Consider the following 56515-nt stretch of genomic DNA (forward strand, 5'->3'; position numbering starts at 1 on the left):
GCTACGGTGACCCCCATGACCGACCGTACAGACGACACCCCCGCCCCCCAGCGTCACCCGGAGCTGTTGGAGTGGCTGTCCAAGAGATCCTCCGCCTTCGAGCACTGGGCTCGGGCCACCGGAACCCCCGAACTCTGGGACTTCAGCCCGACCTCCCTGGACGCGCTCGAAGACCTCCTGCGACGGACGTACACCAGCGACGAGGAGGTCTCCGAAGAGCGGTGCGGCGAGTTCGTTCAGGGCGCGGTCTGGTACGTCGGGGAAGTGGCGTGTCGATCCAGCGGGGTGGTGTGGAGGTACGAGCCGTTCGCATGCGACGGCGAACCCCTTCCGTCCCTGTTCGCCGAAACGTACGCGGCGGGGAGCGTCGACACGCCCTGTGTGAGCCCGACAGGCGACTGCACCGAAGACAGGCTGTACGTGATGGCGGCGATATACAGGTTGTTCTTGACTCATGACGAGGTCGACAACCCGATCGATGAGCGCCTGTGTGATGTGCCGTATGACTGTGACAGGTATCAGCGCCTTGCCGAGTGGCTTCAGGCGCGGGCAGCGGGGTTCGAGGAGTGGGCCCGCGAGACCGGGCGGGCGGAGACGGAGAGCTGGGACTTCAGTCCTGAATCACTGGATACGCTCGAAGAACTCGTGCGCGGTCGGTACGGCAGCGAGGAGGAGCTCAACGAGGAGCGGGAAGGACTGTTCGTACAGGGTGCCGTCTGGTACATCGGGGAAGTGATCCGCAGGTCGACGGATGAGACGTCGTGGGGATACGCCCCTTTCTATATCGAGGGCACGGGCGACTTCTCCAACCACATGTTCGTGCCGGGCGCGGACGACGAGCTCGACACTCCATACCTCAGCCAACCGCACTTCCAGGAAGAGGACTTCGTGTATCCGATGAACCACCTGACCCTTCTGTTCTGGAAGGAAAGCGTGAAGTACTACGGCCAGGAAGCGCATCTGCGCGACGCGTTCGACGACTTCGAGTAGCCATCCGGCCACACGGGCCGACCGCTCGAAATGCGCTTGTCCGCCGTGGGGCACCGCACTACCTTGCCGATGTGGATCTCTTCTCACGCTCCTGGGCAGCGTTGCGTACGGCGGTCGCCGAACTCACGGACGAGGACTTCGCGCGGCCGTCCGGCTGTACCGGCTGGCTCGTGCGGGACCTGGTGTGCCATCTGGTCATCGACGCTCAGGACGTCCTGATCACCCTCGCGACCCCGGCCGAAACGGAACCGACCCGCGACGCGGTGACCTACTGGGAAGTCGCGGATACGCCTCCCACCGGCGACGACCCGCTCGATGCGCTGATCGTCCGGCTGGCCGCCGCGTACGAGGAGCCTTGGCTGCTCAAGTTCCACTTGGACGACGTCGGCTCGGCGGCCGGCCGCGCCGCGGAACTCGCCTACCCGGGTCTCCGGGTAGGCACCCGCGACATCGTCCTCACCGCGGGCGACTACCTCTCCGCGTACGTGCTGGAGTGGACGCTGCACCACCTCGACCTGATCGCGCATCTGCCGGACGCGGCGGAGCCGCCCGCGGAGGGGCTCGCCCGGACCCGCGAGATGCTGGAGAAGATCGCCCGGACCGCGTTCCCCGCATCGTTCTCCGACAAGGACGCGCTGCTGATCGGTACCGGACGGCGGGCCCCGACCGAAGCGGAGAAGGCCGAACTGGGCGACCTGGCCGCGAAACTCCCGCTCGTCATCGGTTGATCGTCCGAGTCACTGAGTCACTGACTCACGGCCACGTCACCAAGCTCGCCGAACTTGAAGAAGCCGTCCCGGACACCGACATGGCACACCCGAGCCTCCTCGTCAGCCCGGTACTGCGCATCGGCGAGCTGGCGATTCTGGGCGGTCCCGGCGGGCTCTTCGCCTTCGCCCCTGTCAACGGTTGTGAGGAACGCGCCGGCACCACGTACCGTGCACCGCCCCCCGGCACGGGCGGATCTGCGCTTCGCCGTCGGCGACGATGCCTTCCGGACGTTCAAGGACGAGCCTGCTGGTGGCCTCCACCCTTGAGACCTTGTTCGCCATGTTGGTGCGGTGGCTCGTCGGCCTGCGAATCAACGCCACCATCGACGGGATAGACGAACAGTAGGCGCTGCGTCAGCACGTCAGCGGAGAACTCTGGATGCTCGACGACGCCGGCTCCGAGTCCGAGGCCTGGGTCTATCTCTTCGAGAACGACTGGACCAGGCCACGACCGGGACCGGGACCGGGACCGATGTGCGTAGAGCGGTGCCCGTTGGACCGTCGACGCCCTTCGCCCGTTACCCGTTCTCAAGCGGCGTCAGCTCGGTTGTGAACGCTTCGAGGAAGGCGCGGCGGGAGGTCACCGGGCCGGCCGGGCGGACCACGAACTTCGACAGGCCGGCGTCGGTGAACCGGCGCAGGTGTTCACGGGCGTCGTCCCAGCCCCAGCAGAGCAGGGTGCGTGGGTCGGCCGCGTCGGGGCGGTCCTGGTGGAGGCGTGCCAGCAGGGTGTCCACGGCGTGTTCGTCGGCGTCGTCCTGGACGATCGTCAGGTAGGTGCCGTAGTGGTCCTCCTCGATCGTCCGGTCCGCGTGGTCGGCGGCGCTGATGATCCGGGCGCGGCAGACTTCGGCCTCGGCTGGGGTGATGTTGCTGCCGAGCCAGCCGTCGCCGAGCCGCCCGATCCGGTCCAGCGCGGCGGGGACCCGGCCGCTCAGCCACAGGTCCAGGGGCTTGGCGGGCAGTGGGGCGACCGAGGCCTCGTCCAGGTGGAAGAAGCGGCCGTGATGGGTGACGAGCGGCTGCGTCAGCAGTGCCCGCACCACGTACAGGGCCTCCTCGAACACGGCGGCGCGTTGCCCGTCCGGCACGGGGAACACCGTCCGGTCGGCGGGGCGGGCGGGGCGGACGCCGAAGACCGGCAGGACGCGGCGCGGGGCGAGCGCGGCCAGGCTCGCGAGCTGCGCCGCGAGCACCGCCGGGTTGCGTCCGGGCAGGATCAGCACGCTCATGCCCAGCTTCAGCCGCTCGGTGCGACCCGCCGCGTACGCCACGCCGACCAGCGGATCGACCACACCCGGCGCCGAGACCAGGTCCGATAACCAGACCGAGTCGACCCCGTGCGCCTCCAGATCCGTCACCAGACCTGCCAGGTCGGGATCGTCGCGCTGCGCGCCGCGCTCCGGCACGTTCCCCACACCGATGCGAATCTTCATGGCAGCATCAGATGGCCTTCCCCGCCGACCGTCAAGGGCGGCACGTCGCGGAAACCGGGCGCCGTACGAACCGGACCGGTGTTTCGGCGGGCGCCCGGGTTACCGGCGAGGTCATGACTGACCCTCGGTGCCGGCACGCCGGAGCAGCCTTCCGAGCGTGGTGGCGGTGGAGAGGACGGTGCCGTTGGTGGTGTGGTTGGTCCCTTCGGCCAGCGCGATGCCGTCGGTGATGGTCGCCGACGTGGTGAGGCGACGCCACGCGTGGATGGGGACGTGCCGCGTCCAGCGGACCCCCAGATCCAGGGTGATCGGCTGGACGGTGCCGATTCCTTCACTGCGGAACACGCACTCCAGCAAGAAGCTGTCGAAGACCAGCAGGTCCACGGCGGCCCCGTGCGTCGCCTCACCGATGAGGTCGGGGCGGCCCCGCACCCAGACCTCGCATCGGGGGACGCCGTCGCCCAGCCCGGCCGGGGTGAGCGGGTAGTCGATCGCCCGGACCTCGAGATTCTTGAAGAAGGCGACCTCGTCTTCCAGCCAGGTCACCAGAGGGGCCGACTCCGGGGGTTCCGCGCCGGCGACGGGCTCGTCGGTCGTCGGCACCAGTCGGCCGTCGAGCATCCAGGCGTCAGCCGTGAAGACCAGTTCGTCGCCTTGGATCAGGTCGATGCGGAGCAGGTGGGAGCTCTTGCCCTCCCGGATGGTCTCGACGCGGCCCTCGATGGGGCCGGGGGAGGCCGCTCGGGGATATGAGCCCTGGATGCCGCCGAGGACGAGATGCGGTGCGGCGGCCCTGGCCACCTCGCTCGCGAACGCCGCTACGCAGCCGCCGAAGACACGGCCCGCGAACATCCATTCCTCGCCGACCGTACCTCGGAAGCCCGAGCTCGCAGGTGTGACGGCGAAGGCGGTCTCAAGTGACAATGGTTTCTCCCTTGACTCGGAGGACAGCGGCGACCGCGATGCCCTGGGGTTCGACCGAGGTCAGCAATGCGAGTCGGTCGGCGGGACCTGAGGCGGCGGCGTGGCTCAGAACGGCCGCCAGCTGGAAGGGACCCGAAGCGGAATGGACGTGGCCCAGCGATTCCGTGATCGGCGGCAGCAACGTCGCATCCGGGCACACCATGGCCAGGGCCTTGGACTCCGCGTCATCCGTGGTTCCCGAGCCGATGGCGGCCCACACGCGGTCGGGGGATGTCGACGTACGGGTAAGAACCCTGTTCGCTGCTTTGAGCACCGCCGCACCCAGGTCGCCGTCCGTCACCACCAGTGAGGTGACGGCGAGTACTTCGGCCAAGCCGTGGGAGGCGCTCGGCTCCAGACCGCTCGCCCCCGGACTGCTCGGTTCCGGACCGCTCGGCTCCAGTCGGAGCATGGCGCAGCCCTCCGCCAGCGGGGCGGTGTCGTCACGAACCCAGGAACGGGCCTCGGTGAGCTCCTCGGCGGCACCGGCGAGGATGGTGTCCGCACGGCCCGTCAGCAGCAGGCGTCGGCAGTATCCGAGGGCCGACAACCCGGTCGTCCTGCCCCCGGCGAGGGTGGCGTTCGGTCCCCTGAGGCCGTGCCAGATCGCGGTCTGGCCGGCGATGCTGTTCATGGCCGCGTTCTGGATGGTCGACGGCTGGATGAGGAACGGCTTGTCGCGCAGCCGCGAGGCACGGTTGACGTCCAGGATGCTCTGCGCGCTGCCGTTCGTCGTGCCCAGCACCAGCCCCGTACGCGCGGGGTCGTCGTCCTCGGTGAGCAGACGGGCGGCGGTCGCCACGGCGAGCGCCGTGGCGCGGCTCATGGCCCGGGTGCCCTGACGTCCGAGGAACTCTCGCGGTTCGAAGTCCGGCACCGGCCGGGGCCCGTCGGGAAGCGGACGGCCCGACACGGCGCTCTGCGCGAAGTCCGTGTCGCTGGTGCCGTGCGGGGACATGGCCGACCAAGCAGTAATGATCATTGAGGTTCCTCGTAGCGGCCCAGCAGGACGATGGCGTTGTTGCCGCCGAAGGCGAAGCCGTTGTTCTGCACGATCCTCAGATCAGCCGGAACCGACTGGTTGGGGACGCAGTTGATGTCGCACTCCGGGTCCGGCGTCCGGTGGTTGACCGTCGGCGGGATGAAGCCCTCGGTGATCGCGATCGAGGAGGCGATCGCGCCGAGCGCGCTGGACGCGCCCATCGTGTGACCGAGCATCGACTTCAGGGAGACGACGGGTGGCGGCCGGTCGCCGTAGACGGATTTGATCGCGCGTACCTCCGTCTCGTCGTTGGACTTGGTGCCGGTCCCGTGTGCCGAGATCAGGTCCACCTCGTCCGGCCGTACACCGGCGTCGCGGAGTGCCATTTCCATACACGCCTGGATGCTCTTCTCCTCGGGTGCGAACGAGTGGTGAGCGTCGCAGTTCAACCCGTAGCCGAGCACCTCCGCGTAGATGGTCGCCCCGCGAGCCCGTGCCGAGGTCAGGCTTTCCAGAAGCAGGATCCCCGCGCCCTCGCTGCTGAGGATGCCCTGGCGGTCGGCGTCGAACGGGCGGCACCGGTCGGGAGACATGATGCCCAGCCGGTAGAACGAGGCGAACGACCGGCGGCAGATCGCGTCGACGCCGCCGACCAGGGCGTAGTCGGCGTCGCCGAGCCGGATGGCGTCGAGCCCGTCTCCGATCGCGTAGTTGCCCGCCGAGCAGGCGGTGGCGAACGTCATCGGGGCCACGTCCTCCAGCCCCAACTCCCATGCGATGGAGGCGGACAGCCGATGGGTCCCGGCGCGTTCGACGAGCGCCGGGTCCACCGCGTCCACTCCGCGCGCGACCGTCTCGGCGGCCAGTGCGTCGATGTCCTGCGATTCGCCGTCGGCGGTGCCGACGGCGATATGGCCCGGACGGTCCCGCAGCTGCTCGCCGGACAGTCCGGCCTCGGTCAGGGCCATGTGCGCGGCGGCGACGGCGAAGGCACTGGCCCGGCCGAGCGTCTCCACCGGGGTCCGGGTGATCCAGCCGGCGGGATCGAACCCCGTTACCTCGGATCCGTTGGCGTAGGCGAATCCCGTGGTGTCGAACGCGGTGATGGGCGCGACTTCGTTCCGACCGGCCCGCAGCCCCTCGGCGAATTCCGCCGCGCCGATGCCGATGCTCGACACCACGCCACGGCCGGTGACGACAACCCGCTCAGGCCTGGCGGTCATGCCTCGGCCAGGACTTCGAAGATGGTGGCCAGGTTCACCATGCGCTTGGCCTCGGCCTGGTCGATGGCTATGCCGAGACTGTCCTCGATGGTCGTCAGGATCTCGATGATCGCGAGTGAGTCGGCGCCGATCTCATCGACGAACAGCGTCGTTTCCGTGAGGTCTTCGGGCCCGACTTCCAGAACGTCGTAGACGATCTTCTGCACATTTTCCCGAACATCGTCGGTGATCTCTGCCATTGTCGATCTCCTTATCCGAAATAGAGCGTGACGTTCAAAGCGTGATGACCAATCAGGCGCCGATGACGTTGACCCCGCCGTCGACGTGGACGATTTCCCCGGTGGTCGCGGGGAACCAGTCCGACAGGAGCGCGACACACGCCTTGGCCGCCGGGACGGGATCGGAGGTCTTCCAGCCCAGCGGCGCACGTTCGGACCAGACATCGGCCACATCGTGGAATCCGGGAATGCCCTGGGCGGCCGGAGTGTCCAGCGGACCGGCCGCCACCAGATTGACCCGGACACCCTGAGGCCCGACATATTTCGCCAGGTAGCGGGCGCAGGATTCGAGTCCCGCCTTGGCGACGCCCATCCAGTCATAGAGCGGCCATGCCTGGGACGCGTCGAAGTCCAGGCCCACGATGGAGCCGCCGCCGTCCTTCATCAGGGGGAGGCAGGACACGGCCAGAGATTTCAGGGAGTAGGTCGAGGCGTGTATCGCCGAACCCACGTCCTCCCACGAGGCGTTGAGGAAATTTCCGCCGAGCGCCGTCTGCGGAGCGGCTCCGATCGCATGCACCACGCCGTCCAGGCCGGATACATGTTCGCGTATCCGGTCCGGCAGCTCCGCCAACTGCGTCGCGTTCGTCACGTCGAGTTCGATGACCGGCAACGAGGCGTCCGGCCCCGAGGGAAGACGCTTGGCGATGCGTTCCGTCAGCGTGCGGCGGGGATAGGCGGTGAGGAGTATCTGCGCCCCTTCCTCCTGCGCGATTTTCGCGACATGGAACGCTATGGAGTTCTGGGTGAGCACTCCGGTGACCAGAATTCTCTTGCCCTCAAGGATTCCCATGAACGGCTTCCTCTCAAAGTCCCATGGCCAGGCCGCCGTCGACCGGGATGACGGTTCCGGTGACGTAACCGGCGTCGGGGCCGGCCAGGAAACGCACGACCCCGGCGACTTCCTCGGGGGAGGCGGTGCGGCCCAGCGGAATGCGATCCCTCGCGGCCGCCTTGATCTGGTCGCTGAGTCCCGCGGTCATATCCGTGTCGACGAAACCGGGCGCGACCACATTCACGGTGATGTTCCGCGGACTCAGTTCACGGGCGAGCGAGCGAGCCAGTCCGACCAGCCCCGACTTCGACGCGGCGTAATTCGCCTGGCCGCTCTGACCGGTGAACGCGACCACCGAGGAGACGAAGATGATCCGCCCCGCGCGTGCGCGGATCATGTTCCTCGCCGCCCGCTTGGCGACTCGGTAGGCCCCCGTCAGATTGGTGTCGAGCACCGCCTCGAAGTCCTCTTCACGCATCATCGGCAGGAGCTTGTCCCGAGTGATGCCGGCGTTGGAAACCAGTACCTCGACGGGCCCCTGCTCCGCTTCGACCTTGGCGAACGCGTTGTCCACGTCCTGGGTCTTCGTCACATCACACTTCACACCGAACAGTCCGTCCGGTGCCTGGTCCGACCGACACGTCACGGCCACCGCGTCGCCGGCGGCGGCCAGTTCTCGGGCGATGGCGAGTCCTATGCCCCGGTTCCCGCCGGTCACCAATACCGATCTTGTCATCACTGCCCCTGAGTACGAGGTTCATTTCCCGTCGACTGATGCGCGGTCGCGAAATCCGAGCTCTTCTCGGATCGGCACGCGCCGAACTACACCGTCCGCAGCAGCGACACCTCGCCCAGCGCCTCGACCAACCGAGGGGGCAGCGGAGTACTGCCCGATCCATCGGAGGCCACCGCGACATAGACGATGCAGCCCGTCGCGGTGATCTCACCGTCGCAACGGAAGGCGAAATCCAGGGTGAAGCTCTTCTTCCCGATCCGCGCGGTGCTGACCAGCACCTCCGGCCGATCGGCGTACTTGATGGCCCCCTTCCAGTCGATCTCGACATGGGCGACGTGCACGTCGACGCCCAGCTCGGACCATGAGTCGTACGGCAGCTCACGCGCGAGGAAGAAGCCGTCCACCGCCTCGTCGACGTGTGCCAGGTACCACATGTTGAACATGACGCCCTGACGGTCGATCTCGTAGAAGCGAGGCGACATGGGGTGTGTGAACACCGCGTCGTCCTGTGTCATGAGGTGTCTCCCTTCGTTCGGTTCACCAGGAGAATGATTTTTCGTCGCGGAGGTCGACACCGAAGGCGGCTTTGCCGAGGTATTCCAGACACTCTTCCGGTTTGGCCGGCATCACCGCCCCGTACTGGAGCTCACGCAGCAGCCGCTCGATCGGCCTGGAGCGGCTGACGGCCGCCGAACCGCAGATCGAGACGACGATGCGGGCGAGTTCCGCGGCGAGGTCGCCCACGGTGTACTTGGCGGCGTGGATCAGGGTGTTGGCCCTGGCGCCACCGCGTCCGAGGTCGACGGCCTCACCCGCGCTCTCGACCAGTGCGCGGGCCGCGTGCAGGCGGGCGGCGATCAGCCCGACATTGCGCTGGACGACGGCCGATTCCGCCCGCTTGGGCGAGCCCGCCAGGTAGTCCACGACGGCCTGCTGCAAACCTTCGGCGATTCCCAGGTACGCACCGGTGTAACCGGCGACCATCCAGTGCGGTTCACGGATCACCTTGGGCAGCGACAGGCCCTCGATGCCGAGGAACAACCGGAAGCGGGGCACGGTGACGGAATCCAGCGTCATGTTGGCGGTGCTCGTCCCGTACATCGCCGTCAGGTTGTGGATCTCCCCGAACGAGACCCCGGGGTCGTCCTTGCTCACCAGGAAGTGCGAGATGCGTCCCGGATCATCGGAGTCCTCGGGCCGGGCGGGGACCGCGTAGTAGTCCGCGATGCCGGCCAGCGACACGAACGATTTCTCGCCCGTGATCACGAAACCTTCGCCGTCCTCGGTTCTCCGGTACCGGGTCCGGAGTCCGCTCAGCTTCGCTCCGCTGACGGGTTCGGACGCGGCGGACGCGAAGATCTTGCGACCGTTGACGACCTCGTCGAAGAGCCAGCTGCGGAACTCCTCGGCCATCGGCGGCAAGCGCGACTCCGCCGATTCGCAGAGCGGTCCGATGACGGCGTTGTGCATGTTCAACCCGAGGGCCGCCGCACCGTTGTGGAACCCGACGGCGGACAGCACCCGCCAGTAGTCGGCGAATCCGAGCCCGGCGCCGCCCGCCCGGCGCGGTACCAGCAGGGTCAGAAAACCCGCCTCGGCGAGGATGTGGTACGGCTCCCGGAGGTCGCCGGTCCGGGCGTCCACGCCGGCTGCCAGCGGCGCCAGCTTCTGTCCGACCTGGTGAGCGGCCTCAAGGATCTTGTCGAAGTCGTCGGGAAGCGTCATCGTGTCTCCTTCAGCGGCGAGGATTCCGACGTCGCCTCCGCCGCGAGCGTCAGGCGGTCGATCTTTCCGCGGGCGTTGAGCGGGAAGGCGGAGACCACAACCGCCCGGTCGGGAACCATGTACAGCGGGAGTTGCGTGCGCAGCAGCCCGAGGACCTCCCGTTCGGACACCGTGCCCTGCGCGTACGCCCAGAGCTCGCCCTCGTGCGCACCGGTCTTGGCGACGACGGCGGCCGCCCGGACCTCGGGCGAGTCGAGCAGCACGTTCTCGATCTCCCCGATGTCGATGCGGTAGCCGTGCCGCTTGATCTGGGAATCCTTCCGGCCGGACAGCACGATCTCGCCGCCGCTCGTGCGCCTGCCGAGGTCTCCGGTCGGATAGGCGCGGCGGACGACCCCGTCACGGAAGCGCAGCTGCCGAGTCGGATCGTGGAGTACGCCGTCCACCAGGTAGCCCAGGAACACCGTCTCGCCCGCGACGTGGATCTCGCCCCTCTCGGACGTGAGCTCCCCGGTCTCGTCGAAGACGTCCACGACATCGCCGGGAATCGCCGAACCGATCGTGGCCTGCTGCGCCGCCGTCCACGTCGCCGGAAGGCGCAGGAACGTACAGACGTTGGTCTCCGTCGGCCCGTAGAAGTTGTAGACCGGCCGGTCGGCGGCGAGCCGCAGCCATGCCTCCAGCGCACGCGGTGGGAAGGGCTCTCCCGCATACAGCAGCGTCCGCAGACCGGGCGGGAACGCGTCGCCTATGCCGCCCCGCTCCAGCATGTTGACGTAGAGGGAAGGCACCGCGTAGAGGACGGTGATCCGTTGTTCGGTGAGCCAGTCGACGACATCGGCGGGGAACGCCTTCAGCCGTTCCGGCATCAGTACCGTGCACGCGCCGGCGACAGCGGCGGCAAACAGGTCGAAGGTGCTCAGGTCGAAGGTCAGGGCGGCCTGCGACCCGATGCGGTCGCTGGGACGCAGCCCCGTTTCCGCGGCGGCCCAGACGGCGAAGTGCGCGACGTTGGAGTGCGACAGCAGCACGCCCTTCGGCACTCCCGTACTGCCCGAGGTGAACAGCACATAGCCGCCTTCGCGGGCGGGCTCGGGAAGCGGCTCCGCCGGCGCCTTCTCCTGCGTGTGCAGAAGACCGATGCCGCCTTCGAGGGGAAGGACCTCGGGAGGCTCCTCGCCCCCCACCGCCTTCCGGGCGACGTTCTCGGACGCGGCAACGGTGAGCAACCGGGTCAGGCCGCCCTGACGCACCATGTGGCTGATGCGGACTACGGGATTGCGCACATCGAGGGGCGCCACGACCGTCCCGGCCCGCAACCCCGCATGGATCGCGATGACGGCTTCGGCCGACTTGGCGATGAAGACCCCGATCCGGTCGCCGGGCTTCACCCCTTGTTCGGCCAGCCGTCCGGCAAGGCTACTGACGGCCTCGTCCAGTTCCCCGTACGTCCAGGAGCGGTCGCCGTCCACGAGAGCCGGCCGGTCCGGGTGCGTGCGGGCGGCGCGGGTGAGCAGATCGTCCAGCCGTTCTTCCGCGTTCATCGTCACAGGCCCCCCAACTGATCCGGTCATCGAGGCTCACCCAGATGCAGATGCAGCCGACGCTCACCCAGTGCGGAGCCCACGTCGACCGCGACCGTGCCCGAGGCGGCCGCCGCACGCCGCGTGCGGACCGTGAAGTAGAGCTGGGCGAGACCGGCCAGGCTCCCGAAGGCCGCCAGCCGCTCATCGGCGACGGGGGCCACGGAGACCTCCGCCGACTCGGGCGCGGAGTCGGCACGGCGTACGAAGAACGCGACGGCGGCATCGACTTGTGACGCGCCGGCGTGCGGCCCGCCGTCCGTCAGCTCCGCCTGGGCACTGAGCGCCCTGTCCTCGGCCGCCAGGTCGATGCCGAGCAGCAGCACCTGATCCATGCTGTCGTCCAGGATCGTGTCGACCAGGTCGAGGGCTTCGGAGCGCAGGTCGCCGCGGAGAGCGACACAGGTCGTCGGCCCGGTGATGCCGTAGTCGCGGGCGATCACGCCGAGGATCGTCGTCGGCACCGACTGGAAGAAGAGCAGGGGATTGGCCACCTGCCCGGACGCCAGCAGCCGGCTCCCGAGATCGGCGGTGGTCGCGTCGCCGCCCAGGGTCGCCAGCACGATGCCGGTGCGCGCGCCCTCGTCGCCGAAGGCCGCGCCTCCCGTGACATCGGCCAGACAGCGGTCGATGACGGCTTTGACCAGGGGGCTGAATGCCGATTCCACGAAGCCGGGCACGCGGCGCGCCTCGGTGGGCTCGACCGTGATGTCGCCGGCCGTGACACCGGACGGCACGACGAGAGCCTCGGAGACGAGGAGGCGTTCGGTACGCGTGTCGATCATGCTTGCTCCAACAGCAGCGCCGTGTTGGCCCCGCCGAAGGCGGAGTTGGTCGTCATCGCGCGTCGCAGGCTCTTGCGGCGCGGACCGTCGGTCACATAGTCCAGGTCGCACGCGGGGTCTGGTGTGGTGAAGTTGGCCGTGGGCGGGATGAGTCCCTGGTTGAGGGCCAGCAGAGTGATCACGGCCTCCACGGCCCCGGCGCCTTCGAGGGTGTGTCCCGTCGTGCTCTTGGTCGAGCTGACGGGAAGGTGCGCGGCCCGGTCCCCGAACACCCGGCGCAGTGCCGCGGTCTCGGAGGTGTCGTTGGAGGCGGTGCCCGTACCGTGCACATTGACGTAGTCCACCGCGTCGGAACCGAGCCCCGCGACCCGGAGCGCGGACTCCATCGCCTGTGCGGTTCCGCGGCCTTCGGGATGCGGCCGGCTGGCGTGGTAGGCGTCGGAGGTGATGCCCCAACCCGCGACACGGGCAAGGACGTTCGCGCCCCGCGCCGTTGCGCTGGCCTCGGATTCCAGCATCAGACACGCCACTCCGTCGCCGAGCAGCAGGCCGGTCCGGTCCTTGGAGAACGGGCGGACGAAGCCGTCCTTGGCCAACGCGCGTGCCGAGTCGAACTTGGCGAACAGCTCCCTCTCGACCAGATACGCCCCGCCGCACAGCAGCGCGTCGGCGCGTCCCCGGCTGATCAGGCGGCTGGCGTGAATGATGCTGTCGGCGGAGGCCACGCAAGCGTTGATGAAGGTCATCCGCAGCGGCCCCAGGCCGAGCGCATCCCCCAGGCCGTGGGCGAGTTGGCCGGGCACGCTGTCCTTCAAGAACGCCGTGTCAGGTGTGTCCGCTCCGCCGGTCACCGAGCGCCAGTACCGGGTGATCGGCGTGTAGTCACCCTGGCTGCCGACGAGCGCGCCGGCGATCTTCGACGGAGCGATGCCCGCCATGTCGATCGCGGCGCGTGAGCAGGCCAACAGGGCGTCATGCTGGCGCGGTGGTGCGTCCTCCGGGAAGCTCACGTCGGGGATCTCCGGGCCGTCGCCCTCGTAGACCCCCGCGGACGAGCAGCGGAACGGCGAGGTGTCGAACCGTGTCACATCGCGGAAGGACGGACGGCCCGAGAACACCCCGTCGAGCAGCGCCTTCTCACCGAAACCGAAAGCGGTGAAGATGCCGAAGCCCGTGACGACAACGCGATGGGATTCAGTCATCGGCTTTCTCCTGACTTCGCAGTGTTCCCTGCGGCCAGTGCGTTGACGTAGTCCGTGATCCGGTTGATGCTGGAGAAATCCTCGACCCTGACTTCCCGAAGGTCGAGTTCGACGCCGAAGTCGGTTTTCAGGTTGTGGTCGAGCCAGGCAAGCGAGAAGGAGTCGACCAGGATTTCCGCGTCGTCCTCGACGTCCTCCACACCGGCCAGAGTCCTGCCTTCGATGAGGATCGTTCTGATGTCGTTTGCTGTGATCACCAAGAACCACTGTTCTCCGTGCTCGCGCCGGTGGCTACCGCCGTGCGCTGCTTGACGACCTCGTCGATGAATTCCCCGAGCGTGCCGCGGAGCAGGGCCTCCAGCGTTTCGTCGGCGAATTCGATGTTGTACTCCCGCTCAAGATGAACGGTCACCTCCAGGATGCCGATCGACTCAATGCCGATCCCCTCCGGCCCGATCGAGGTGTTCAGGTCAACGTCGTCGCCCAGTTCGATCCCGAGGGTTTCGTCCAAGATGGTTGTCACCAGTGCGAGAATTTCTTGCCTTTCCGCTGCTTGCCCTTCTGCTTCCTGGCTTTCAATAGGCATTGCTGCCTCTCCTCTTGGCTCGATGGGGTCTGTTTGGGGCCCGATGGTCTGTCGCGTGATTTTGGGCAGCTCGTCAGTCATCTTCCGGGAATGCGCTTGAGCATCCCTGGAAGGACCTGCGGTGAAGCGGGGGCCTGCGGTGCGGCAGGGCGGGGGCGCTCGGCGCGTGCCGGGCCGCGGGGCGCAACGAGTGGGCGCCGGCGTGGGCGGCGTAGGCGTTCGCGCGCTGGAACGTGCCGTCAGAGGGCGCGCCTTCAGCGAACGTGCTGCCGGCGGACATCGGATTCAGCGACTTGAGTGCCATCAGCGGGCGCTTCCCGGGAAGGGTGGCCCGCTCGGCCGGCCGGTCGGCGCAACGGCGCGCTCCTGGCCTCCGTGGACGGCACCGGCACCGAGTTCTCTCAGGCGCCGGGCGGTCGGTTCCTCGTAGCGGAACGAGATATTCGCGATGTCGTCACTGGCGTGGGACAGCAATTGGGACAGAAATGAGGACGCGGTCCGGTTCTTGTTGCTCCGTAAGTGAACAACGTTTGCCCTCGGGTGGGCGAATTCAACGAGAGGTAAGTTTCCTGCCGATTTGTTGATCACGGCGCCAGATAAGCTAAAGATCATTTTCTGTGGATCCCTTAAGCGCGGTGCGTTGAAGTGGCTCCAGAGGCGGGTTACTTGGTTCGTCCGGATCGTCCTCGTGTTCGAGAAGTTGATCACAGGCCCGTCTCGCGACACAAGTGTTGCCAGTTGTGACCTGGATCACTGCGCAAGCCCGGGTGGCGAAAATTCAGCCAAGGAAAGGCGGTGGCCTTCGGGGATTTAAAAGGTCGGGGTCAATGCGTTCTCAAGAAGTGATCTTGAGGAGCGTGAGGGCATGGTCGGGGAGACTCCTCGCCGAACGTCCCTCGTAGCGTGGAGTTCACGATTCCAGGGGAATTGAGACTCATGGTGGCCAAGCATCGATGTACGATGCCGAGTTCCCTGAGGGGCGGTACGCATCGCGATCGGGACGGGGAACTCATCGCCACCGTCACCACCAACGCGCCGGCTGGGCCTGGTACCGGGAGATGACCGAATATCGTCACCGGCCCCGGAACCCGTAGCCAGTCCTACAACGCACGGAGCAGATTTGACCACATCCGCCCGACCGAGCCTGCCCCCAGCCCACACCCGACGGGGCGTGGCCGTGATCAGAGGGATCCTGCCGGCCCCGGTGGCTTCCGCGGAGGTGTTCCGCGATCTGCCGCACGCGGTCCTCTTCCCCGGCGAGGAGGCCGCGATCCGAGGTGCACCGGAGGCGCGGCGCACCGAGTTCCGGACCGTCCGCCACTGCGCCCGCACGGCACTCGGTGAACTGGGCCTGGCTCCCGTCCCCATCCTGCCCGGGCCGCGCCGGGAACCGCAGTGGCCGGAGGGCATCGTCGGCAGCATGACGCACTGCGCGGGCTACCGGGCCGCCGCCGTGGCCCGCGCCGGCGACATAGCCTCCCTGGGCATCGACGCCGAGCCGCACGAGGCGCTGCCCGACGGCATGTTGCCGGCGGTGGCCCGGCCCGAGGAGGTCGACCGGCTCGCCGGGTTGTACGTCCGCCGCCCTGAAGTGCACTGGGACCGGCTCACCTTCAGCGCCAAGGAGTCGGTCTACAAGGCATGGTTCCCGCTCGCCCGTCGCTGGCTCGGCTTCCATGACGCGAGCCTGACCCTCCACCCCGACCGGCGGACGTTCGACGTCTCCCTGCACGACAACCGCCTGCCCCTCGGAGGACGGTCCCTGACCACCCTGAGCGGGCGGTGGACCGTCGAGGACGGCCTGATCGCCACGTGCGTGGTGGTCGACGCGGCAGCAGCCGCAGCCTGAGGGCCAGGCTCAATCACGCTCTATTTGCCGCGAGTTGAGGTGGCTACGGTGCCGCGCGTGGCCAACTCATACACCGCACTCTCGCAGCACTACGACCTCATCATGACCTCGGGCTACTACGACTACGGTGCCTATGCGCGCACACTCCTCGCCCAGCTCCGTGACCGTAAGGACGTCCTGGAACTCGGTGTCGGCACCGGACTGGTCTGCGAAACCCTGCTGGAGCTGTGCGGCGCCGACCTGCGAATCACCGGAATCGACCACACCGAGAGCATGCTCACCCAGGCGCGCGCCAGGCTCGGGGACCGGGTGCGGCTCATCTGGCAGGACGTCGTGGAGATGACGACCCCACCGACCTTCGACGCCGCCTACTCCGTCGGCGGCGTCTGGTACTGCGTTGAGGACGAGGGCAGCACCTTGTTCTGCAGCCACCTGCTGGCGGAGGACGACGAAACCCGGGCGCTCAAGAACCTCGCCGCCGCCCTCCGGCCCGGTGCGCCATTGCTGCTCGCAGTCCAGCAGGCCCACCGCGACTACCAGCGGCCGTTACCCGGCGGGCTGGTGTACGCCCAGGAAATCCGAGCCGCGGAGGAAGCCGTGGCGGAAAACCTGTACGTCAAGGACTACTTCGTCCGGCGGGACGACGAGGTCGTGGCGCACCAGCGCTGCCAGTTCCGCGCCTATCCGCAGAACCAGGCGGACCGGCTGCTGGCGCAGTGCGGTTTCCGCTTCCAGCACACGACCGCCAACGGCCTGATGCGCAGCTACGTCCGGCTGTAGGCCGCTCACCCGGGAACCAGGCGAGGCCCAAGCCAAGGTGATGCACATACGAAGGTGAGGCATAAGCCAGGTTGAGGCGCTCACCAAAGTGAGGTGCGAGATCCGACTCGTCGGCCGTAGCGTCCTGGGATGAGCAGCTTCACCACGCACCGGAGACGGGTCCACGACAGGGTTCTGCCTGCGCGCGTGCGGCACATCCCGAAGGAGAGCTGCCCGCAGTGGTGGACCAGGTCCTGCGTTCGTCAGTCCCTCCCGGAGACACGGCTGCCCTGACGTGCCGAGTGTGCGAGGGCCGGGACAACACCCGAGCCTGGTTCGACGGCTCCTACTGGGTCCATCAGCTGTGCCGGGTCTGCGGGGTCAGCCTGGCGGTCGAACGCGCTGAGGCAAGAGCATCCACGGCCGCCGGCCTTACCGTCACCGAACGGTTCACGCCAGACCTCGCAAACCGGTGGCCCGCTTTGTTACCGCCTCGTAGTGTCGGGGCGTCTTGGTGCTGCACCGGCCGGAACCCACCAGTCGAGAAGAGCCCGGGACAAGGGGGAGCAACTCGTTGATGAGTCACACCAAGCGCGCCGCGGCCTCGGGGCTTACGGCGTTCGCCTTTCTCGGCACCTGTGCGGCGGCGGCGACGGCCACTCCGGAGCGGAGTGTGAAGCACGCGCTGACGACCATCGTCGGCACCGTCACGACCAGCACTGTCACGGCCGGCGCCGTCACGACCCGTACCGGCACGGCCAACCCCGGCACCGCCAACCCCGTTACGACCAGTGGGGCGACGTCGACGGCCGGGCAGCTCGTGTGCGGGGAACCGGTCATCAAGAGCGACGAGTTCATTCGTACCTTCAAGTGCGAGACGCTGGACGCCGAGATCGAGGTGGTCAGGATTGTCGATGGGGTGCCGAAACACGAAGGCACCGCGTTCTTCCGGATCCAGGACGAGATGCGGCTCAACATTGGGCAGACCACCTGGGAGGAGAAGCTGACCGTCTCCAAGGTCCGGCTGGTCGGCAAGGCCGACGGCATCCGGATCACGCCCAGCCACTCCGCCGGCGGAGCCTCGGCGAGCGCCGGTGGCGCGCTGGCACATCCCTTTGTCCTCAGCGAGGGATCGACACACTCCGGCACCGTGACCTACAACGCCGGAGCCATCGCCGGGGGAACGAAGGAGAAGAGCCAGCTCAGCCACACCAACCCCAGCCACACCTTCACCGGCACGAAGGCCGGATACACCCCGGCCCGGCTGACGTGGAAGTTCGAGAAGGCTCGCTGCGACGACATGTGCGGTGAGGACGCTCAGCATCATGATGGGGCCCTGATCACGGAGTGATCCTGATGTGGCCGCCCCGGTGCTGGTCTCCTGTGCCGAACCAGCAGCCGGGGCGCCGCGTCCGCGCCTGACGAGTCCGGCCGTCGGGAAAAGCGTTTGACGCACATCGGCGTCCGGCGATCGGATAGCGCCCCATGAGCGCAGGGCCCTCCCAGATGCATCCCGGCCAACACCCCATCGACGACGACCTCGTACGGCGGCTGGTCGCCGGGCAGTTCCCGCAGTGGGCGGGGCTGATGGTCAAGCGGCTTCCGTCCGCCGGCACGGTCAACGCCATGTACCGGCTGGGCGACGGCATGCTCGTACGGCTGCCGCTGGTGAAGGGCGGAGCGGGGGACATATCGATGGAGCAGGAGTGGCTGCCCCGCCTCGCACCCCGACTGCCCACGGCCATCCCCGAGGTGCTCGGGGCCGGGGAGCCCGCCGAGGGGTACCCGTGGCCGTGGTCGGTGTACCGGTGGCTGGCGGGGGAGAACCCCGAGGTGGGGGCGTTGGGCGAGCCCGTGCCGCTGGCCGAGGATCTGGCCGGGTTCGTGGCGGCGATGTGGAGCGTCACCCTGCCCGGCGCGCCGGCGGCCCACCGTGGCGGGCCACTCGCCTCGCTCGACGCGTCGACCCGTGCAGCGATCGAGGAACTGCGCGGGATTCCGGAGGAGGCCATCGACTGCGATGCCGTGACCCTCGTGTGGGAGGACGCGCTCCGGGCCCCGGCCTGGGACGCGCCGCCCGTGTGGCTGCATGCGGATCTGATGCCGGGCAATCTGCTGGTGGACGGTGGCAGGCTGACCTCGGTGATCGACTTCGGGTGCATGGGGGTGGGCGATCCGGCCTGCGATCTGTTTCCGGCGTGGAATCTGCTGCCGGCCGCCGCACGGGAGGTCTTCCGCGAGGCGCTCGGTGTGGATGACGCGACCTGGAACCGTGGCCGGGGCCGGACGCTCTCGCAGGCGCTGATCGCGCTGCCGTACTACCGGAGGACGAATCCGGCGATGGCGCACAACGCCCGGCATGTGATCCGGGCGGTACTGGGGGAACGGTGAGGGGCGAGTCCGTGGTTCATGACTCTCGCCCGCCGAACTGCCAGTCGTGGACCTCCACTTCGGCGTACCGGTCCGGGTTCAGGACGGCACGTGCGGTGTCCGGGTCCGAGGCCCGTATCAGCACCGCCGTACCCAGCCACGTGGCGCCGTCATCGGACAGCAGCGGACCGTATGCGATCAGGTCGTCCCGGTCGTGCGGCACGGCGAGGTCGGCGGGCTGCCCCGCGCCGAGGCCGAGCACCAGGTACCGGTTGCCGCCGTCCCGGCCACCAGGGAAATCCCACATCGTGCGCCCCAGCATGTTGCGCCACCGGCGCAGCAGCACGTCCCGGTACACGCCGGCCTGGTAGTTGGGCTCGTCGAAGGCGAACGCGCGGGCGGCGGCGGGATCCGGCAGGTCGAGGATGTGCACGCTGCCGGTGGGCGTATCGCCGTCGCTGGCGAAGGTCGGGCCGCGAGCGATCATCTCCGCTGCGTACTCGTCCATGTAGGACCAGTGGTTCTCCAGCAGCTCGTCGCGCAACGGGAGGGAGCCGGGCCGATCGCGGTGGTAACAGAAGAACTCCATGCGCCCAGACTCTTCCCGACATACGGCAGCATCTCAACCGGCTTTGGTGACGGTGACCGGCGGCGATGACCGCACGCGTTGAGGATCGTCCATGCCGGGGGAGGATCAACCCGCCGTCGAGCATGTCGGGGGAGTCTCAACCCGTCTTCGAGCTCACGCCGAGAGCGCCTGCTCACCGTAGTCGCCGTCCTGGCAGTCGCCGGCCTGCGCACAAGCGGCGGCCAGTTCGTCCAAGGAGACTTCCAGTGCCGCGGCCAGAGCGGCCACAGTGAAGAACGCCGGAGTCGGCGCCCGACCGGTCTCGATCTTGCGCAGCGTCTCCGCCGACACCCCTGCCGCCGCAGCGACCTCCACCATGCTGCGGTCGCCGCGCGCCTGGCGCAGCAGCGCGCCGAACTGCTCTCCGCGCTGTCGTTCCCAAGGAGTCAAAGGAGTTCTCACCATACCCGTGATACTAATACCGGTATAAGAATTGGTGCACGGCAAGGCAGGGAGTCGCACGACATGGTGGAGATCAAGACCGATGCGGAGCTGGATGCGATGCGGGAGGCCGGGCGCGTCGTGGCCCATGCCCTCGCCGCCGCCCGGGAAGCGGCGGGCATCGGGGTGTCACTACAGGAGCTGGACGAGGCGGCCCGCGCCGTTCTGCGGAAGGCCGGGGCGAGCTCGCCCTTCCTCGGGTACCAGCCCTCCTTCGCCCCCACGCCTTTCCCCGCGGTGATCTGCACGTCGGTCAACGACGCCATCGTCCATGGCGTCCCCACCGACTACCGCCTGTGTGACGGTGACCTGGTCAGCGTCGACTGCGGCGCGGAACTCGACGGCTGGACCGGTGACGCCGCCATCAGCTTCATTGTCGGCACCCCGCGCCCCGCCGACGTGGAGCTGATCAACGCCACCCAGCGCGCTCTCGACGCCGGCATCGCCGCGGCCACCTCCGGCAATCGGATAGGCGACATCTCGCACGCCATCGGCGCCGTCGCCCGATCGGCACGCTGTGGCATGCCCGCGGACTTCGGCGGCCACGGCATCGGCCGCCGGATGCACGAAGACCCGCATGTCCCCAACCGAGGACGCCCCCGCCGCGGCTTCCCCCTCCGACACGGCCTGACCCTCGCCATCGAACCGATGCTCATGGCCGGCGGACGCGACGACTACCGCACCGGCGGCGACGGTTGGACGCTGCACACCGTCGACGGCAGCCGGGCGGCCCATATCGAGCACACCGTGGCCATCACCGAAGAGGGGCCGCGCATTCTGACGCTGCCCTGATGCGGAGGGTTGGGCGGTGAACCGGCGCAGCACCGACGACCTTTCGTGAATCCGTCGACCCCTCGTGAAGCCGACCAACCTCACCTGAAGCCGACCAGCCTCACGTGAACCCCGCGGGTCGTGCGAACCCGCGGCTCCGTGAACCCGGCGGGCCCCGCGGGCCCCGTTCTCAGTCCGGCTTCGGCCGGGAGCGCAGGTGTCGCATCTGTGCGTGGCTGAGGTCGTGCGCCTCTCGCATGTGACGGGTGATCACCTTGAGCTCGTCCTCGGTGTGGCCGTCGAGAAGTGCCTGCCAGGCCGGAAAGAGGTCGTCCCACACCGCCGCGACGCGGGCGACGCGATCCGGCACCGGGGCGACCAGCACCCGGCGGCGATCCTGCTCGTCGGGTTCACGGACCACGTAGCCGCCACGTTGGAGCCGGTCCACGAGACGGGTTGCCGAGCCTGTGGTCAGGCCCGTCATATCGGCGATCTGCCTGACGGTGAGCGGCTCGGGCTCGGCCGTCAGCAGGCTCAGGCACTGCACGTCTGTCGGGTGCAGTCCGAGGTGGTCGGCGACGGCCTGGTTGAACAGTACGTACGCCGCCATGCAGCGGCGGGACTCCAGCAACAACTCGTCGTACAACCGGGTCCGAGGCGAGTCCGTCATCTGGATCACACTCCTAATCACTGCGCGACGCAGCAATATCGTCTACTCTTCTGCGTGACGCATTAACTGCGTCACGCAGCTAGTTTACCTCTATCCGTCTCCATCTCCAGGAGTTGAGAAACCATGCTCACTGTCGCCGTCACCGGAGCCACCGGAGCCCAGGGCGGGGCCACCGCCCGCGCTCTGCTGGCCGCCGGCCACCGGGTGCGCGCCCTCACCCGCCGCCCCGACTCGCCCGCCGCCGACGACCTGCGCCGCCTCGGCGCCGATGTGCGCCACGCGGACTTCGACGACGCCGCCTCCCTCGACGCCGCACTCGCCGGCGCCGACTCCCTCTTCGCGGTCACCACCCCGTTCGGCACCGACACCGCCGCCGAAACCCGGCAGGGAACGGCCCTCGTGGACGCCGCGACAGCCGCCCGCCTCGGGCACATCGTGTTCACCTCCGCCGCCCATGCCGACCGCGGCACCGGTGTCCCGCACTACGAGAGCAAGCACCTGGTCGAGCGGCATCTGCGCGCATCCGGCGTGCCCTGGACGGTGATCGCTCCGGCGGCGTTCATGGACAACTACACCGGCGGCTGGACCCTTGACGGGCTGCGCGACGGCACCTTCGGCTGGCCCATGCCCGACGACCGGCCGTTCGCTCTCATCCCCGCCGTCGACATCGGAGCGTTCGCCGCGCTGGTCCTCCAGCGCGGCGACGAGTTCACCGGACGACGCATCGACATCGCCTCCGACGAACGGACTCCCGGCCAGATCGCGGAGGCCCTCACGGCGGCTGTCGGCCGTCCGATCGCCCACAAGGAGGTGCCGCTGGCCCACGTCCGGACCCGGTCCACCGACCTGGCCGCCATGTTCGAGTACTTCACCACCTGCGGCCTCGACGTCGATGTCGCCGGACTGCGCCGCGACTACCCCGAAGTCGGCTGGCACAGCTTCACCGACTGGGCCGCAGGCCAGGACTGGACCGCGCTCCTGTCTTCCGCGCCGACGCATGCGTGACATTCCTCGACCGGCCCGTAGGCAACGCGGAAACCGACCCACCGGGCCTGACGGCCGAACCCGGTAGGACCGGGGCGTCATCGGCGGTCGGCTGTCCGGGAGTTCAGCCCGACTTGGCGAAAGCGGCGCGCAGACCGGCTCCGTTGACGAGGAAAGCGGATGCGCCGAGGGCGAGGGCGCAAGCCACCTGCATCACGACGAACCACGGCGGAAGGGCACCCGGGATCATGTCGATGGCGATGATCGCGATCGGCACGATGACGGAGATGAGGCGCATGCGGAGATAGGCCCAGCGCGCTCCCCGCGAGGCGAGGACGGTCAGCCAGTAGGTCACCGCGGCGCTCGCGAGCACTCCGGCTGATCGGCCCCACATGAACGAGGTCACCGTTCGTCCGGTGACCGCGAGGACGACGACCGTGATGAGGACCGCGGCGCTGAGCGCGCCATAGGCCGCGACCAGGAACTTCGCCTTGCCGAAGGTTCGTTGGGCGTCCGGGTGGCTGTAGTGGGCGGGGGCGTTCTCGGCCGTGGTGGGGCTGGCGGTTTCCATGTCTCTCTTCGTCCTCTTCACTCGTGTTCTTCGCTCATGCCGTCGCGACTCAAGCCGTCTGGACTCATGCCGACTGGACTCATGTCGTCTGGCGTGATGTCGACGCTAGGGAGCGCATGGGGGGTGCGGTATGGGCCTGGACGTAAGGGTGGGTGGGTCCAGACCTACTTCCGCGCTGAACGAGGGGGCATCGGGCGCCGCGCGGTGCAGAGTTGGGGCACCGAACGGGAAGCGAAGGAAACAACATGAGACAGCTGGGTTCGTGGCCGGCACGCGCCGGTGTGGGGTTTGTGCGGGCGTGCGTCGTGGCGGCCGTCAGCATGCTGGTCCCGGCCGTGTGGGCCGCTGCGGTGGCGCTGGGGATCTGGTGGGGGGCGGGAAACCCGTGGTCGTGGGTAGCGCCGTTCGTGCTGGTGGCAGTGGGCACGCTCGCCCTGTCCCGCCCGGTCTGCCGGATGTTCCGGTTCCTCGTCGCGCGGTGGACGGCCACCGTCATTCCCGCCGGATACCGGAAGGCCCCGCCGGTGACGCAGCTGTCCACCGGGTACTGGTGGAACGGTTTCTCCTACGAGCGCAGCAGTCGGGACGCCCGCATGGACCAGGGGTGGCGAATCCGCTGGAGCGATCCGGCCAACTGGCGTGACCTGCGCTTCACGGCGATCGCACCGATCACCGTGGGCGTGATCGCGGCCGTCCCGCCGGCCGGACTCGCGGGAGCGGTCATCGGGCTGTCCCAGCCGGCACTCCCCGCGCGTGCCCTCGGGCTGCTCGGACTGGTCGTGGCCGTCGCCGGTGCCCCGTACGCCTGGCGGTCCGTCGAGCCGGTCACCGCCCGCTTCCTGCGTGCGTCGCCCGCGATGGTCCTCGCGGACCGGGTGGAGGAGCTGACGGCCCAGCGCGCGGACACGACCGTCGCACAGGCCGCCGAGATCCGCCGGATCGAACGGGACCTGCACGACGGGGCGCAGGCCCGCCTCGTCGGGCTCGGGCTCTCGCTGGCGACCGCGGAGAAGCTGATGGAAACCGACCCCGAGCAGGCCAGGGCGCTGATGCGGGAAGCGCGGTCCGGCGCCGCCACCTCACTGACCGAGCTCCGCGAACTGGTCAAGGGCATCAACCCGCCGGTGCTGACCGAGCGAGGGCTCGTCGATGCCGTTCGCGCCCTCGCCCTGGACAGCCCGCTCGAAGCGGCCGTCAGCGCCGACGTGCAGCTGCACCTGGACCCGCCGATCGAGTCCGCCGTGTACTTCGGAATCGCCGAAGTGCTGACCAACGCGGTCAAACACGCCCGTGCGACCCGGGCGCGGATCTCCCTCACCCGGGACGACACCGGCATCGTCGTCGACGTGGAGGACAACGGCCGGGGTGGGGCCGGTCTGCGCACCGGCGGTGGACTCGCGGGGCTGCGCCGCCGCCTGGCGGTCTTCGACGGCATTCTGGAGATCACCAGCCCGGTAGGCGGTCCGACCCGCGTGAGGATGATGGTGCCGTGCGAATCGTTGTAGCCGAAGACCTCTACCTCCTGCGCGACGGGATGGTCCGCCTCATCGAGGCGTGCGGACACCAGGTGGTGGCGACGGCGACCACCGGGCCCGAGACGCTCGACGCGCTGCTGACATGGCGGCCGGACGTTTCCATCGTCGACGTCCGTATGCCGCCGACCCAGTCGGACGAGGGCCTGCGCGCGGCTCTTGCCGCCCGCGCCGAACTGCCCGGACTGCCGGTCCTGATCCTCTCCCAGCACGTTGAACAGCTCTATGCCCGCGAGCTCTTGGCCGATGGCGGCGGTGGCATCGGCTACTTCCTCAAGGAGAGCGTCTTCGACGCCGATCAGTTCATCGATGCCGTGGAACGCGTCGCCGGTGGCGGGACCGCCATGGACCCCGCCGTCATCGCCAAACTGCTGTCCAGCGGGTCCTCGAACCGACGACTCGGAGGGCTCACCGAACGCGAACACGCCGTGCTCGCCCTCATGGCCCAAGGACTGTCCAATCGGGCGATCGGCGAGCGGCTCTTCCTCAGCGAAAGCGCCATCAGCAAATACACCACCTCCATGTTCGGCAAACTCGGCATCGTCGACGACGACAACAACAACCGCCGCGTCCTCGCCGTCCTCACCTACCTGAACGAGCCCTGACGTACGCAGCGCACGAAGTCGGGGCACCCGCCCGGTGGGTTGGCCTAGCGTGGACGCCGTTTCGGGCATCGTGCCCGGAGCGGCGTTGCGCTGTGGGGGAGGGGTGCACATGGGCAAGGGCAAGAGCATGGGGATGGGCAAGAGCATGGGGATGGGCAAGAGCAGGGGCATGGGCCAGGACCGCTATATGTCCTCGTACGAGCCGCTGGGAGACCGGGAGGCGGACACCGGGGCGCGGCATGCGGAGGACCAGGCGGTGGCCCGGTTTCTCCAGAGCGTCTCGGACATGGCGTTCAAAGCCGGGCCGCTGGGGATCGAGCTGACGCACCTGGACGTCGCCGGCCGGACGTTCGCCTTCCGTGAGATGCCCGAGGCCGATCCTCGGGGCCTGGCCGGCGCGGCCGGTGCGGTGCCGGTGGACGATGCGGAGCGCGGCGAGATGCTGTGGGTGCCGGATCCGGCTTCTCCGGCGTGGGCGCATCTGGCGTGGCTGGTGCGGGAACTGCCGTTTCTCCACACGTTCAGGGAGTACGGTCCCGAGGGCGGCCCGGAGCTGTGCGGGGTGGATGCGCCGTCGCGTGAGTGGGCGGATGTGCTGGTGGCGCATCGGGGGGAGCGGTGGCGGGTCCGGGTGGCGCTGGAGGGCCGCACGGAGCCGATCGAATTTCCCGGGATGGTGATCGGGGAACTGTTCGGTGCGGGCGGACACCGCGAGCGGGTGGTGAAAGGGGCACCGAATCTGGTGGATTCGGGGATCTAGGCGTGCTGATGGCCCGGCCGTCCGGGGGCTGGAAAACGAAGGCGGAATCATGAAGCTCGGCCACGCTCAGCTCAGTGACGAGCCGGACGGGACGACGATCCCGTAGAGGTCGGCGATGGTGGCGAGCGCACTGTGGTGGATCTGTTCCGCGGACAGGTCGGACAGCACCGTCCGGAGAGGCCGGGTCGCGCAGGCGTCGGCGACTACGGTGGGCTGGTTGCCACGCAGGAAGGCACCTTCCGCGGTGAAGGTCACGCACATGTGGGTCATGAACCCGGCGATGATGACGTTCTTGTTGCCGGCGGCGTCGAGGTGGTCGCCCAGATCGGTGCCGACGAACGCGTTGGGAGCGGTCTTGACGACGACGGGTTCGCCCTCGACAGGAGCCACGCGGGGGTGGATCTGGCCTATTTCGGCCTGGATGTCGTACGGGCTTCCTGCGCCGCCGTCGTTCATGACATGGATGACCTTCGTCCCGGCCTCCCGGGCCCTGGCCAGCAACGCGGCGGCGGCGTCGAGGGCGGGATCCCAACCCGTCAGCTCCATCACGCCCGTGGTGTAGGTGTTCTGATAGTCGATCAGGATCAGTGTCGCATCGGTCAGCGATGCCGGGGTCTCGTCGAAACCGTTGAGCTCACGCAAGGTCGTGGTAGCCGTTGCGGTCGTCGTAGTCGTGGTCGTTGCGGGTGTCGTGGTCATTGAACTGCCTTCCAGGAGCGCTGTGTTGCAGGGTTCGGGCCACCACGTGGTGGTGACGTCTTGAACGCTACGACCCACCAGGCGTGTCGGCAATGTCATCTAACATGCAGATACAGACATCGCCCGCGGCGCCGGACCGCCGGCACCGACCGAACGGAGAGCAATGAGCACCGTCAAACGACTCGTTGTCGTCATCCTCTTCGACGGCGTGGACCTGCTGGACGTCACAGGTCCACCGGAGGTGTTCTCCCTGCTGCAACGTGAGGTGGGCGACGAGACGGGTTACGAGGTCGTGCTGGCCGCCGAGACCATGGCCCCCGTCACCACCTCGGCCGGGGTGCGGGTCCTGCCCGACACCACCTTCCAGGAGGTGTCCGTGCGACGTATCGACACCCTCCTGGTTCCCGGCTCCGTCGAGGTCGACGGCCAACGCCGTGTCCAAGCCCTCACCGACCCCGCGGTGGTGGAATGGGTGAAGTCACTCGCCGGCACGACACGGCGCGTCGCATCCGTCTGTGTGGGAGCACATCTCCTCGCGGCCGCAGGGCTGCTGGACGGCAAGCGCGCCACGACCCACTGGTCGACCGCGCAGCAACTCGCCACCGATTACCCGTCGATCGAGGTCGACGCCGATCCGATCTTCATCCGCGACCACGACGTATGGACCGGCGCGGGCATCAGCGCCTGCCTCGACCTGTCGCTCGCCCTCGTTGCCGACGACTTCGGGGAGGCCACCGCGCTACGCGTCGCCCGGCAGCTCGTGATGTACCTGAAACGGCCAAGCGGGCAAAGCCAGTTCAGTGTCCCGCTCGAACCCGTCTCGACGACGCGACGCATGGAGGATCTCCGCCACTACATCACGAGGAACATCGCCGGGCGGCTCACGGTCGGCGACCTCGCCGATCATGCGCATGTGAGCGAACGGCAGGTGACCCGCATCTTCAAGACCGAACTCGGCATGACCCCGGCCGCCTACATCGAGTCGGCCCGCGTCGAAGTCGCACGCAACCAACTTGAATCCACGGATGCCACACTCGAACGCATCGCATCCACCTGCGGTTTCCACACGACCGACACCCTTATCCGGGCGTTCCGCAGGAAACTCAACACGACGCCGACGGAGTACCGGAACCGCTTCCGGCATTCGAGGGGGGAGGCGTTTCCTTGCGGAAGTGCGTGAGTGGGAGCGGGAGAGTGGGAGTGTGTGAACCGACTACCTGAGTCACAGGCCGAGGAGACGGCCGATCACTCCGAGGTGGGCCTCCTCTGGTTCCTCGTTCGCGGCAGGAGCGGGGGCAGGACCGGAGGCAGGGGCGCCCGACGCCCCGGGACCCGGAGCGGGGGCGGGGGCGGGAGCGGAGTTGGTGGATGCCGCACCGTCATCGGCGGCGGCGGTACCCGCGCCGCCGAGCAGGGCGGCAGTGGTCAGGGCAACTGCGAAGAGCGTGGTGCGGCGACGCATGAATCCTCCTGAAAGTCGAGACATTGATCAGCCTCTGTACTTCCCCTCACCGTCGCCGAGATATGACGCATACTCAAAGATCACCCCACTGGACCCTTGCAGCGTGTTTTCTTCGCTGTTCGCCGTTCGCCACCGCCGTTCCCGAGTACGACCCCAAGGCACCGCATCACCGGACTACAGTCCTCGGTAACCGAAGGTCTCGACGAAGGGACGTGGAGTGATCGAGTTAGCCAGTGTGATCAAGGACCTACGGGAGGAACTGGAGCGCGCGGTCGCCGCGGCGGAGGGTGAGGCACTGCGCTTCGAGTTGGGGACGATCGAGCTGGAGGTGTCGGTCGCTCTGGAGCGCACCGGGCACGCGGGGGCGAAGGTACGGTTCTGGGTGGTGGAGTCCGGTGCGGACGCGACGGTGGCCGCCGCCTCGACCCAACGCATCACACTGGCCTTGCAGCCGACCCTGGCAGGGGAGCGTCCGGCGGTGTTCATCTCGGGTTCCCCTGACAAGCACGAGCGATGAACCCTGCGGACAGCAGGGCGGCCGCGCCGGCCGGACTTGAGCTACGGCGAGTGGTCCAGGTCCTCACCGAACTCCGCGCGGGCGCGGCGCGGCGCGGGTCGGGCTACCGGGTGAGTGGGGACGCGGTGCTCACCGCCGCGCATGTGGTGAGTGACGCGGAGTCCGTACAGCTGCGTTTTCTCACCGAGGACGGCGACATCACGGAGTTACCCGGCGAGCCGGTCTGGGCGGACTCCACCGCGGATATCGCGGTGCTCAGGATCGCCGGCGACCCGAGCCCCGGCGGATCGGCCACCGCCGAGGTTCCGCCGGTGCGGTTCGGCCGGGTAACCCGGCCCGTGGACTGCGAAGCGCTGGGATTCCCCAGGTTCAAGCTGCGTCCCGATGCCGCGTCGGCGGACGGCGCGGATCCCACCTGGTACCGGGATTCCCACCACGCGCGCGGCGAGACCACCCCGTTGTCGAATCTGCGCGCGGGCAGCCTGGAGATCTCCGTGGATCCTCCCGAGTACGACCCCGAACGGGGCCGCTCCCCTTGGGAGGGGATGTCGGGCGCCGCGGTGTGCAGCGGCGGGTGTGTGATCGGGGTGGTCAGCGAGCATCACCGCTCCGACGGGCTCGGCCGGCTCGCGGCAAGCCAGGTGAAGCGCTGGTACCGCCTCACCCAGGCCCAGATCGACGAACTCAACGAGCTGATCGGCCTGCCGGCCCACGCCGACGAACTCACCCAGCTCCCGCCTCCGCAGCTCTCACCCCCGACGCCGGATACACCGAATCCGGATACACCGAAACCGGACGACGCGCCGGAAGTGCAGGAGGCGGCCAGGAGACTCGCCCGCGACGTGGACAAGCAATGGCGCCACGAGAGGAAGCTGCGGCAGGTCTACGAGCCCTTCCCGCTCGCCGTGCGCTTCGGGTGCACCGAGCGGAATGTGTTCGATCACTGGGCCAACATCCTCCGGACACCGCCCGGGACGGACCCTGATCCCCTTCCGCTGGACGATCGGCTCGACGGGATCGTGGCGGTGTACAAGTCCATCCCGTCCTCTCGGCTGGTGGTGTTGGGCGAGGCCGGGTCGGGCAAGACGATCCTGACTCTGCGATTCGTCCTCGATCTGCTGAACGCCCGCGCCCCCGGCGACCGGGTACCGGTGATCTTCGGTCTGGGTTCATGGGATCCGACCGGCACCTCCCTCGACGACTGGATGTGCGACCAACTCGTACGCGATTACCCCTTCCTGGCGGCTCCGGCGGAGCAGGGTGGCAATCTGGCCGACGTCCTGCTCGACGAGGACAAGATCCTTCCCGTTCTCGACGGTTTCGACGAGATCGCAAGCGGCCTGCACGGGGCGGCTCTCCGGGCGTTCAACCACACCAGCACGCCGCTGCTGCTCACCAGCCGCCCCGCGGAATACAGCCGGGCCGTGGCGGAAACCCGGGTGCTCGCCCGCGCCGCCGTCATCGAGCTGGCGGACCTCACCGTCGACGACTACGCCGCCTATCTGCACCGGGCCGCCCGCCCGGTCAGAGACAGCGGCGAGGACCGTAGCGACTGGGAACCCGTACTGGACCAGCTGCGCGAAGAGCCGCGCAGCGCGGGCGCGGCGAACCTCGCCGAGGTGCTCACCACCCCGCTGATGGTCGGCCTGGCCCGCACCATCTACAGCGGAACTCCCGGACACCACCCCTCAGAACTTCTGGACACCGAGCGGTTCACATCCGCCAAAGCCCTGCAGGACCATCTCCTGGCGGCCTTCCTCCCCGCCGTCTACGACCCCACACCGACCCGCCGCGGAATCAGCCGACGGTGTCGCTGGAAACCCGAACGTGCCGAGCGCTGGCTCGGCTACCTCGCCACACATCTGGACGGACTCAGCACCCCGGAACGGAGGGTCCACAACCTCGCCTGGTGGGAACTGGGCACCACCATGCGCCGCTCCTCCCGCATGCTCATAGTCGGGTTCCTGGCCGCACTGGCCCTCGGGGTGCCGACCGGGATCGGGAACCTGCCCGTCGACTTGGTGGCGACTCAATACGGGTTCGAGTTCGCGCTGGTACGGGGCCTCCTGGTCGGACTTCTGCACGGGCTCGTCGCCGGGCTGGTCTTCGGAGTGGTGTACGGGGCCACGTCCCGAGGCGGGCCGGTCGAGCCGTCGCGCCTGCGCATCCAGATCTTCGGCGGGAGCAGCGAGCGGAACGCCAGGTTCGCCTCCAGATTCCTGCTGGGGCTCAAGTTCGGCGTCCCTGCCGCGCTCGTGCTGGTGCTCATCGACAGGGGCGTGGTCGGCCTGCTGGGGTTCGACGACGGACTCGGTGGCGGACTCACGGGCGCCGTCCTGTTCCCGCTCGAACTCGGGCTCGGGGCCGGGCTCGTGCTCGGAATCATGGCCTGGCTCGAAGCTCCCATCGACCTCGGAAGCGCGGTGAGCGCCTCGGACCTGTTGAGCACGAACCGCAAGAACGTGGTCTTCCATATGCTCGTGTGGATGCTGGTGCTCGGAGTCCCGGCCGGGCTCGGCATCGGTCTCACGGACGTGCCGGTCCGCGGCCTGCCGGCCGGACCTGTCCGTGGGGTCCTGGTGGGCCTCGTGTTCGGGCTGGAGGCGGCGTTCGGCGGCGGTCTCGGGTACGGGCTGAGTTTCACCGCATGGGGCCAGTGGGTGGCCCTGTCGCGTATCTGGTTGCCGCTGACCGGCCGGCTGCCCTGGGCGGTGATCGCTTTCCTGGACGACGCCCACCAGCGGGGGGTGTTGCGCAAAGCCGGCGCGGTCTACCAGTTCCGCCACGCTCGACTGCAGATCCATCTGGCCCGCGTCTTCCAGGCGCACCACACCCCGCACCGACCGACTTCGCCGGACGTGTCGAACCCGGAACCGTCCGTGACCGGAACGGCGTCTTGATACCAGGGAGACCGGACACCGATTCCGGGACCCCTGATACCGGAAGTACCCGACAGTCGCATACCGATGGAAAGTGCAGAGGAACAACTCACGGGGTGGTGGCGTATGACTGCCAAGCACAGGACGAGAAAGCCAGGGGTGAGGACGGCCCTCGGGGTCGCGACGGCGTTGGGAACCGCCGTCGGGGTCGTCGGAGTCACCGGAGCCGGCACCGCGGCCGCGCAACAGGTTTCGCGCACCCTGAGATACACCTGCGACGTTCCCATGCTCGGCGACCAGCCCTTCACGGCGAAGATCGACGCGGATATCCCGGAGTCGGTCGAGGTCGGCGAGCCCAGCCGGAAATTCGCCATCGAAGCGGGGACGACGGTGGACGCGGAGCTCACACCGCTGCTCGACCGGATCGGTGTGAAGTCCGTTGAGGGCACGGTGAACGCGAAGATCGGAGTGACCGCGCCGCAGGGCAACAGGCACCTCACGGTGCCCCTCGACATCGCCAGGACTCCCGTCCCGGCATCCGGTTCGTTCACCGTCACAGGGACCGGATCCGCGCCCGCTCTCACATTCCGTCAGCCGGGCCACGGACGCATCACCGTCGGCGACATCGGCGTGCACGTCGTCGGACGGAAGGCCGACGGCGACGTGCGGGGCAAGGTCGACGTGCGATGCACGCTGGACGACGGGCAGAACGACGTGGTGGGGTCGTTCGAGATCACGGGGGCCGGGACGGGGACGACGACCGGCTCGACGACGTCGGGCACGTCAGGCACGTCGGGTTCGGATTCCGAGGGCACGGACTCCAACGGCACACACGCCAAAGACCCGACCTCGGACGGCGGCACCATCGCGAACACCGGCGAGGACACCAGCGACCTGATTCTGCCGGCCGCCGGCATTCTCGTCGCGGGCGTCGTCGCCTTCTTCCTCGGCTCACGACTGAAGAAGCGCGGCCGCGCCGGTGACGACGGCTGAGGCGACCTGTTCTCATGGTCGTTGACGGAGAGCGGGTGGGCCGGGGGATCACCCCCGGCCTTCCGCTTGTTCCACAGGCGACTGGTTCCGCAGTCGACTTGTTCCACACCCGACGCTTCGCTCCGGACCTCCTCGAAATCCAGTAATGCCTGAGTAAAGCGACTGATAGTGTCGGCGGTTCGTCTCTTTCTCTTCATTTTTTCGAGGACGTGCATGACCGCGCCCACTCCGCCCGACGGCCAGAAGTCCGGTGACCAGGCACCCCAGGATTACGATCCGTGGCGCCCGCCGCCGCCCGGACAGGCCGAGCCCTACCGGGCGCCGTACCCGATGGCGCCGATGGGCGTGGTGCAGCCGCGCAACGGCATGGGTGTCACCGCCCTGGTGCTCGGCATCGTCGGCGTCGTCCTGGGCCTTCTCGTCATCGTGTTCTGGATTTCCTGGCTGCCGGCCCTGTTGGCCGTGATCTTCGGCGTCGTCGGGCTGAGCCAGGTGCGCAAGGGTCTGGCGACGAACAGGGGGATGGCACTGGCCGGTGTGATCCTGGGCGTGGTCGGCCTGCTGACCGCGCTCGGCGGCGGACTCTTCACCGTCATGGCGGTGAAAAGGGCCGTCGACGACCGGCGCGCGAAGGTGGAGCAGAGGGCGAAGGACGCGGAGGAGGCCAAGGCCTCCGAGTCGGCGGCGGAAAAGGCCCGGCACCTGTCATTCGGAGAGTCGTACACGTTCGAGAACGGACTGAAGGTCACGGTCGCCAAGCCGCAGCCGTACACCCCGGACGACTACGTCCTCGGTCACGCAAAGGGCAACAGGGCTGTCCAGGTGACCGTCTCGGTGGTCAACACCGGCAAGGAGCGGGTCGAGGTCGAGACCGGCCTGCCCAATGTCAGCGACGCCGACGGAGCCTCGACCGAGTTGGTGATCGACGGCAGCGGGCGGCAGAAGGTCATCACCGGTTATGTCCTCCCCGGCAGGAAAGCCGTCGGGAAGTACGCCTTTTCGCTGCCGCCCGATGCCGCCGACAGGATCGAGGTCGAGTTCAGCCCCGACGCGATGCGGTGGCAGGACGCCTACTGGAGTGGCCCCACCGACTGAGGGGCCGTGCGCACCACCGGTCAGGCAGCGGTCGGCTGCGGGCGGAAGGTGCGGCGGTAGGCCTGGGGGCTGACACCGATGGCCGTGTGGAGGTGCTGGCGCAGGGAGGTGCCGGTGCCGAAGCCGGCCCGGTGGGCGACCAGGTCGATCGGCCAGTCGGTGGTCTCCAGGAAGTGCCGTGCGAGGTCTACGCGTTGCCTGGTGAGCCACTGGCCGGGTGTGCTGCCGACCTCGTCGCGGAAGCGGCGGCTGAAGGTGCGCACACTCATGGCGGCGTGGGCCGCGAAGTCGGACAGCGTGAGCGGCTCGGCCAGGCGCTGCATGGCCCATGCCCGGGTGGCCGCGGTGCTGCCGACGGCTGGATCGGGGACCGGGCGCTGGATGTACTGGGCCTGGCCGCCGTCGCGCCAGGGCGGTACGACGCAGGAGCGGGCGACCTCGTTGGCGATGTGACTGCCGTGATCGAGGCGGACGAGGTGCAGACACAGGTCGATGCCCGCGGCGACTCCGGCGGAGGTGAGGACGTCGCCGTCGTCGACGTACAGCACATCCGGGTCGATGCGGGTGGCGGTGAACATCCGCTGTAGCCGGTCGGCTTCGCGCCAGTGCGTGGTCGCGGGACGACCGTCGAGGAGGCCAGCGGCGGCCAGGACATAGGTGCCGGTGCAGATCGCGACGATCCTCGTGCCGGGACGGATGGCCGCCAGGGCCCGACGCAGCGGGTCGGGCAGCCGGCCTTCCTCCCGTATCGGCCCCAGTCGGTGCGAAGGCGGGACGACGACGGTGTCGACGGTGGCCAGTAGGGAGGCGTCGTGCGAGACGGCGAGGTCGTAATCGGCCTCGGCGCGCACCGGGCCGCCGTCCAAGCTGCATGTGGTCACGGAGTAGAGCGGATTGCCTTCGCCGTCCCGGGCGGCGTTGAAGATACGGCCGGGGATGCCGAGTTCGAAGGGGACGACGCCATCCAGGGCCAGAACGCCAACGCGGTGCATGGCCAGATCCTTTCAGGACCTGGCCATCACGCCACCACCGGGGGCTTCGCCCGGTGGGCAGTCTGGAGTCGTGCCCATCACCACCGGCACGACAACCCCATGCACCTCCGGAGAAGGAACGCCTTCATGTCCCAGCCGATCACCGCACCCATCACGACCATGCGCGCCGTAACTCAGGACAGGGCCGGAGCCCCCGACGTCCTCAAGGTCGTCGAGACGAGGCGACCGCAGCCGGGCCGGGGCGAGATCCTGGTCCGTGTGCACGTGGCGGGCGTGAACCCCGCCGACTGGAAGACCCGCGAGCGCGGCGTGTTCGCCAACGGAGCGACACCTCCCTTCACCCTCGGCTTCGACGTCGCCGGAGTCGTCGAAGCCGTCGGCGCGGGCGTGACACTCTTCCGGGTCGGCGACGAGGTGTTCGGGATGCCGCGCTTCCCGCACCCGGCGGGCGCGTATGCGGAGTACGTCACCGCACCGGCCCGCCACTTCGCCCCGCGCCCACGCGGCCTCGACCACGTCCAGGCCGGTGCCCTGCCGCTCGCGTCGCTCACAGCCTGGCAGGCGCTGGTCGACACCGCTCAGGTCCAGCCGGGGCAGCGCGTCCTGATCCATGCCGCGGCCGGCGGTGTCGGCCACCTGGCCGTGCAGATCGCCAAGGCCCGCGGCGCCTACGTGATCGCCACCGCCAGCGCCGCCAAGCACGACCTGTTGCGCACGCTCGGCGCCGACGAGCTCGTCGACTACCGCACCCAGGACGTCGGAGACACCCTCCGCGATGTCGATGTCGTCCTCGACAGCATCGGCGGACCCAACTGGGCCCGCTCCCTGCGCACCCTGCGCCCAGGAGGCACGCTCGTCTCGATCCTGCCGTTCGACGACACCTTCCCCACCCGGCACGCCGAGGAAGCCGGGGTACGAGCGGTCTTCATGCTCGTCGAACCGGACCAGCAGGGGCTGCGTGAGATCAGCGCACTGGTGGAAACCGGACGCCTGCGGGTGATCGTCGACGCGGTGTTCCCACTGGAGGAGGCCGCTCGGGCCCATCGGGTGGGTGAGACCGGCCACACCACGGGAAAGATCGTCCTGACCGTCGCCGCCGACCCCGAGCACGGGTGACGGGTCGGTAATCACCTGGACGGTGAGGCCGGCGTGCCAGGACGGGACGCCGTTGAGAGATGTGCGACCTCGCGGAACCGTCGGCCCACGGAACCGGAGGGTCCCCTGATGAGTCTTGTTCTTGTAGAAACCGCAGTTCCGCCCTGCGCTGCCCGTCACCAGGCGCGGCCGCCGCGGCGGGGCGAATCGAACGTGGACAGGGCTGGTGGAGGCACGCTGTGTCGGACGAGGGGCGACTCATCGCCGGGCGCTACCGGCTCGCGGAGCACATCGGCCGGGGTGGCATGGGCACGGTATGGCGTGCCGCGGACGAGGTCCTCGGCCGCCAGGTCGCACTCAAGCGGCTGCACGCCCAGCCACACCTGTCCGCCGACGAGCTCGCCACGCTCTACGAGCGCACCCGGCGTGAGGGGCGCAGTGCCGCCCGTATCACACATCCCAACGTGGTCGTCGTCCATGACGTGGTGGACGACGGCGGGCGGCCCTGCATCGTCATGGAGTACGTTCCGGCGCCCACGCTCGGTGAGCTCCTCAAGAGGGGCCGGACCGCACCACCCGAAGAGGCCGCCCGTATCGGCCTGGGCATGGTCGCCGCCCTCCGGGCCGCTCATGCCGCCGGCGTGCTGCATCGCGACGTCAAACCCGGCAACGTCCTCCTCGGCTCGGGGGACCGGGTGGTGCTCACCGACTTCGGCATCGCGACGACGGCCGGCACGTCGACGCTGACCAAGACGGGCGAGATGGTCGGGTCCATCGACTACATGGCGCCGGAGCGGATACGCGGGCGGAAGCCCGGACCGGCTTCGGACCTGTGGGCACTGGGCGCGACGCTGTACCAGGCGGTGGAGGGACGGCCGCCGTTCCGCCGCGACACCGCGGTGGAGACCGCGTACGCCATCGCCGTCGACCCGCCGGAACCCATGAGGCAGGCTGGCGCGCTGGCACCGCTCATCGAGGCCCTGCTGGTCAAGGATCCCGACGAGCGGCCGTCGGCGGAACAGACGGAGCGGGCCCTGTGGGACACGCGGTCGGGTCGGACGACAGCGGTGCTGTCGTCGGCCCCTGCTGCGGGCTCCGCCGCCGAACGGGAAGCCGCCGCACGCGAAGCCCCTGACAGGGAAGCCACAGGCCGGGAAGTCCCCGAGCGGGAATCCGCCCACCGGGAAACCGTGAACAGCAAAGACGTGAGCCCGGCCCCCGGGCCGCGCCGGACCCGCAAGCGCCGCGTCCTCGTGTCGACCGCCGTCGCCCTGACCGCCGCGGCCACAGCCGTCGCGGGCACGCTCTACGCGACATCGCACCATGACACGGACACATCCAGCACATCCAGCGCCCCCAAGGGCCACCGTGCCGACCCGCCCTCGGACGCGCCCTCGCCGGTGCCCCAGGGGTATCACTTGGTCAAAGAGAAGAAGCTCGGCATCTCCTTCCCCGTTCCGGACGGCTGGAAGGTCGACAAGCGGACGGCCGACACGGTCATCTACACCAACGAGAACGGCCGGGTCGGCATCACGATCGGCATCGTCGAGCCGGCGGGTGCGAACCCCATGCCGCACTTCACGGACATCGAGGCGAACACAAAGGTCAACTACCCCACGTACCGCAAGCTGCGCATGCAGCAGACCACCTTCCGTAGCCGGCCGGCGGCGATATGGGAGTTCACCTTCAAGGGGCGGGAGCGCGGCTACCGCGCCATCGATCTCGGCTTCGGCCGCGAAGGCGGCCGCGAGTACGACATCTACTTCTCCGCACCGGAAGCGGAGTGGGACACCTACCGTCCCGTCTTCGACAAGGTCACGGAGGGGGCCATCACGGCCGGTTCCTGACACGGCCGACATCACCGTGTGGGTGGGGTCCCGACGTACGCTCGTACCCGGTCAGATCGCGCCAGGCGACGCCGACGGAGCCCGCGAAGGCGGCCCCGCCCGACAGAGGGAGACACCATGAGCACGGTCCCGAGGAAGGACACCCGGTCGCCTGCGCCGCATGTCGCCGACAGCCATGGTCTGATCCGGGTGCACGGCGCGCATGTGAACAACCTCAAGGGCGTCAGCGTCGAGATCCCGAAGCGCCGGCTGACGGTGTTCACCGGGGTCTCCGGCTCGGGCAAGAGCTCGCTGGTGTTCGACACGATCGCCGCGGAGTCGCAGCGGATGATCAACGAGACCTACAGCGCCTTCGTCCAGGGCTTCATGCCGACGCTGGCCCGGCCCGAGGTCGACGTGCTCGACGGGCTGACGACCGCGATCATCGTCGACCAGCAGCGGATGGGTGCCGACCCCCGCTCCACGGTCGGCACCGTCACCGACGCCAACGCGATGCTGCGCATCCTCTTCAGCCGGCTCGGGAAGCCGCACATCGGCCCGCCCAGCGCGTACGCCTTCAACGTCCCGTCGGTCCGGGCGGCGGGTGCCGTCACCGTCGACCGCGGCGCCAAGAGGGCGGAGAAAGTGACCTACTCCCGCACCGGCGGCATGTGCCCGCGCTGCGAGGGCCGGGGCGACGTCACCGACCTCGACCTCGCCCAGCTTTACGACGACTCCCTCTCGCTGGCCGAGGGCGCGATCACCGTCCCCGGCTACAAGGGCGGCGGCTGGAACTCCCGGCTCTACATCGAGTCGGGTTTCTTCGACCCGGACAAGCCGATCCGCAGGTTCACCAAGAAGGAACTGCACGACTTCCTCCACCGCGCGCCGACCAGGATGAAGATCGCGGGCATCAACATGACCTACGAGGGTCTGATCCCGCGGATCCAGAAGTCGATGCTCTCCAAGGACAAGGAGGCGATGCAGCCGCACATCCGGGAGTTCGTGGAGCGCGCGGTCACCTTCACCACGTGCCCCGAGTGCGACGGCACCCGGCTCGCCGAGGGTGCCCGTTCGTCGAAGATCAAGAAGCTCAACATCGCCGACGTCTGCGCCATGCAGATCACCGACCTCGCGGAGTGGGTGCGCGGCCTTGGCGAGCCTGGGGGCACCGCCCGCGCGTACGGTGGCGGCAGCCACGCGCGGGGGACCGTGGCCCCGCTGCTCACCGCGCTGGGGCACACCCTCGACTCGTTCGTGGAGATCGGCCTCGGCTACCTCTCGCTCGACCGGCCCTCGGGCACCCTGTCGGGCGGCGAGGCACAGCGCGTCAAGATGATCCGCCACCTCGGCTCCTCGCTCACCGACGTCACCTACGTCTTCGACGAGCCCACCACCGGCCTGCACCCCCATGACATCCGGCGGATGAACGACCTGCTGCTGCGGCTGCGGGACAAGGGCAACACCGTGCTCGTCGTCGAGCACAAGCCGCAGGTGATCGCGATCGCCGACCACATCGTCGACCTCGGCCCCGGCGCCGGCACGGCGGGCGGCACCGTCTGCTTCGAGGGCACCGTCGAGGACCTCAAGGCCGGCAAGACGGTCACCGGCCGCCATCTCGGCGACCGGACGGCCCTGAAGGAGACGGTGCGCAAGCCCACCGGCGCGCTGGAGATCCGTGGCGCGAGCGCGCACAACCTCCGGAACGTCGATGTCGACATCCCGCTCGGGGTGCTGACCGTCGTCACCGGCGTCGCCGGCTCCGGCAAGAGCTCGCTACTGCACGGGTCGCTGAATCACCGGTCGGAGGCGGCCGATGAGGGTGTGGTGTCGGTCGACCAGGGCGCGATCCGCGGCTCGCGGCGGAGCAACCCGGCGACGTACACCGGACTGCTCGACCCGATCCGCAAGGCGTTCGCCAAGGCCAACGGCGTGAAGCCGGCGCTGTTCAGCGCCAACTCCGAGGGCGCCTGCCCGAACTGCAACGGTGCCGGGGTCGTCTACACCGACCTGGCGATGATGGCCGGCGTGGCCGCCACCTGCGAGGACTGCGAGGGCAAGCGGTTCCAGGCAGCGGTGCTGGACCACCACCTCGGTGGCCGCGACATCAGCGAGGTGCTGTCGATGTCGGTGACCCAGGCTGAGGAGTTCTTCGGCGCCGGTGACGCGCGCACACCCGCCGCGCACCGCATCCTCGGCCGGCTCGCCGACGTCGGTCTCGGCTACCTCAGCCTCGGCCAGCCGCTCACCACGCTGTCCGGCGGCGAGCGGCAGCGGCTCAAGCTGGCCACCCACATGGCAGAGAAGGGCGGCGTCTACCTCCTCGACGAGCCGACCACCGGCCTTCACCTCGCCGACGTCGAGCAACTGCTCGGCCTGCTCGACCGGCTCGTCGACTCTGGCAAGTCGGTCATCGTCATCGAGCACCACCAGGCGGTCATGGCACACGCCGACTGGATCATCGACCTCGGTCCGGGCGCCGGCCACGACGGCGGCCGGATCGTCTTCGAGGGCACACCCGCCGACCTCGTCGCCGCCCGCTCCACCCTCACCGGCGAGCACCTCGCGGGCTACGTCGGCGCCTGACGTCGGGGGCCTATGTCGGCACCCGACCGAGGCCCGCCCGACCGAGGCCCGCCCGACCGAGGCCCGCCCGACCGAGGCCCGCGCGGACACGGCGAGACGAGGAACGAGAACGCAGGGTCAGAAACTCGGCGGGGTCTCGGCCCAGACGCAGACGGCCGGGACGTCACCGGGGTTGCTGTAGCGGTGCGGGGTGGCGGAGGGGAAGCTGACGCAGTCGCCGGGCCCCAGGCGGTAGTGGACGCCGTCCACCCAGTAGTCCAGTTCGCCGCTGAGCAGGACGCCGACCTCCTCGCCGGTGTGGCTGTGCGGCCGGTCACCGGAGGAGGCTCCCGGGGCCACCTCCAGCATCATCATCTCCAGCCTGCCGCCGTGCTCGGGGTTGAGGAGGGTGTAGGTGACCCCGTCCACGCCGGCCCGGGTCAGCTCGACGCGCTGGTCGGGGCGGGTCAGGACACGCTGCTCCCGGTCGACGGCGTGCAGCAGGCGACTGAGGGTGGTGCCGAGGGCGTTGACGATGGTGCGCAGCGTGTTGATCGTCGGGCTGTTCACGTCCCGCTCGACATTGCTGAGATAGCTCCGGGACAGCCCGGTCTTCTCGGCGAGCTGCTCCAACGTCAGCCCCCGCGCCTGCCGTTCGCGGCGCAGGTGCCGGCCGATTCCCTCGTCCGCGTCGGGTGCCGCGTCCTGGACGCCGTCTTTCGCCACGCGCCCTCACCCCTCTCCCGTGTCTAGTAAACAGGACGTCCCGTCCACTATATCGTTTGCCCGTCCGTCTCATATCCTCTACTGTCCGTCGTCTATAGAAGACGCCGAGGTGAGTGCCTGCTCGACGGACGTACCGCCGCGAACCCTGTGAGGACAGATGGACTCCGCTCCCGCTTCCGCTGCCCGCCGCCAAGCCCGCGCACTACCCGAACTCCGCCTCCATCTGGGCGCGTTGGAGCACAACGTGCACCTCATGGCGGACTGGTGCCGCGCACGCCGCCTCGAACTCTGCCCCCACATCAAGACCACGATGACCCGCCCCGTCGTCGAACGGCAGCTGACCGCCGGGGCATGGGGCGTGACCGTGGCCACCGCCCGTCAGGCCGGCATCGCGCTCGGCTGGGGAGTGCGCCGGATCCTCATCGCCAACCAGGTGGTACACCCCACCGACCTGGCGCTGCTGCGGCAACACCTCGACGCCACACCCGACCTGGAGCTCTACTGTCTGGTCGACTCCGAGGCCGGACTCCGCCACGGCCGCGAGGCCTTCAAGGGCGCCGGCAATCCCCTCAGGATGCTGGTCGACGTCGGCGTGCCGGGCGGCCGTACCGGAGTGCGCGGCGCCTCGGAGGCATACGAACTGGGGGCGGCCGTGGCGAAGCCGGGCGACGGGCTGCGGCTGGCCGGTGTCGCCGGATACGAGGGCGTACGGCCCAACCGCCGGGACGCCGGCACGCTCGCTGCGGTCGACGACCACTGCCGAACGACGGCCGACGCCTTCGCCTCCCTCGCCCCCCTGTACCAGACCCCGCGGCCCGTCTTCAGCATGGGCGGCTCCGCCTTCCCCGACCGCGTCGCCGACTTCGCGGCCGACCTCGCACACCGGGCCCCCGACCGGCCCCTGATCCCGGTGCTGCGCTCCGGCTGCTACGTCACCCACGACCACGGCACCTACGCACAGGTCTCACCCCTGCCAGGGCTCCGCCCGGCCCTCACCGTCCGCGCCGCCGTACTGTCCGCCCCCGAGCCCGGCACCGTCGTCGTCGGCGCCGGAAAGCGCGAACTCCCCTACGACGCCGGCCTGCCCGTCCTCCTCGCCGCCTACATGGCGACGGGCACTCCGCGCCCCGTGGCACAGGCCACCGCGGCCCAGATCTACGACCACCATCTGGTCCTCACCGACGCGCAGGGCCTGGATGTGGGCGACGTCGTCGACCTCGGCATCTCCCACCCCTGCTCGGCCTTCGACCGCTGGCCCGACATCGCCGTCACCGACGACAGCGGAGACGTACGCGACGTGTGGCACCCGCGGTTCCACCCGTAGCCACGATGTCGGGCCGGTCGGTCGTACCGCGGCTCAGCGGTGGAAGAAACCGAGGATGGTGCCGGTCGCGTTCAGGGCGGTACTCGTGCGCCCGAAACCCGCGGGCGGAGTGATGCGCGAGCCCGGCCAGGTGTGTCCCGCGTCGTGCATGACAAGGAGCTGAACGGTGGCTCCCGCATTCCTGAGACGCCACACCGTGCGGTCGTAGCCCGCCTCGGCCTTCGTGACCGGTTTGCCCGCCCCGCCCGCGGTCGCGAACGCCGCGGCGCTGTCCCGGGCCGACATGGTCGGGGTGACCGGTTCCTCGCCGGCGGGGGCGGGGGAGGGGCTGGGCATCCCGGCGAGTGGGCGCACCCTGTCGTCGGCCCCGTAAATGATCATTGTGGGCACCGGTCCGGTGGGCTTGACCGCGGCCGCCCCCGTGGGGAGTTCACCGGACACGGCGGCCGCTCCCGCCACCAGTTCGGGGTGCTGGGCCGCCACCCGCAGCGCCATCGAGCCCCCGTTGGAGAACCCGACGACATAGACCCGCTTGCGATCGGCCCGCTGCGTGCGCACCAGTTCGTCGATGAGCGCCTTGGCAAAGCGTACGTCCAGGTCCGGATCCGGCCGTTTTCCGGTGGCCCGGGTGCCGGCGCCCCACAGCTTGCCCAACCCCTCGGGATAGGCGATCAGCATGCCGCGCGCCTTGGCGTCCTCGTCCAGGCGGCTCTGCTCGCGCAGGTACGAGGCGGTGGAGCCGCGGCCGTGGAAGGCGATGATCAGGGGCCGCGGCCCGCTGCCGTCCGCGGCGGGCCGGTGCAGTAAATACTCCCGCGTACGGCCGTCCACGCGCAGTTGATGCCGGTTGTCGGGTGCGGTGCTCGGAGCCGGGGAGTCGGCAGCGCTGCTCGGTGGCGCGGGCCGCTCGGTCGGTGTGCCACAGCCGGTCAGTGCGAGGCCGAGCAACAGCACATGACACCAGGCGCGCTTGGCGCGGACCCGGTGCGAAAGGGCGAAGGAATTCATGTCCTGAGGACAGCAATGTCTCCTGGCATCTGTCCAAGACGCATATCGATCCAGGATCGATCAACTATCTATATGATTGCTGCTCATGGACCTGGTTCGGCACCTGGAGTGCTTTGTGGCTGTTGCAGAACAGTCACACTTCGGCCGTGCCGCCGAGCATCTGGGCATGGCCCAGCCGCCACTGTCGCAGCGCATCCAACGGCTGGAACGGGAGCTGGGAGTCCGGCTGTTCGAGCGCACCAGCAGACAGGTGACGATCACCGAAGCCGGGACGCTGCTGCTGGCCGGAGCCCGTGAACTGCTCGCCGGACACGAGGAGTTCATGGCCACCGCGCGCCGCATCCGGGACGGCGAGACCGGGCTGCTGCGCGCCGCCCTGTCACCCGACATCGCGGACGAGACCGTCGCCGCGGTGCTGGCGGATTTCCCGCGTCGTCAGGCCGGCCCCGAACTGGAGCTGCACGAGCTGTCCACCGCTCAGCAACTCGCCCGGTTCGCCTCGCACGACCTCGACGTCGGCGTCATCCACCACCCCTGTGACGTCACAGGACTGGAACTCGGCCCGGTGCTGCGCCGCGAGTTGGGGGTGCTGCTGCCGCGCGGCGCCGCCGCGGCCGCGCTCGACGAGGTGCCGCTCGCGTCGCTCACCGAATACGACCTGATCCTCTTCCCCCGCAGCCATGCTCCGGCGCTGTACGACGACCTGCTCACCACCTGCGCCCGCAACGGCTACACCCCCGCCGCCGTCCGGCACGGCCAGGGCGCCGGTTTCGTCCGAGGCCTGATTCTGTCCGCCGGCGCTGTGGCCTTCGGCCCGTACGACGCCCAGCCCGCGGACGTCCGCGACCGCGACACGGAGAACGGCTCGGGCGTCATATGGCGTCCGCTCGCCGGGGCCCCGCTGGCCTGGCGGCACTCCGTGGCCTGGCCCAAGGGCCGCGGCGACGCCGCCGTCAGCGCCTTCGCGGCAGCGGCCACGCACGCACTGCGTACGACCGCCGGCGCACGGGCCGACGCGCCCCAGCGGCCGCTGCACCTTCGCCCGGCATCGGAGTACTGGCTGTGACCGACACCCCCGCCCGCATTCACGCGGCCTTCGCCGAAGCCGGCGTCACCGGCTGGCTGCACGCCCTCGACATCGACTCCGGGGCGCAGATCGACGCCGGCGCCGACCAGCCGGCCTGCACCGCCAGCGTCCACAAACTCTGTCTGCTCGTCGCCCTCCACGAACTGGCCGCCGAGGGCGGGCTGGACCTCGCCGAACAGATCGAGTGCCCGCCGGCCGGCCGCACCGCGGGACCTACCGGACTGGCCGCCATGCTCGACCCCGTCCGTATGTCCCTGCGCGATGCCGGCTACCTGATGATGGCGGTGAGCGACAACGCCGCCGCCGACCTTCTGCTGCGTCGCGTCGGTCTCGATGCCGTCAACCACGCCATGAACCGGCTCGGCCTCACCCGCACACACGCCGTGCACACCTTCGGCGAACTCTTCGCCACCATCCGGGAGGACGCCGGCCCCGGCGGCGCCCGGGCGCTGACCGACCCACACGTCATCACCCGGCTCAGAGCCCTCGACCCGGCCCGCACCAACCGCAGCACCCCACGCGATATGACCCACCTGCTCGGTGCCGTCTGGCGCGACGAGGCCTGCACCCCCGAACACGGCGCCGCCATCCGCCGCGTCCTCGGCCTTCAGGTCTGGCCCCACCGCATGGCCTCCGGCTTCCCCTTCGACGACGTGCATGTCGCGGGCAAGACCGGCAGCCTGCCGACGCTGCGCAACGAAGTCGGCGTCGCCGAGTACCCCGACGGCGGCCGCTACGCCGTCGCCGTCTTCACCCGCACCGCCAACACCGCCGCCACCCTCCCCGCGGCCGACGCCGTCATCGGCACGGCCGCCCGCATAGCCGTCGACGCGCTGCGCGCCCGCCAATAGTGCCCTTCGCTGGAGGGAGCACCGTGAATCAGCCGATGCCGTCGGTCCGGACCGGGTGGGGATCCGATGTGGTGCGGCGCAGGCCCACGTGTGGACCGAGGGTCAGATAGACGCCTGCGGCCGCCTGCGAGGGGCTGGTGGGCAGGGGGAGCATCTGACTGGTGCCGTGTCCGCCGAGCCCGTACGCCTGATGGCCGTCCAGGGGCCGGCGCAGCTGGTCGTGGAGAGTCCCGACGGCGTCGTCCTGGGCGTCGGCGAGGTCCTCGGCGCCGGTCACGATGTTCAGGAACGACTCGTCCAGCCGGAGCCCCTGCTGATCGCGGTGGCTGAGTGCCTGCGCCCGGCGGAAGTAGGCGTCGCGGCCCTCATGGATCCGGTAGAAGGCGCCGACGAGGACGAGCAGCCGTTCGTAGGCGTGCTGGTAGGCGGTCTGGTAGAAGCGCTGGGCGGTGGTCTCGTCCAGGTCGCCGCGCAGCACACTGCCGATCGCGGCGGCGGAGAGCAGGCCGCTGTACATGGCCAGGTGCACACCGGTGGAGAGCAGCGGGTCCAGGAAGCAGGCGGCGTCACCGGCGAGGTAGTAGCCGGGGCCGCAGAACTCGTCGGTCACATAGGAGTAGTCGCTCTCGGTCTTCAGGGCGGAGACCAGCTCCGCACCGTCGAGGAGGCGGGCGAGCAGGGGGCAGTGGCCGAGCGCCTCGTGATAGACGGCCTCGATGGAACCGCGCCGACTCCGGGCCTGGTTGAAGGAGCGTTTGTCGGTGACCAGGCCGACGCTGAGCGTGCCGTCGTGGAGAGGGATGGCCCAGAACCAGCCGTGATCGGGCAGTGAGAAGACGCCGATGGCTCCCGCGGGGGCGCCCTCCAGCGGTGCGGCTCCGCGCCAGTAGCCCCATGTGGCGACGTTCCGGAAGACATCGTGGAACCGTCGAGTGCGCAGCTGCCGCGCGGCCAGCACCCCGGCCCTGCCGGAGGCGTCGATCAGCCACCGGAAGTCGGTCCGGCCGTCTTCCCGGTCCGGAGCGGACCACGAACACGAGGTCGCGCGGCCCTCGTCGAACGTGACATGCCGGACGTTTGTCTGCTCCCGTACGCGTACGCCCTGGCCCCGGGCGTGGTCCAGCAGGATGTGGTCGAACTCGGAGCGGATCACCTGGAAGCTGTAGTCCGCGGGTCGGCCGGGTGCGTCGAACCGCAGCTGCCACTCCTGCCCGCCCCAGCCGTAGAACGCCCCTGTCTTGCGGGTGAACCCATGCCGCTCGACCGCCTCCCGGGCGCCCAGCACATCCAGAATCGGCAGCAAGGACGGGAGCAGGGACTCCCCGATGTGATAGCGGGGGAACCGGTCCCGCTCCAGAAGAGTCACGTCGAAGCCCTGCCGTGCCAACACCGTGGCCGCGGTCGTGCCGGCCGGACCACCACCGGTGACCAGTACCTGCGTTCGCTCGCGCATGTCCCGCCCCTCACTCGGCTCAAAAGCCGTTCTTCTCCTTCCCCCGTACGTCGATTACCTTCTGCGCTGACATGACCGCTGAAGACAGTGAAACCGACGGCACTCCAGACGCGGAAGACCACCTTTCCGGCGCCGGTGGTCGGCACCATGCCGCCGCGGCGACGCCGGACCTGCTGACAGTGGGAGTGGAGGAGGAGTACCTGCTGGTCGATCCCGTGACCCGGGAAGTGAGCCCGCAGTCGCAGAAGGTCGTGACTTGGCTATCCTCTGCCGGACTCGGTGACCGGATCAGCACCGAACTGACCTGTTATCAGATCGAGGCGCGGACCGAACCGCACACCGCCATGGCCGACCTCGGCGAGCAGATCCGGTCGATGAGAGCCGCCGTCGCACAGGCCGCCGCCGGGCAGGGCCTGCGCATCATCTCCAGCGGAACTCCCGTCCTCGGCCAGTCGGTTCCGCCACCCTTCTCCGACGGGCCCCGGTACGCGCGCAGCGTCGAGACCTTCCGCGCCCTGGACGACGAGCAGACCGCCTGCGCCTGCCACATCCACGTCGGAATGTCGGATCTGACCCGGGCCCTCCAGGTCAGCAACCACCTACGCCCCTGGATCCCGTCTCTCATCGCCCTTTCGGCCAACTCGCCCTACTGGGCCGCCAGAGACACCGGCTACGCGAGCTGGCGCACGATGACCCTGGCACGCTGGCCGATCGCCGGCCCGCCGCCGTACTTCGAGTCCCCCGCGCACTTCGACGACCTCGTCAGCCGCGGCATAGAGGCCGGCGCCATCATGGACCGCGGCGGCCTGTACTGGGACATCAGACCCTCCAGCCATGTGCCGACCCTGGAGATCAGAGTGGCCGACGCCACCCCCACCGCCGAGGAGACCCTGCTGCTCTCCGCAATCGTCAGGGCCATGGTTGCGACCGCGCTGAAGGCCATCGACGCGGGGGAGCCGGCACCGCGTCCGCGGCCGGAGATCCTGCGCGCGGCCTGCTGGCGCGCCGCACGCGACGGCCTGACCGGGCACGGCATCGATCTGCCCACCAGCCGCCCGGTTCCCGCGACGGCCCGTGTCGACCGGCTCCTGACATGGATTCAGCCGGCTCTACGACACCACGGCGATGTGGCGCTGGTGCGCGCCGGATGGTCACGACTGCGCACCGACGGCAACGGCGCCGACCGCCAGCGCGCCGCCTACCGCCGCCGGGCCCGCTTCACCGATGTCGTCGACCACCTGATCGCCGCCACCACGCCGAACGGCCACGTACCGGGCTAGGGCCCGTCCGGCGGCTCATGGCCGGGCCCGCGTCACCCGGCACCTCACCGCTCACATAATCGATCGCGCTCACCGATCTCCCCGGGCACAATCCGACCAACTGGCCCGGGACGGCGGAACCGTCACCGGCCCGCCGGCGGACGGACTCGGGACCGGGACGGGCAACGGCCTCGACTGGCCCGAGGAGTGGCGGTCCCCGCTGCGTCTGCTGTGCCGGCACCCACCCTGACGTACGCCATGAGGCGTACCGGACCGCAACGGAGACGGAATGACCACCGACCGGCCGACCACACCCGCCGACCACCACGGTCCGGCACACCCCGAGGTGATCGTGCTCAACGGGGGTTCCAGCGCGGGCAAGTCGGGCATCGCCCGCTGCCTTCAGGCGCTGCTGCCGGAACCCTGGCTGGTGACGGGTGTGGACGCGCTGATCGAGTCGATGCCGGCCGCACTGCGGGAGTCGGACGGCGGGCTCGCGATCACCGCGGACGGCGGCGTCAGCGTCGGGGAGGTCTTCCTGGAACTGGAACGTGCCTGGATGCAGGGCGTGGCGGCGACGGTCGGGGCCGGTGCGCGGGTCGTCATCGACGATGTCTTCCTCGACGGTCCGGTCTCCCAGGGGAACTGGCGCCGGGCACTGGACGGGCGGAATGTGCTGTGGGTGGGCGTCCACTGCGACGCCGCGGTGGCGGCGGACCGGGAGGTGGCGCGCGGCGACCGGGTCGCCGGCATGGCCGCGGCACAGGCGGAGCTCGTGCACCGAGGCGTTGTCTACGACCTGGACGTCGACACCACGACAGCCACCCCCATGGACTGCGCGCGCCTGATCGCCGCCCGTGCCGGAGGGCCGGGCGTCGGGCGCCGCTCCTCCGCCGTGTGAAGCCGGCGCCCGCGCCCTGGTAGGACGCCCGTGCCGGCTCAGGCCCGCATGCCGCCGTCGACCCGGAGGACCGTGCCGGTGACGTAGGAGGCGCGGTCGCTGAGGAGCCAGGCCGCAGCCTGGGCGATCTCGTCCGGCTCGGCGGCACGGCCCAGCGGGGTCTGCGAGTTGAGGTGCTCGATGACGCCGGGGGTCTGCTCGTCCCACTCGTGCAGCATCTCGGTGAGTGTGGTGCCCGGCGCGATGGCGTTGACACGAATACCCTCCGGGCCATACGTGGCGGCGGCCGACGCGGTGAGACTGTTGACCGCCCGCTTCGCCGCGCCGTACGCGGGCAGCCACGGGTTGGCCATCAGGCTGCCGACGCTGGAGGTGTTGACGATGGCCCCGCGCTTCGCGGTGGCGCGGATGGCGGCGATCTCGGCATTCATGGCCAGCCACGGGCCCTTGATGTCGACGGCGCAGACCTGGTCGAAATCGGCCTCCGACAGCTGGTCCATCGGGCCGGGCGGCTGGCCCGTCGCGCCGTTGTTGAAGGCGATGTCGAGCCGGCCGTACAGCTCCACGGACCGGTCGACGGCGGCACGGACACTCGCCGGTTCTGCCAGGTCGCACACCACGAAGTCCGCGCTGCCGCCGGCCGTCCTGATCTCCTCGGTCACCGCCTTGAGCTGGGATTCCGTGCGGGCCGCCAGGAGCACCCTGGCACCTTCCCGGGCGAACAGCCGCGCCGATGCCGCGCCGATGCCGCGACCGGCACCGGTGATGAAGGCGACCTTGCCGGCGAGCAGGCCCGAGGACGTGGTGGATGTGATCGATGTGTTGTTCATGCCGACGAGCCTGAGTACGGGCGCACCGTTCATCCAGGCACCGGTAGTACCTGGCTGGGGACCTCGGCGCCGCGCACACTGGGGAGGTGGATCGACGAGTACGACGAGAACTTGGTGACTTCCTGCGCAGCAGGCGCGAGCGCATCACCCCCGCCGACGTGGGGCTGCCCGCCGGGCCGCGCCGCCGCACCCCGGGACTGCGCCGCGAGGAGGTGGCGCAGCTGGCGTTCATCTCGACCGAGTACTACACGCGACTGGAACAGGCCCGCGCCCCACACCCGTCCCGCGAGGTGCTGGCCCAAATCGCCCGCGCACTGCGCCTGTCGGACGCCGAGCGCGACCACCTCCACCACCTCGCCGGTGCCCCGCCGGGACCACCTCCCGGCCCGTCGCGGGAGGTACGGCAGAGCATCGTCGACCTGCTGCACCGGCTGCCGGAGGCCGCGGCGATCGTGATGTCCGCGACGTACGAGGTCATCGCCTGGAACGAGCTGGCCGCCGCTCTGATGGAGGACTTCTCCGCCCTGTCGCGCCGGGACCGGAACCTCATCCGACGCGCCTTCCTCGGCCCGTACCGGGACGACCGACGACTGTACGGCGTCTCGGACGCGGACGAGTTCGCCCGCACCTCGGCCCAGCACCTGCGCGCGGCCGCCGCTCGCTACCCCAACGACCCGGAGGTGACCGCTCTGGTCGACGAACTCCTCGCCGGCAGCGAGGAGTTCGCCCACCTCTGGGCCGCCCACGATGTGACCGCCCGCCCCACCCTCTGCAAGACCTTCGAGCACCCGCTCGTCGGCCGGGTCGCCGTCAACTGCGACGTCCTGGACATCGCCGACCGGGACCAGCGAGTAGTCATCTACACCGCCGCTCCCGGCTCGCCGTCCGCAGAGGCACTTCGGCTGCTGTCGGTCGTCGGCACGCAGCGTATGGACGTGCCCGACCAACCCTTGCGCCGGCCGTGATCAGGAGGTTGCCGCCACCGGGGCCTGAAGCTCGGTCACCCAGTCGTCACGGTCCTCCGGGCACTCCAGGGTGATCTCCCGGGGGTATCCGGTGGACCGATACCCGTTGCCGTCGATCCAGCGGGCCAGGGTCTGGGCGGTGGGAAGCACGCCGTCCATCGAGCCCCGGTGCACGATGGTCGCCGCCTGGCCGACGGGCGGCAGGTCGAGCACCCGGAAGTCGCCGTCCTGGAGGGGTGCCGAGACGTGGACGGCCGCGTGGACGGTGATCAGGCCGCCGCCCTCCGCGGCGTCCTCGTAATAGGCGACACCGGGTCCCGTGGGGGTGACGCCCGCCGCCTCCAGGCGTGGGAACAGCTCGTGGTAGAGCGGCCCGATGACCGGGCCGATGTCCTCGGGCGCGAAACTCGCCGCGGTCGCGGTCAGCTCCGCCACCCGGATCGCCGGGAGGTACTTGGTGACGACGTCGTTCGTGGGCATGTGCCCCTCACTCTCGATCGATCGGAGCCTCGCCTCGACCCGGCCCAGCCGCGCCGCCGCGGCGGCCATGGTGGCCTCCAGTTCGGCCCGCCGCAGCCGCAGCATGCCGCGCAGTTCCTCGGTGCCGATCTTCTCGTCCACGATCTCCCGCACTTGTTGGAGAGTGAAACCGAGGTCCTTGAGCGCGATGACCCGGTTGAGACGAGTGAGCTGGGCGGCGGAGTAGTACCGGTAGCCGGTGGCAGGGTCGACATGGGCCGGGCGCAACAGTCCGGTCGCGTCGTAGTGACGCAGCATCCGGACCGAGACACGGCCGTGCCGGGCGAAGTCTCCGATGGTGAACATGATGTCTCCGAGTTCAGCACCTGACACGATGTGAGGGTCAACAAGAGGATTCGAGGGGTTGCACCACGGTCGTTGCGGTCGCAGACCGACGACCGGCCACGGGCGGACTTGGCAGACCTTGGCGGACCTTGGCGGACCTGTACCGGGGCATGTGCACAGGTCAGTGACGCGCCCGGTAGATTCCGAACCCGCGGTCGGCCTGCGCCGGCCGACTTTCGATGTCGTCCGACGGGGGTTTCTACATGTTCGGAATAGTCAGGCCCTGTTCCCATCGTCTGTCCCAGGGGCTCAAGGCGGAGTGGATGGCCCATCTGTGCGGTCTCTGCCTCGCGTTGCGGGCGGATCACGGGCAGTTCGCCCGCGTCGTCACGAACTACGACGGGCTGATCGTATCCGTGCTGACGGATGCTCAGACCGGCCGGGCGGACGCCGCGCGCCGCACCGCCGGGCCCTGCCCGCTGCGCGGGATGCGGACCGCTTCGGTGGCGAAGGGGGAGGGCGCGCGGCTCGCGGCCTCGGTGTCCCTCGTCCTCGCCTCGGCGAAGATACGCGACCACGTCGCCGACCGGAACGGGCTGCTGCGCCGTCGGCCGGTGGCCGCCGCCGCGCGCAAGGTCGCCGCCGGCTGGGACCGGGCCGGGGCGCGCACCGGTGCCAACCTCGGCTTCGACACCGCCGTCCTCGTCGACGCGGTCGACCGCCAGCTGGGCATCGAAGAACTCGCCGGGCCCGGCACACCGCTGACCCTCATCACCGAACCGACCGAGACGGCGACCGCCGCCGCCTTCGCACACACCGCGGTGCTCGCGGGCCGGCCCGGCAACGCCGCGCCGCTCGCCGAGGCCGGGCGGCTCTTCGGGCGGCTGGCGCACCTCCTCGACGCCGTGGAGGACCGCGCGGCGGATGCCGCCGAAGGCGCCTGGAACCCGCTCACCGCGACCGGCGCCACCACCGCCCAGGCCCGCCGACTGTGCGACGATGCGGTGCATGGCATCCGCCTCGCGCTGCGCGATGTGGAGTTCGCCGACTCGGCGCTGGTGCATGTGCTGCTGGTGCACGAACTCCGGCGCTCGGTGGATCGCGCCTTCGGCACGACGGCGTGCTCCCACCAGGGGCACGGTGCACCGGGACCCGGCCTGCCGCCGCAGCACGGGCAGCAGCCGCCGCAGTACGGACAACCGCCGCAGTACGGGCAGGCGCCGGCCGGCGGTCCGTACGTCCAGGGACAGCAGCACCTGAACGCGCCACGGTCCCCGTACGGCGGTGGCCCGGTGCCGCCCGGCGGCCCCGGAGGCGGCGACGGGGGCCATGGTGGCGGCTCCGGCGGCGAGGGCGGGCGGCCCCGGTTCCCGCAGCCGCCGAAGAAGCCCCGTGGGTTCCTCGCGGGCTGCGCGGTCGCCATCGGACTCTGCTGCACCTGCCAGGTCTGCTGCGCCGATCACTACGACGGGCCGTGGTCGAGGAAGAGGCGCGAGGGATGCTGTAGCGACGGCTGCGATTCCTGTGACTGCTGCAACTGTTGTGATGGTTGCGATTGCTGCGACGGTTGCAGCTGCTGCGACTGCGGTTAGGCCCTTCCGATCCTGACCCATCGGCAGGACAGGACAGGACAGGCCCTGGGGCGTTTCGTTCTCTGCCGGTGCTCGCCCCACGCGCACGGTACCCCGCCATGTCGGCGTCGCCGCCACAGCGGGGTACCACGCTCCCGTTTGCCGCTCCCTGCTCGGCGCGGCCGGTCAGAAGACCGTCTGCCGGCGGGGGCTACCGGCTCTCGCGGGTCACCGCCTCCTTGACCCGCTCTGCTTGCATCTCGATGTATCGCTGCACGGAGGGGCTGCTCGTCCTGCGGCGGAACACCTCGACCATCTGGTCCATCGTCCGCCGGGCCCGCTCGGGATCGCCGGCCCTGGCCTCCATCCGGGCGCGGCGTCGCATCGTCCACCCCAGAGTGATGTTGTCCACGCCCCGGTCCTCCAGGGAGGCGCGGATCACCGAGTCCAGTTGCTCGATGCTCTCGTGGGGATTGGCGGCCCTCGTGCTCAGCGTCTTGTCCGCGCTGAGGTATTTGAAGTCCCGGGCGGCGTTGGCGCCCTTGACCAGCCGCGGATAGACGGCGAGCGGGTGGTCGGAGTACCGGTCGATCATCTCCTCGAGAGCCGCGTTTCCGGAGCTCAGTGTCTCGCTGTGCGAGCCGAGCAGGTAGAAGAGCATGCCCTGCTCGTCGCCCATCATCAGCTCGGCCACGTTCTCGTCGTCGTCGGTGCGGGGCATGCGGACCGTCACCTGGTGGATGGGGGAGAGCACCCGGGAGCCGTCGGACGAGACGTACTGTGCGCGCAGCTGGTACCGGCCGGGCTGCTGGAAGTACTGGCCTTCCTTGCCATAGCCGATGTAGCAGCTCTTGTAGATCGCCGGCCGCTCGGCGTCCAGCCGGATCTCGGCGTCTCCGTCCAGACAGCGTCTCATCGGCGGCCGATAGAGCTTTGTCTCGCCCGAAGGGTCGCAGATGGCGATGGAGAGGAAGCCGTCCTTGGGGTCCAGATGCCCATGAGTGGTGCGTCCGCGCAGGTCGGACGTGGACAGCTTGAGTTCGACCACGACCGGCTGACCGAAGCGGAACGTGTTGTCGGAGCGCAGCTCCAACGCGAGACCGGAGTTGTCGATGACGGGATCGGCGAAGAGGTCCATGTCGACCTCGGCCGCGCCCCTGCCGAACGGCTTCCCTCCCATGACCACGTCACGGAAGAAGCCGTGCCGCAGGTGGATGAGTTCGTTCTCCGTGAACTGGAACGGGAACGCGGCCCAGTAGGCGGCGGGACCGCCGATCGCCGGCGGCGGTGGCTGGAACTTTTGCACGTAGTTCATCCACGACAGGTCGCCGAAACCGCCGTTGGGGCCCAGAGGCTGCGGCGGATCGCCGAGGTTCTTCTCGAACGAGTGCAGCAGATTGAAGGCGTGGCCCAGCTCGTGGACGTAGGTACGCAGCTGGGCGCGCTGGCTGGCCGGGTCAGAGCCCTTGATGTTGTCGTGGAAGACCGCGCAGCCCTGTCTCTGGAAGGCTCCGCTGAAATCGAACATGATCCCTCGGACGAGGGGGTCCACATGCGAGGTGGCCACCAGCTGCCACACCTGCCACAGGGGAGCATCCCGCCAGAGGCTGAAGTGGTTGACCATCGCGTTGTGCAGCTCGGCCTCGTCCCACTTGGCGTTCGGTCCGGCGGCGGAGGTGTCGATGATGTTGGGGGCCCCGGCCATCTGCACCTCGACGCCGGCCTCCTGGTACGCCTTCGGCACCGTCAGGGTGCGTGAGGGACTCGTAGGGGGCTGCGGCAGCGAACCGGTGTCGTACGAGAGGAAGGGAACCGTCCCGGCCACCGAATCCTGCTCCAGCTGGACGCTGCGGAAGTGCGGTGACACAAACGAGCACACGAATGTCGCGGTCGCACCGGGCGCCGCGGCACCTGCCGAGAACTGCACGGTTGCCATCGCCGGCCGCGGCGGGAGCCCGGCCGCGCGCGGAATGGTCACCCGCACATGCCGTGAGGCAACGGGGAAGCTGAACCTTCCCTGCCCTTCCAGCTTCACCACCCCGGGCTCGGAGGTGATGGCCGGTGCCTCGACGACGAAGGACCCGACATAGCTGGTGGTGGCTCCGCTGGTCTGGAAGAAGTCGCCGCTCACCCGCATGGTGGGCCGTAGGCCGTCCACGTCGACACGTAGCTCCAGCTGATGCCCCGCATCGGTGCTGCGATAGCGGCCGCGCACCAGACGCGGTACGGGAGCTGTCGCGTCCCTGAGCGCGGTATGTGCCTCGAGCTGCACTACCTGTGCCTGAAGCTGGGCGGTCTGCTCAGGTCCTTGGGGCCGGGTGGATGCCGCCTCCGACAGCTGTTCCACCTCAGAGGGTCTGATCAGGTCCTCGATCTCGTAGACCTGGGGTGGTTGCGCCTGTCCGTCGAGCGACGTGGGGTCGGTAATGACTGCCATGCGGTTCGTGCTCCTCTGCTCGTGATCAAGGCCCGTCACATAACGGGCCGGCATTCACAGCCGAGCACGGCTGAAGAGCGGCGGCGCGGCGAGCGCCCCTGTCCGAGTGGCACACCCACGCGGCGTGGCTTACGTCGATGAGATCGGGGCGCGCGGCCGGGCCCTGAGCGCCGACGCGGCCGCGTCCCGCTCAGACGACCGGCTGGCCGATGCCCAGCATGTTTCCCTCGCTGTCACGGAACCAGGCGCCGCGTTCACCTCGTGCGCCCTTGCTCGGGTAGTTCCCGTCGATCTCGACGATCCCGTCACCGCTCTGCCCGCCGCCCAGCTGTCCGGGCAGGTCGACCCTCTCGAATACCACTCCGCGCTGCTTGAGTTCCGTCACGACCGCATCGATGTCGTCGACCTCCCAGGCCATCTGAGTGAACGTGCCGGGCGAGGCTCCCGCCGATTCGAACAGGGCGAAGTCCGCGCCGCCGCATCGATACAGCAGCCCACCGGGCCGTTCGTCGACGGGCTCCAGCCCGAGCCGCTCGGAGTAGAAACGCCGTGCCCGGTCCAGGTTCTGCGCCGGAAGCCTGGTCGCCACCCGTCCCCGGGCCAAGAGGTCTCTGTCGTCTGCGTTCATGGCTCCACTGTGCCGTGAGCAGTGGCCGCCGGGGCGGAGGCGACGCCGGGGGACACGGGGCGCCCGGCCTCGCCCCCGACGAGGTACGTCATGCCGAAGGGCGGCCCGCGCGCTGCGAGCCGCCCTAGGCATTTCGACGGAGTTGTCAGTCCGCGGTGATCGGCCGTGTCGCCTCGACCAGGACCTTCCCGCCATCCTGACCGGTGATCACCAGCCGGGCCAGCCAGGGCCCGGCACGGTCGTAGGTATGGGTGACGGCCGCCTCGCCGGTCTCCTGCTGGGTACCGTCGCCGAAGTACCAGTGGTAGCGGTACCCGGCGGCGGGCGGCTTTCCGTCCACCGTCACCGACATGCGCACCTCATCGCCGACGTGGGTGTTCGTGGGGACGTTCAGCTGCGCCCGGGGACCCTGCCGGGGGAGGTGGAACCACTTGCGCACGCTCGGGTTGAGGAGAAAGGCGTCGGCGTACTGCCGGGCACCCTCGATGTCGGGGTGACCGACGGCCGCGCTCAGACACTGCGCCGGAGTCGAGCTGAGCTCGGGGCAGGCCCGTGTGCGCAGCGGGAACGCCGG

The 56515-nt window shown here is 69.4% G+C and carries 55 protein-coding genes (1 of these 55 running past the window's edge); 26 read left to right on the forward strand and 29 right to left on the reverse strand.

Annotated features, from left to right (window positions below; translation table 11 throughout):
* Nucleotides 1–15 precede the first annotated feature (15 nt).
* A complete protein-coding gene (locus FCH28_RS38485; protein ID WP_187363776.1) occupies nucleotides 16–990 on the forward strand; it encodes a hypothetical protein in 975 nt (324 codons plus the stop codon).
* 71 nt (nucleotides 991–1061) lie between these two features.
* Entirely contained in the window at nucleotides 1062–1718 is a 657-nt protein-coding gene (locus FCH28_RS07895; RefSeq protein ID WP_136738956.1) for a maleylpyruvate isomerase N-terminal domain-containing protein, read from the forward strand.
* 560 nt (nucleotides 1719–2278) lie between these two features.
* Here FCH28_RS07895 and FCH28_RS07900 read toward each other — a convergent pair.
* The 14 genes from FCH28_RS07900 to FCH28_RS07965 all read right to left on the reverse strand — a co-directional run bounded on the left by FCH28_RS07900 (nucleotide 2279) and on the right by FCH28_RS07965 (nucleotide 14115).
* Nucleotides 2279–3196, reverse strand: coding sequence for a TIGR03854 family LLM class F420-dependent oxidoreductase (locus FCH28_RS07900; RefSeq protein ID WP_136738957.1), 918 nt, complete (start codon nucleotides 3194–3196; stop codon nucleotides 2279–2281).
* Between the two features lie 111 nt (nucleotides 3197–3307).
* A complete protein-coding gene (locus FCH28_RS07905; protein ID WP_136738958.1) occupies nucleotides 3308–4120 on the reverse strand; it encodes an acyl-CoA thioesterase in 813 nt (270 codons plus the stop codon).
* A complete protein-coding gene (locus FCH28_RS07910) occupies nucleotides 4110–5141 on the reverse strand; it encodes a beta-ketoacyl synthase N-terminal-like domain-containing protein (protein WP_136738959.1) in 1032 nt (343 codons plus the stop codon). Before FCH28_RS07910 ends, FCH28_RS07905 begins: the two co-directional genes overlap by 11 nt.
* Nucleotides 5138–6364 carry a beta-ketoacyl-[acyl-carrier-protein] synthase family protein gene (locus FCH28_RS07915; protein WP_136738960.1) on the reverse strand — a complete coding sequence of 409 codons (1227 nt, stop codon included), beginning with the start codon at nucleotides 6362–6364 and terminating at the stop codon, nucleotides 5138–5140. The genes FCH28_RS07910 and FCH28_RS07915 overlap by 4 nt, the downstream gene beginning before the upstream one ends.
* Nucleotides 6361–6603: an acyl carrier protein gene (locus FCH28_RS07920; RefSeq protein WP_136738961.1), complete on the reverse strand. Its 243-nt coding sequence runs from the start codon at nucleotides 6601–6603 to the stop codon at nucleotides 6361–6363. The genes FCH28_RS07915 and FCH28_RS07920 overlap by 4 nt, the downstream gene beginning before the upstream one ends.
* 52 nt (nucleotides 6604–6655) lie before the next feature.
* The gene (fabI, locus tag FCH28_RS07925) at nucleotides 6656–7435 is read right to left on the reverse strand and encodes an enoyl-ACP reductase FabI (protein WP_136738962.1); all 780 of its coding nucleotides are present in this window, start codon (nucleotides 7433–7435) and stop codon (nucleotides 6656–6658) included.
* A 13-nt stretch (nucleotides 7436–7448) separates the two neighbouring features.
* Entirely contained in the window at nucleotides 7449–8153 is a 705-nt protein-coding gene (locus FCH28_RS07930) for a beta-ketoacyl-ACP reductase (RefSeq protein ID WP_136738963.1), read from the reverse strand.
* 86 nt (nucleotides 8154–8239) lie between these two features.
* On the reverse strand, nucleotides 8240–8668 hold the full coding sequence (locus FCH28_RS07935) for an acyl-CoA thioesterase (protein ID WP_136738964.1): 429 nt from the start codon (nucleotides 8666–8668) through the stop codon (nucleotides 8240–8242).
* Between the two features lie 22 nt (nucleotides 8669–8690).
* Entirely contained in the window at nucleotides 8691–9878 is a 1188-nt protein-coding gene (locus FCH28_RS07940) for an acyl-CoA dehydrogenase family protein (RefSeq protein ID WP_136738965.1), read from the reverse strand.
* Complete coding sequence (locus FCH28_RS07945; protein ID WP_169314083.1) at nucleotides 9875–11422, reverse strand: amino acid adenylation domain-containing protein; 1548 nt, start codon at nucleotides 11420–11422, stop codon at nucleotides 9875–9877. Before FCH28_RS07945 ends, FCH28_RS07940 begins: the two co-directional genes overlap by 4 nt.
* Nucleotides 11423–11448: 26 nt before the next feature.
* Nucleotides 11449–12246, reverse strand: coding sequence for a ketosynthase (locus tag FCH28_RS07950; RefSeq protein ID WP_136738967.1), 798 nt, complete (start codon nucleotides 12244–12246; stop codon nucleotides 11449–11451).
* On the reverse strand, nucleotides 12243–13448 hold the full coding sequence (locus FCH28_RS07955; protein WP_136738968.1) for a beta-ketoacyl-[acyl-carrier-protein] synthase family protein: 1206 nt from the start codon (nucleotides 13446–13448) through the stop codon (nucleotides 12243–12245). The genes FCH28_RS07950 and FCH28_RS07955 overlap by 4 nt, the downstream gene beginning before the upstream one ends.
* A complete protein-coding gene (locus tag FCH28_RS07960; RefSeq protein ID WP_136738969.1) occupies nucleotides 13445–13708 on the reverse strand; it encodes a hypothetical protein in 264 nt (87 codons plus the stop codon). The genes FCH28_RS07955 and FCH28_RS07960 overlap by 4 nt, the downstream gene beginning before the upstream one ends.
* Entirely contained in the window at nucleotides 13702–14115 is a 414-nt protein-coding gene (locus FCH28_RS07965) for an acyl carrier protein (protein WP_136738970.1), read from the reverse strand. Before FCH28_RS07965 ends, FCH28_RS07960 begins: the two co-directional genes overlap by 7 nt.
* 1096 nt (nucleotides 14116–15211) lie before the next feature.
* Here FCH28_RS07965 and FCH28_RS07970 point away from each other — a divergent pair.
* The 4 genes from FCH28_RS07970 (at nucleotide 15212) to FCH28_RS07990 (ending at nucleotide 19033) form a co-directional block, all read left to right on the forward strand.
* Entirely contained in the window at nucleotides 15212–15883 is a 672-nt protein-coding gene (locus tag FCH28_RS07970; protein ID WP_136738971.1) for a 4'-phosphopantetheinyl transferase family protein, read from the forward strand.
* Nucleotides 15884–15940: 57 nt separating this feature from the next.
* Complete coding sequence (locus FCH28_RS07975) at nucleotides 15941–16663, forward strand: class I SAM-dependent methyltransferase (protein WP_136738972.1); 723 nt, start codon at nucleotides 15941–15943, stop codon at nucleotides 16661–16663.
* A 556-nt stretch (nucleotides 16664–17219) separates the two neighbouring features.
* The gene (locus FCH28_RS37980; protein ID WP_169314084.1) at nucleotides 17220–17993 is read left to right on the forward strand and encodes a hypothetical protein; all 774 of its coding nucleotides are present in this window, start codon (nucleotides 17220–17222) and stop codon (nucleotides 17991–17993) included.
* 134 nt (nucleotides 17994–18127) lie between these two features.
* Nucleotides 18128–19033 carry an aminoglycoside phosphotransferase family protein gene (locus FCH28_RS07990; protein WP_222852396.1) on the forward strand — a complete coding sequence of 302 codons (906 nt, stop codon included), beginning with the start codon at nucleotides 18128–18130 and terminating at the stop codon, nucleotides 19031–19033.
* Nucleotides 19034–19049: 16 nt separating this feature from the next.
* Here FCH28_RS07990 and FCH28_RS07995 read toward each other — a convergent pair whose 3' ends face one another.
* Complete coding sequence (locus FCH28_RS07995) at nucleotides 19050–19601, reverse strand: YciI family protein (protein ID WP_136738974.1); 552 nt, start codon at nucleotides 19599–19601, stop codon at nucleotides 19050–19052.
* A gap of 153 nt (nucleotides 19602–19754) precedes the next feature.
* A complete protein-coding gene (locus tag FCH28_RS08000; RefSeq protein WP_136738975.1) occupies nucleotides 19755–20045 on the reverse strand; it encodes a helix-turn-helix domain-containing protein in 291 nt (96 codons plus the stop codon).
* A gap of 60 nt (nucleotides 20046–20105) precedes the next feature.
* Between FCH28_RS08000 and map the strand changes: the two genes are divergently transcribed.
* A complete protein-coding gene (gene map, locus FCH28_RS08005; RefSeq protein ID WP_136738976.1) occupies nucleotides 20106–20873 on the forward strand; it encodes a type I methionyl aminopeptidase in 768 nt (255 codons plus the stop codon).
* A gap of 169 nt (nucleotides 20874–21042) precedes the next feature.
* Here map and FCH28_RS08010 read toward each other — a convergent pair whose 3' ends face one another.
* Nucleotides 21043–21522, reverse strand: a complete 480-nt coding sequence (locus FCH28_RS08010; protein ID WP_169314085.1) for a MarR family winged helix-turn-helix transcriptional regulator — start codon at nucleotides 21520–21522, stop codon at nucleotides 21043–21045.
* Between the two features lie 123 nt (nucleotides 21523–21645).
* On the opposite strand from FCH28_RS08010, the gene FCH28_RS08015 reads away from it, so the two are divergent.
* Nucleotides 21646–22527: an NmrA/HSCARG family protein gene (locus FCH28_RS08015; protein WP_136738978.1), complete on the forward strand. Its 882-nt coding sequence runs from the start codon at nucleotides 21646–21648 to the stop codon at nucleotides 22525–22527.
* A gap of 103 nt (nucleotides 22528–22630) precedes the next feature.
* Here the strand turns inward: FCH28_RS08015 and FCH28_RS08020 are convergent, their stop codons facing one another.
* Nucleotides 22631–23077 (reverse strand): hypothetical protein, encoded by a 447-nt coding sequence (locus tag FCH28_RS08020; RefSeq protein ID WP_136738979.1) that lies wholly within the window; start codon nucleotides 23075–23077, stop codon nucleotides 22631–22633.
* A 245-nt stretch (nucleotides 23078–23322) separates the two neighbouring features.
* On the opposite strand from FCH28_RS08020, the gene FCH28_RS08025 reads away from it, so the two are divergent.
* From FCH28_RS08025 to FCH28_RS08035, 3 genes are all read left to right on the forward strand, one after another.
* A complete protein-coding gene (locus tag FCH28_RS08025) occupies nucleotides 23323–24582 on the forward strand; it encodes a sensor histidine kinase (protein ID WP_136738980.1) in 1260 nt (419 codons plus the stop codon).
* Entirely contained in the window at nucleotides 24567–25214 is a 648-nt protein-coding gene (locus FCH28_RS08030; protein WP_136738981.1) for a response regulator transcription factor, read from the forward strand. The genes FCH28_RS08025 and FCH28_RS08030 overlap by 16 nt, the downstream gene beginning before the upstream one ends.
* Nucleotides 25215–25323: 109 nt before the next feature.
* Entirely contained in the window at nucleotides 25324–25974 is a 651-nt protein-coding gene (locus FCH28_RS08035) for a hypothetical protein (protein ID WP_136738982.1), read from the forward strand.
* Nucleotides 25975–26040: 66 nt separating this feature from the next.
* Here the strand turns inward: FCH28_RS08035 and FCH28_RS08040 are convergent, their stop codons facing one another.
* The gene (locus FCH28_RS08040) at nucleotides 26041–26616 is read right to left on the reverse strand and encodes a cysteine hydrolase family protein (protein WP_246102511.1); all 576 of its coding nucleotides are present in this window, start codon (nucleotides 26614–26616) and stop codon (nucleotides 26041–26043) included.
* Nucleotides 26617–26836: 220 nt separating this feature from the next.
* Here FCH28_RS08040 and FCH28_RS08045 point away from each other — a divergent pair, with 220 nt between their 5' ends.
* Nucleotides 26837–27853, forward strand: coding sequence for a GlxA family transcriptional regulator (locus FCH28_RS08045; RefSeq protein WP_136738984.1), 1017 nt, complete (start codon nucleotides 26837–26839; stop codon nucleotides 27851–27853).
* A 42-nt stretch (nucleotides 27854–27895) separates the two neighbouring features.
* Here FCH28_RS08045 and FCH28_RS38490 read toward each other — a convergent pair whose 3' ends face one another.
* Entirely contained in the window at nucleotides 27896–28135 is a 240-nt protein-coding gene (locus tag FCH28_RS38490; RefSeq protein WP_187363777.1) for a hypothetical protein, read from the reverse strand.
* Nucleotides 28136–28352: 217 nt separating this feature from the next.
* Here FCH28_RS38490 and FCH28_RS08055 point away from each other — a divergent pair, with 217 nt between their 5' ends.
* The 4 genes from FCH28_RS08055 (at nucleotide 28353) to FCH28_RS08070 (ending at nucleotide 33619) form a co-directional block, all read left to right on the forward strand.
* Nucleotides 28353–28652 (forward strand): trypco2 family protein, encoded by a 300-nt coding sequence (locus FCH28_RS08055; protein WP_136738985.1) that lies wholly within the window; start codon nucleotides 28353–28355, stop codon nucleotides 28650–28652.
* The gene (locus FCH28_RS08060) at nucleotides 28649–31552 is read left to right on the forward strand and encodes an NACHT domain-containing protein (protein WP_136738986.1); all 2904 of its coding nucleotides are present in this window, start codon (nucleotides 28649–28651) and stop codon (nucleotides 31550–31552) included. The genes FCH28_RS08055 and FCH28_RS08060 overlap by 4 nt, the downstream gene beginning before the upstream one ends.
* Before the next feature lie 138 nt (nucleotides 31553–31690).
* Nucleotides 31691–32524, forward strand: coding sequence for a DUF6801 domain-containing protein (locus FCH28_RS08065; protein WP_136738987.1), 834 nt, complete (start codon nucleotides 31691–31693; stop codon nucleotides 32522–32524).
* Between the two features lie 213 nt (nucleotides 32525–32737).
* Nucleotides 32738–33619, forward strand: a complete 882-nt coding sequence (locus FCH28_RS08070; protein WP_136738988.1) for a DUF4190 domain-containing protein — start codon at nucleotides 32738–32740, stop codon at nucleotides 33617–33619.
* Between the two features lie 20 nt (nucleotides 33620–33639).
* Here FCH28_RS08070 and FCH28_RS08075 read toward each other — a convergent pair whose 3' ends face one another.
* Nucleotides 33640–34611 (reverse strand): GlxA family transcriptional regulator, encoded by a 972-nt coding sequence (locus FCH28_RS08075; protein ID WP_136738989.1) that lies wholly within the window; start codon nucleotides 34609–34611, stop codon nucleotides 33640–33642.
* Nucleotides 34612–34737: 126 nt separating this feature from the next.
* Between FCH28_RS08075 and FCH28_RS08080 the strand changes: the two genes are divergently transcribed.
* The 3 genes from FCH28_RS08080 to FCH28_RS08090 all read left to right on the forward strand — a co-directional run bounded on the left by FCH28_RS08080 (nucleotide 34738) and on the right by FCH28_RS08090 (nucleotide 40118).
* Nucleotides 34738–35727 carry an NADP-dependent oxidoreductase gene (locus FCH28_RS08080; protein WP_136738990.1) on the forward strand — a complete coding sequence of 330 codons (990 nt, stop codon included), beginning with the start codon at nucleotides 34738–34740 and terminating at the stop codon, nucleotides 35725–35727.
* A gap of 218 nt (nucleotides 35728–35945) precedes the next feature.
* Nucleotides 35946–37553: a serine/threonine-protein kinase gene (locus FCH28_RS08085; RefSeq protein WP_187363778.1), complete on the forward strand. Its 1608-nt coding sequence runs from the start codon at nucleotides 35946–35948 to the stop codon at nucleotides 37551–37553.
* Between the two features lie 117 nt (nucleotides 37554–37670).
* Entirely contained in the window at nucleotides 37671–40118 is a 2448-nt protein-coding gene (locus FCH28_RS08090) for an ATP-binding cassette domain-containing protein (protein ID WP_136738992.1), read from the forward strand.
* Nucleotides 40119–40235: 117 nt separating this feature from the next.
* Here the strand turns inward: FCH28_RS08090 and FCH28_RS08100 are convergent, their stop codons facing one another.
* On the reverse strand, nucleotides 40236–40823 hold the full coding sequence (locus FCH28_RS08100; RefSeq protein WP_136738993.1) for a cupin domain-containing protein: 588 nt from the start codon (nucleotides 40821–40823) through the stop codon (nucleotides 40236–40238).
* Between the two features lie 157 nt (nucleotides 40824–40980).
* On the opposite strand from FCH28_RS08100, the gene FCH28_RS08105 reads away from it, so the two are divergent.
* Nucleotides 40981–42147, forward strand: a complete 1167-nt coding sequence (locus tag FCH28_RS08105; RefSeq protein WP_136738994.1) for an alanine racemase — start codon at nucleotides 40981–40983, stop codon at nucleotides 42145–42147.
* A gap of 33 nt (nucleotides 42148–42180) precedes the next feature.
* On the opposite strand, the gene FCH28_RS08110 is transcribed toward FCH28_RS08105, so the two are convergent.
* A complete protein-coding gene (locus FCH28_RS08110) occupies nucleotides 42181–43155 on the reverse strand; it encodes a CE1 family esterase (RefSeq protein ID WP_136738995.1) in 975 nt (324 codons plus the stop codon).
* Between the two features lie 85 nt (nucleotides 43156–43240).
* Between FCH28_RS08110 and FCH28_RS08115 the strand changes: the two genes are divergently transcribed.
* Nucleotides 43241–44221, forward strand: a complete 981-nt coding sequence (locus FCH28_RS08115) for a LysR family transcriptional regulator (RefSeq protein ID WP_136738996.1) — start codon at nucleotides 43241–43243, stop codon at nucleotides 44219–44221.
* Nucleotides 44218–45093, forward strand: coding sequence for a serine hydrolase (locus FCH28_RS08120; protein WP_425471897.1), 876 nt, complete (start codon nucleotides 44218–44220; stop codon nucleotides 45091–45093). The genes FCH28_RS08115 and FCH28_RS08120 overlap by 4 nt, the downstream gene beginning before the upstream one ends.
* Before the next feature lie 28 nt (nucleotides 45094–45121).
* Here FCH28_RS08120 and FCH28_RS08125 read toward each other — a convergent pair whose 3' ends face one another.
* On the reverse strand, nucleotides 45122–46546 hold the full coding sequence (locus FCH28_RS08125; RefSeq protein ID WP_136738997.1) for an NAD(P)/FAD-dependent oxidoreductase: 1425 nt from the start codon (nucleotides 46544–46546) through the stop codon (nucleotides 45122–45124).
* Between the two features lie 71 nt (nucleotides 46547–46617).
* Here FCH28_RS08125 and FCH28_RS08130 point away from each other — a divergent pair, with 71 nt between their 5' ends.
* Nucleotides 46618–47826 carry a carboxylate-amine ligase gene (locus FCH28_RS08130; protein ID WP_136738998.1) on the forward strand — a complete coding sequence of 403 codons (1209 nt, stop codon included), beginning with the start codon at nucleotides 46618–46620 and terminating at the stop codon, nucleotides 47824–47826.
* Between the two features lie 268 nt (nucleotides 47827–48094).
* Nucleotides 48095–48706: a chloramphenicol phosphotransferase CPT gene (gene cpt / locus FCH28_RS08135; protein ID WP_187363779.1), complete on the forward strand. Its 612-nt coding sequence runs from the start codon at nucleotides 48095–48097 to the stop codon at nucleotides 48704–48706.
* 38 nt (nucleotides 48707–48744) lie between these two features.
* Here cpt and FCH28_RS08140 read toward each other — a convergent pair whose 3' ends face one another.
* Nucleotides 48745–49536, reverse strand: a complete 792-nt coding sequence (locus tag FCH28_RS08140) for an SDR family NAD(P)-dependent oxidoreductase (RefSeq protein WP_136738999.1) — start codon at nucleotides 49534–49536, stop codon at nucleotides 48745–48747.
* An 86-nt stretch (nucleotides 49537–49622) separates the two neighbouring features.
* Here FCH28_RS08140 and FCH28_RS08145 point away from each other — a divergent pair, with 86 nt between their 5' ends.
* Entirely contained in the window at nucleotides 49623–50501 is an 879-nt protein-coding gene (locus tag FCH28_RS08145; RefSeq protein WP_136739000.1) for a helix-turn-helix transcriptional regulator, read from the forward strand.
* Here the strand turns inward: FCH28_RS08145 and FCH28_RS08150 are convergent, their stop codons facing one another.
* Complete coding sequence (locus FCH28_RS08150) at nucleotides 50502–51326, reverse strand: MerR family transcriptional regulator (protein WP_136739001.1); 825 nt, start codon at nucleotides 51324–51326, stop codon at nucleotides 50502–50504.
* 242 nt (nucleotides 51327–51568) lie between these two features.
* On the opposite strand from FCH28_RS08150, the gene FCH28_RS08155 reads away from it, so the two are divergent.
* Entirely contained in the window at nucleotides 51569–52897 is a 1329-nt protein-coding gene (locus tag FCH28_RS08155) for a DUF5685 family protein (RefSeq protein WP_136739002.1), read from the forward strand.
* Nucleotides 52898–53087: 190 nt separating this feature from the next.
* Here the strand turns inward: FCH28_RS08155 and FCH28_RS08160 are convergent, their stop codons facing one another.
* The 3 genes from FCH28_RS08160 to FCH28_RS08170 all read right to left on the reverse strand — a co-directional run.
* The gene (locus tag FCH28_RS08160) at nucleotides 53088–55313 is read right to left on the reverse strand and encodes a zinc metalloprotease (protein WP_136739003.1); all 2226 of its coding nucleotides are present in this window, start codon (nucleotides 55311–55313) and stop codon (nucleotides 53088–53090) included.
* 190 nt (nucleotides 55314–55503) lie between these two features.
* Nucleotides 55504–55941, reverse strand: coding sequence for a VOC family protein (locus FCH28_RS08165; protein WP_136739004.1), 438 nt, complete (start codon nucleotides 55939–55941; stop codon nucleotides 55504–55506).
* Nucleotides 55942–56086: 145 nt separating this feature from the next.
* Nucleotides 56087–56515: the final stretch of a PKD domain-containing protein gene (locus FCH28_RS08170; protein WP_136739005.1), read on the reverse strand. The gene runs 1326 nt beyond the window's last position; only the last 429 of its 1755 coding nucleotides appear in the window; its start codon lies off the right edge, out of view; it ends in the stop codon at nucleotides 56087–56089.

It is taken from the genome of Streptomyces piniterrae (assembly GCF_005048155.1).
In the GTDB taxonomy this organism is placed as follows: Bacteria; Actinomycetota; Actinomycetes; order Streptomycetales; family Streptomycetaceae; genus Streptomyces; species Streptomyces piniterrae.

Bases quoted from the DNA above. Each gene is read 5' to 3' on its own strand.
- FCH28_RS07955 (WP_136738968.1), bottom strand. From the start codon at position 13,448: ATGACTGAATCCCATCGCGTTGTCGTCACGGGCTTCGGCATCTTCACC.
- FCH28_RS08000 (WP_136738975.1), bottom strand. From the start codon at position 20,045: ATGGTGAGAACTCCTTTGACTCCTTGGGAACGACAGCGCGGAGAGCAG.
- FCH28_RS08035 (WP_136738982.1), top strand. From the start codon at position 25,324: ATGGGCAAGGGCAAGAGCATGGGGATGGGCAAGAGCATGGGGATGGGC.
- FCH28_RS38490 (WP_187363777.1), bottom strand. From the start codon at position 28,135: ATGCGTCGCCGCACCACGCTCTTCGCAGTTGCCCTGACCACTGCCGCC.
- FCH28_RS07965 (WP_136738970.1), bottom strand. From the start codon at position 14,115: ATGACTGACGAGCTGCCCAAAATCACGCGACAGACCATCGGGCCCCAA.
- FCH28_RS07945 (WP_169314083.1), bottom strand. From the start codon at position 11,422: ATGAACGCGGAAGAACGGCTGGACGATCTGCTCACCCGCGCCGCCCGC.
- FCH28_RS08110 (WP_136738995.1), bottom strand. From the start codon at position 43,155: ATGAATTCCTTCGCCCTTTCGCACCGGGTCCGCGCCAAGCGCGCCTGG.
- FCH28_RS08130 (WP_136738998.1), top strand. From the start codon at position 46,618: ATGACCGCTGAAGACAGTGAAACCGACGGCACTCCAGACGCGGAAGAC.
- FCH28_RS08010 (WP_169314085.1), bottom strand. From the start codon at position 21,522: ATGACGGACTCGCCTCGGACCCGGTTGTACGACGAGTTGTTGCTGGAG.
- FCH28_RS08160 (WP_136739003.1), bottom strand. From the start codon at position 55,313: ATGGCAGTCATTACCGACCCCACGTCGCTCGACGGACAGGCGCAACCA.
- FCH28_RS37980 (WP_169314084.1), top strand. From the start codon at position 17,220: ATGAGTCACACCAAGCGCGCCGCGGCCTCGGGGCTTACGGCGTTCGCC.
- FCH28_RS08080 (WP_136738990.1), top strand. From the start codon at position 34,738: ATGTCCCAGCCGATCACCGCACCCATCACGACCATGCGCGCCGTAACT.
- FCH28_RS38485 (WP_187363776.1), top strand. From the start codon at position 16: ATGACCGACCGTACAGACGACACCCCCGCCCCCCAGCGTCACCCGGAG.
- FCH28_RS08150 (WP_136739001.1), bottom strand. From the start codon at position 51,326: ATGTTCACCATCGGAGACTTCGCCCGGCACGGCCGTGTCTCGGTCCGG.
- FCH28_RS08060 (WP_136738986.1), top strand. From the start codon at position 28,649: ATGAACCCTGCGGACAGCAGGGCGGCCGCGCCGGCCGGACTTGAGCTA.
- FCH28_RS08090 (WP_136738992.1), top strand. From the start codon at position 37,671: ATGAGCACGGTCCCGAGGAAGGACACCCGGTCGCCTGCGCCGCATGTC.
- FCH28_RS07935 (WP_136738964.1), bottom strand. From the start codon at position 8,668: ATGACACAGGACGACGCGGTGTTCACACACCCCATGTCGCCTCGCTTC.
- FCH28_RS07920 (WP_136738961.1), bottom strand. From the start codon at position 6,603: ATGGCAGAGATCACCGACGATGTTCGGGAAAATGTGCAGAAGATCGTC.
- FCH28_RS08115 (WP_136738996.1), top strand. From the start codon at position 43,241: ATGGACCTGGTTCGGCACCTGGAGTGCTTTGTGGCTGTTGCAGAACAG.
- FCH28_RS08125 (WP_136738997.1), bottom strand. From the start codon at position 46,546: ATGCGCGAGCGAACGCAGGTACTGGTCACCGGTGGTGGTCCGGCCGGC.
- FCH28_RS08020 (WP_136738979.1), bottom strand. From the start codon at position 23,077: ATGGAAACCGCCAGCCCCACCACGGCCGAGAACGCCCCCGCCCACTAC.
- FCH28_RS08165 (WP_136739004.1), bottom strand. From the start codon at position 55,941: ATGAACGCAGACGACAGAGACCTCTTGGCCCGGGGACGGGTGGCGACC.
- FCH28_RS07910 (WP_136738959.1), bottom strand. From the start codon at position 5,141: ATGATCATTACTGCTTGGTCGGCCATGTCCCCGCACGGCACCAGCGAC.
- FCH28_RS08045 (WP_136738984.1), top strand. From the start codon at position 26,837: ATGAGCACCGTCAAACGACTCGTTGTCGTCATCCTCTTCGACGGCGTG.
- FCH28_RS07900 (WP_136738957.1), bottom strand. From the start codon at position 3,196: ATGAAGATTCGCATCGGTGTGGGGAACGTGCCGGAGCGCGGCGCGCAG.
- FCH28_RS07990 (WP_222852396.1), top strand. From the start codon at position 18,128: ATGAGCGCAGGGCCCTCCCAGATGCATCCCGGCCAACACCCCATCGAC.
- FCH28_RS08075 (WP_136738989.1), bottom strand. From the start codon at position 34,611: ATGCACCGCGTTGGCGTTCTGGCCCTGGATGGCGTCGTCCCCTTCGAA.
- FCH28_RS07940 (WP_136738965.1), bottom strand. From the start codon at position 9,878: ATGACGCTTCCCGACGACTTCGACAAGATCCTTGAGGCCGCTCACCAG.
- map (WP_136738976.1), top strand. From the start codon at position 20,106: ATGGTGGAGATCAAGACCGATGCGGAGCTGGATGCGATGCGGGAGGCC.
- FCH28_RS08140 (WP_136738999.1), bottom strand. From the start codon at position 49,536: ATGAACAACACATCGATCACATCCACCACGTCCTCGGGCCTGCTCGCC.
- FCH28_RS08070 (WP_136738988.1), top strand. From the start codon at position 32,738: ATGACCGCGCCCACTCCGCCCGACGGCCAGAAGTCCGGTGACCAGGCA.
- FCH28_RS07915 (WP_136738960.1), bottom strand. From the start codon at position 6,364: ATGACCGCCAGGCCTGAGCGGGTTGTCGTCACCGGCCGTGGCGTGGTG.
- FCH28_RS07930 (WP_136738963.1), bottom strand. From the start codon at position 8,153: ATGACAAGATCGGTATTGGTGACCGGCGGGAACCGGGGCATAGGACTC.
- fabI (WP_136738962.1), bottom strand. From the start codon at position 7,435: ATGGGAATCCTTGAGGGCAAGAGAATTCTGGTCACCGGAGTGCTCACC.
- FCH28_RS08025 (WP_136738980.1), top strand. From the start codon at position 23,323: ATGAGACAGCTGGGTTCGTGGCCGGCACGCGCCGGTGTGGGGTTTGTG.
- FCH28_RS07950 (WP_136738967.1), bottom strand. From the start codon at position 12,246: ATGATCGACACGCGTACCGAACGCCTCCTCGTCTCCGAGGCTCTCGTC.
- FCH28_RS08015 (WP_136738978.1), top strand. From the start codon at position 21,646: ATGCTCACTGTCGCCGTCACCGGAGCCACCGGAGCCCAGGGCGGGGCC.
- FCH28_RS07995 (WP_136738974.1), bottom strand. From the start codon at position 19,601: ATGGAGTTCTTCTGTTACCACCGCGATCGGCCCGGCTCCCTCCCGTTG.
- FCH28_RS08105 (WP_136738994.1), top strand. From the start codon at position 40,981: ATGGACTCCGCTCCCGCTTCCGCTGCCCGCCGCCAAGCCCGCGCACTA.
- cpt (WP_187363779.1), top strand. From the start codon at position 48,095: ATGACCACCGACCGGCCGACCACACCCGCCGACCACCACGGTCCGGCA.
- FCH28_RS08155 (WP_136739002.1), top strand. From the start codon at position 51,569: ATGTTCGGAATAGTCAGGCCCTGTTCCCATCGTCTGTCCCAGGGGCTC.